Origin of the sequence: Pseudomonas sp. NPDC089547 (genome assembly GCF_050280665.1) — a bacterium.
Lineage (GTDB): Bacteria > Pseudomonadota > Gammaproteobacteria > Pseudomonadales > Pseudomonadaceae > Aquipseudomonas.
Genome location: NZ_JBNNVS010000046.1, coordinates 1 through 44,427, shown reverse-complemented (window position 1 = coordinate 44,427; position 44,427 = coordinate 1). Strand labels below are relative to the sequence as shown.

Here is a 44,427-nt window from a genome sequence, read left to right as displayed (position 1 = left end):
CAGCAGTGAAACGATGCATCGCCGATGGTAGTGTGGGGTTTCCCCATGTGAGAGTAGGTCATCGTCAAGATTCATTTCGCAAAACCCCTATCTGCGCATGCAGGTAGGGGTTTTGTCTTTGTGGGCCAAAAAAAGTCCCCTGGCCTCACAACAATCCCTGTGGGAGCGGGCGCGCCCGCGAACACCGGCGCAGCCGGTGCCATCCACCGCGTCTCATGCTTCGCGGCTAAAGCCGCTCCCACAGGGACCGCGCCAGCTTCTGTAATCGCGCAGAGCAATCATGAAACCTGCGTCATGTATGCCTGCCGACTCACTGCTCAATGCTACGCTCGCGGAAATACTCAGCGCGGATACCCCACCATGGATATGAACTGGCACCAGGCCCTGCGGGAAAGCCTGATCTGGCTTGCAATCGCCTCGTTCATCACCCTCATCTGCTTTGCTGCTGCCGCCACCGTGGCCGTACGTTGTACGCGCTGGGGCAGCCAGTTCTGGCAGCTTGCCGGGCCCTATTTCAGTTTCAGGCGCAGTTGGCGGCCGCTATTGGTGTTTGCGCTGCTGCTGGTGTTGACGCTGTTCTCGGTGCGCCTGAACGTGCTGTTCTCATTCTGGTACAACGGCTTCTACAGCGCCTTGCAAGGCCTTGATCAAACCGCTTTCTGGTACCTGCTCGGCGTCTTTGCCGTGTTGGCTACCATCCATGTGCTGCGCTCGTTGTTCACCTTCTATGTAACCCAGGCATTCAGCATTCATTGGCGAGTGTGGCTCACGGAGCGCCTGACCCACGACTGGATGCGCGGCGATGCCTACTACCGTGGCCAGTTCCTCGCCGAGCCGGTGGACAACCCCGACCAGCGTATCGAACTGGACGCCAACGCTTTTGTCAGCAACTCGGTAACCCTCGCCCTGGGCGCGGTCAGTGCACTGGTGTCGCTGGTAGCGTTCACCGGGATCCTCTGGGGGCTGTCGGCACCCTTGACCGTTGCCGGTGTGGAAATCCCGCGGGCGATGGTGTTTGCCGTGTACCTGTATGTCATTGTCGCCACCTGGATAGCCTTCCGCCTCGGGCGGCCTCTGATCCGCCTGAACTTCCTTAACGAAAAGCTCACCGCCAACTTCCGTTACGCGCTGATGCGCCTGCGCGAGAATGCCGAGAACATTGCCTTCTATCAGGGTGCCCTGGTAGAGCGGGGGACGTTGCTGGGCCGCTTTGGCGCGTTGATCGTCAATGCCTGGGCACTGGTATTCCGGAACCTGAAGTTCAGCGGTTTCAACCTGGGGGTAAGCCAGGTGGCCGTGGTATTCCCGTTTATCCTCCAGGCACCGCGCTTTTTCAGTGGGGCAATCAAGCTGGGCGATGTCATGCAGACCTCCCAGGCCTTCGGCCAGGTGCAAGATTCGCTGTCGTTCTTCCGTGAGTCCTACGATTCCTTCGCCCAATACCGTGCCACCCTCGACCGTCTGACCGGTTTTCTTGAAGCCAACGAACAGGCAAGTGCCCTGCCACGTGTCATCACCGAGCACCAGGCACACGTTCTACAGATCACCCAGCTGCAAGTGCTGCGCCCGGACGGGCACGCTCTTATTGCCGACTTGGATCTCAGTCTGCACGCCGGCCAGGCGCTGTTGATCAAAGGCCCTTCGGGAAGTGGCAAAACCACCTTGTTGCGTGCACTGGCGGGCCTTTGGCCCTATGCCGAAGGTGAAGTCCGGCGGCCGACAGGCCATCAAGCGCTGTTCCTGTCGCAACGCCCGTACTTGCCCTTGGGCGACTTGCGGGCCGTTATTGCCTACCCGGCGACCAGCAAGCCTGAAGATGAAGCGCGCATGCAACAGGTATTGCGCCAGGTCAATCTGGCCCACCTGGCCGAGCGGCTGAGCGTTAGCTGCGATTGGTCACACATTCTCTCGGTGGGTGAGCAGCAGCGCCTGGCGTTCGCTCGAGTGCTGTTCAACCGGCCGCAGGTAGTGTTCCTTGACGAGTCCACCTCGGCGATGGATGAAGGCCTGGAGCATGCACTGTATTCGTTGCTGCGCACGGAGTTGCCGGGCGCGCTGCTGGTCAGTATCGGCCATCGCAGCACGCTGGCGGGGTTCCATACGCACCGGCTGGAGGTGGATGGTCAGGGCGGCTGGTCATTGCTCAAGCAAGCTGTGCAACCTGCGTAAGCCTCACATGTATCTGGCCAGGACAGTGGGTGACAGCATGCAGGGCGCCGGCATCGTCCGCGGCGACCTGGGCGTGGTCGCCTTCAGCGTGCGTAGCCATGGTCCGGCGGCCTGGGCTGGCTCAGTGCAACAGCGTTACCCCCAGCAGGGTGGCACTGGCAAACCCCGCGCCAACCAAAAAGGTTGCCTGGTACCCCGCACCATCCCACAACAACCCTGCCACCACGCTGGCCACCAGCAGCGCCACTCCGGTCAGCAGGTTGAACAAGCCGAAGGCGGTGCCGCGCAGGTTGGCGGGCGCGCTGTCGGCAATCATGGCTGCGAAGATGCCCTGGCTGAAGCCCAGGTGCAGGCCCCATGCGGCCACCCCCAGGGCCAACCCGACCCAGCCCGGCAGCAGTGCCAGCAGCAGGTCGGCGACAATCAGCAGCCCCAGCCCTGTCATCAGCACTCCACGGCGGCCCACGCGGTCCGACAGCACCCCGGCAGGGTAGGCCGACACTGAGAAGGCCAGCGCCATCAGCACCAGCACCGCCGGCGCCCACATCGGCGCCAGGCCCATGTCCTGTGCACGCAGCAGCAAGAACGCCTCGCTGAAGCGAGCCAGGGTGAACAAGGTGGCCAGGCCGACAAGTCGCCAGTAGGCTGGCCCCAGGTGCACCAGTTCGTGCAGTGCCAGCGGTGCGCGCACTGGTGTTGTCGTGGTCGGCACTTCGGGTTCGCGTACGAACGCGACGAGGATATAAACCGCCACCAATGCAGGGATCACCGCCACCCAGAATACAGCCTGGAAATGGCTCACGGTCAGCCACATCAACACCATCGCCAGCAGCGGCCCAAGGAAAGCCCCGACCGTATCCAGCGCCTGGCGCAGCCCGAAGGCGGCGCCACGCAACTCGGGCGGCGTGGCATCGGCGACCAGTGCATCGCGTGGCGCCCCACGAATGCCTTTGCCGACCCGGTCGACGAAGCGTGCCGCGGTCAACCACTCAACGCCGCCAGCCATGGGGAATACCGGCTTGGTCAACGCGGCCAGGCCGTAGCCGATCACCGTCAGCAGCTTGCGCTTGCCCAACCGGTCGCTGAGGGCGCCGGAGAACACCTTGGTGATCGATGCGGTGGCTTCGGCAATGCCTTCGATAACACCCACCGCTACTACCGAAGTGCCGAGCACCGTGACCATGTACAGCGGCAGCAGGGCGTGGATCATCTCCGAGGAAATGTCCATGAACATCGATACGAAGCCCAGTGCCCAGACGCTACGCGGGATTCTCGGCAGGGTCCTGGTCGCACTTGCTGAGCGGCTTTCTTCATGGCTGCGCATCTGGGGTCTCGGCAGAGTTGCTACGTTCGAAACTGTAGTAGCCGGTGCGCGGATTTTCGCCGGTCAACGCTCCTGAAGCACTTCGCGGAATACGTCGGGGCGAGAAGCAGCAATATGGAGGAGGGACCGAGCGGCACCGGATGGTGAACGCCGACCCTGCTCCCATTCCTGAAGCGTACGCACCGAAACACCCAGCATTTCGGCAAATCTGGACTGGGACAGCCCTGTTCTGCTCCGTGCCTCGGCGGCCTCGGTTACCTCTACCTGAAGGACCGCACCATAGCGGCCAGCTTTCACATCACGAATGGACTCCAGTAATTCCTCACCGATGTTACGGCTGGCATCCCGCAGTCTCAGTTCTTTTTCAGTCAGGGGCATGGTTGAACTCCTTTTACTGCAATCCAATGTTAGTTGATGTAGCGATTTTGCTTTGTTCGTCTGAGCTCAAGCAGCATGAGGATGTATCGACTAGTTGCTGATCAGCCCGTTCCTGCTGAAATCGCCAGGGCCGCTGTGCGCTGCTCATCGCATGCAAGCCAGCTTCTACAAGGGCCGTACCAGCAATTGCCCGTTGCGCACGGCCACTGCTCCACTCCGCGTTCCAGCAAAGTTCCGTTACAAACATGTAAACTTCGTAAATAAGATTTACTCGCATTTGCAGTGCCCTATATTTACCACCCCTGTTGGCCACCAAACTGTGTTTGCGAGGTCGGTGGGCGAGGGCTCCCGGTCTCCGACAGGGATGTGCCGTTTCGCTCATGAATCGCAGGAGATGTACCCATGCAGTGCAGAACTTCACCCAATAGCCTGGCCCTGGCGTTCGTCGCGCTGGCGTCGCCGGCCATGATGGCCACCGCGGCTGAAGCCGAGGAGCAGCGTGCGGGTGAGGTGCTGGAAGTGCCGGTCGCCGACAACGCGCTGGTGATCCAGGACACCCTGGTCACAGCCGAGCGCGAGGCCCGCCAGGCCCTGGGGTCGTCGATCATCACCGCCGAAGACATCAAGCGCCACCCGCCGTCCAACGACCTGTCCGACATCATCCGCCGCGAGCCCGGCGTCAACCTGACCGGCAACAGCGCCAGCGGCGCACGGGGCAACAACCGGCAGATCGACCTGCGTGGCATGGGCCCGGAGAACACCCTGATCCTCATCGACGGCAAACCCTCCAGTGCACGCAACGCAGTGCGTTATGGCTGGAACGGCGACCGCGATACGCGCGGTGAAACCAACTGGGTGCCCGCCGAAGCGGTCGAGCGCATCGAGATCCTGCGCGGGCCGGCGGCTGCACGCTACGGTTCCGGTGCCATGGGCGGGGTGGTCAACATCATCACCAAACGGCCTACCGACGAGCTAAAGGGCAGCGTCAGCCTATACACCCAACTGCCGGAAGACAGCGCCGAGGGTGCCAGCCAGCGTGCCAACTTCAACCTTGGCGGCGGCCTTACCGATAATCTCGGTTTCCGGCTGTTTGGTGGCCTGGCCAAGACCGACGCCGACGACCTGGATATCAACGCCAGCCATGCCAACAGCGCACTGGTTGCCGGCCGCGAAGGTGTGCGCAACAAGGACATCAACGGCCTGCTGAGCTGGAAGCTCAACGACGAGCATCGCCTCGAAGCCAGCGCAGGCTACAGCCGCCAGGGCAACATCTACGCTGGCGACACCATGAACAGCAACGGCGGCAGCGACGTCGCGCTGATTTCCAGCCTGTATGGCGACGAAACCAACGTGATGCAGCGCAGCACCTACGACCTGACCCATCTGGGTGATTTCACCTGGGGCACCAGCAAAACCACCCTGGCCTATGAATACGTGCGCAACTGGCGCCTCAATGAGGGCCTGGCTGGTGGCCCAGAGGGGGCGATCAACGACAGCGGTGCGGCGATGTCGCGGCTGCGCAACACCCGCTTGAGCAGTGAGGTCAACCTGCCGTTTGCGGTAGGCAGCACTGAGCACGTGCTGACCCTGGGCGGCGAGTACCTGTACGAGTCGCTCAACGACCAGGGTTCGTTCCGCCCGCAAAGTTTCGACCCGAGTGCATCGGGCAGTGACGCGATCAGCGGCTTCGATCGCAGCGACACGAAAATGACCGCCAAAAGCTACGCGTTGTTCGTGGAGGACAACATCGTCATCGGCGACACGACCGTGACGCCGGGCCTGCGCTTTGACCACCACGAGATGTTTGGCGACAACTTCAGCCCAAGCCTGAACCTGTCGCACAAGCTCACCGAGGCACTGTCGGTCAAGGGCGGCATCGCGCGCGCCTACAAGGTGCCGAACCTGTACCAGTCCAACCCCAACTACCTGCTCTACAGCCGCGGCCAGGGCTGCAGTGTGCAGCAGACCAACTCCGGCGGCTGCTACCTGCAAGGCAACGCCGACCTCAAGCCGGAGATCAGCGTCAACAAGGAAATCGGCCTGCTGTACGACCGCGGCACCTGGCGTACCAGCGCCACCTACTTCCGCAACGACTACAAGAACAAGATCATCGGCGGTACCGATGTGCTCTACGCCATCAACAGTGGCCGCCGCGTGACCCAGTGGGAGAACGCGGGTGAAGCGCGGGTGGAAGGCATCGAAGGCAACTTCTTCATCGAGTTGACGCCGAGCCTGGACTGGAACACCAACCTGACCTGGATGCTCGACAACGATAACCGCGAGACCGGGGAGCCGCTGTCGGTGATCCCGGAATACACCGTCAACACCACCCTCGACTGGCGTGCCACCGAGCAGTTGTCGTTCCAGGTGGCGGGCACCTACTTTGGCAAACAGAAGTCGCCGACCTACAACTACCGCACCCAGCAGGACTACGACCAGGCAGCGCAGCAGGACGTCGAGGCCTATGGCCTGGTGGATCTGAGTGCCGGGTACAAGTTCAACGCCAATTACGACGTGCGGGTAGGGGTGAACAACGTGTTCGACAAGCAGATCCTGCGGGGCGGCAACGCCAGCAGTTCGGGGGCCAACACCTACAACCAGCCGGGCCGGGCGGTGTTTGCTGCGCTGAATATCAACTTCTGATCCACGGGGCCGCTGTACGGCCCATTCGCGGGTGAACCCGCTCCCACAGGTACCGCGTTGCCCTCACGGCTGCGCGATCCCTGAGGGAGCGGGTTCACCCGCGAATGGGCGGACACATTTTTCAAGGACGCCAAATGCCTAAATTCTCCGCCTGGCTACAGATATTCTCCCGCAGCAGTGCCGCGCTGCTCGGCGGCTATGCCCTCAGCTACGCCGCCACTGCCTGCCTGGCCCGCATCCTGCCGCTGTCTGCCGTCGACGCGATCATTGTCGCGACCCTGCCTGCGTTCATTTTCTACACCGCTGCCATCCTCTGGGCTTTCGCCTGCCGTGATGCCCTGCGCGCCTGGGCGCCGCTGGCACTGGCTGCGCCCCTTGCCCTGATTGGCTTCTGGCCGCTGGTACTGGAGCGGCTGGCATGAAGAACACCTTTACCCAATCGATGGCCTGGCTGCACACCTGGGCCGGGCTGGTTTTCGGCTGGCTGCTGTTCGCAATCTTCGTCACCGGTACCCTGGCGGTATTCGACAAGGAGCTCAACCACTGGATGCAGCCGGAAATTCCGGCCACCCAGGTGTCCCAGGCCGACGCTGCACAGCGTGCCATCGCGTACCTGCAGGCCCATGAACCGCAGGCGGGCAACTGGGGCATCAGCCTGCCAAGCGAGCGTTCGCCTGGGCTGCGTGTGTCCACAGGTGACCGGCGCCATGGCGTTGGGGTACAACTCGACCCGCGCACCGGGGAAGCCATCGAGGTGCGCGACAGTGTCGGCGGCAACTTCTTCTTCCGCTTCCACTTCACCCTCGACCTGCCACGCAACTGGGGCATCTTCGTGGTCGGCGCGCTGGCGTTGGTGATGCTGGCGGCGTTGGTCACCGGCATCGTCATCCACAAGAAGATCTTCAAGGAGTTCTTCACCTTCCGGCCGAACAAGGGCCAGCGCTCGTGGCTGGACTTTCATAACGCCAGCGCGGTGCTGTTGCTGCCATTCCACCTGATGATCACCTACACCGGCCTGGTGATCTTCATGCTCATCTATATCCCCGCCGGGGTTGATGCGCTGTTCGCCGGTGACAACCGTGCCTACTTCCAGGCCCAGGGCAATGCCCGCGTGGAGCAGCCCCGTGGCCTGGCCAGGCAGCCGGCTGCGCTGGTCGATGTGGCGCCGCTGCTGGCCCGGGCCGAGGCGCAGCTGGGGCCGCTGGGCGGCTTGAATATACGCAACCCGAACACAGCGGCGGCGCGTATCGAAATTCGCCCCGAGTTGGGCAACCGCATCGCCTTGGCCAAGGGCCAGGCCATGGTCTTTGACGGCGTCAGCGGGGCGTTGCTCAGCGACGTGCCGCAATGGCGCGTGGCCCCGCTTACCCAACGGGTCATGGTCGGGCTGCACTTTGCCCAGTTTGGCGGCTACCCGATGCGCTGGCTGTACTTCATCTGCGGGCTGGTCAGTTGCCTGATGATCGCCAGCGGCCTGGTGCTGTTCTGCGTGAAACGCGGGCGTAAATACGCCACTGCCACCGCCGAGGCTTCAGCCCGACGCTGGTACCGGGTGGCCGAGGTGTGCAATGTGGCTTTCATCAGTGGCCTGTTGCTGGCCTGCGTGGGGTTGTTGTGGGCCAGTCGCTTGCTGCCCGTTGAGTTGGCGCAGCGTGAGGGCTGGGAGGTGCGTGCGTTCTTTGGCGTGTGGCTGTTGGCGTTGTTGCATGCCGGTATCAGGCCGGCACGTCGGGCCTGGGTTGAGCAACTGTTGCTGGCGGCATTGCTGTGCATCGGGGTGGGTGCGTTTGGCGGTCTCGAAGACGCGATGCGCCTGGGTGTGGCGGCCTGTGCGTTGGTGCTGGGCATATTGCTTGGGCTTGCGGCCTGGCGGGTGCGGCAAGCGCAGCCAGTGCAGCAGAAGGCTAGGGCAGAGCGGCGACAGGAGGCTGAGGCATGATGATGTGGATTACAGGCGGCGTGTTGTTTGCCTACGCAGGCATGCTCGGGCTGTGCCAAGGGCTGGAGCGGCATTACAAGCAGGTATGGAACCGGGCTTGCCCACGCGCGTTGCGAATCGGCCTGCGCAGTGCAGGGTGGTTGGCGTTGCTGGCCAGCCTGGTGCTGTGCGCCCAGGCCTGGGGTTGGGCCATGGGGGCGGTGGCCTGGTTTGGTGCGATGTCGCTGGCGGGGATGCTGCTGGTGATGCTGCTGCCGTACTGGCCCAGGCTGGCGATGGGGCTGATAGGCGCACTGCCGGTGTGGGGCTTGGTTCAGCTGGTTAACCACCTTTGAAGACGGCGCGCACTCTGTGTAGGAGCGGCCTTGCGTCGCGATCGGGCCGCACAGCGGCCCCGGGGATTTCCGCTGCGAAGCTGAAAATCTGGGGCCGCTGCGCAGCCCGATCGCGACGCAAGGCCGCTCCTACACAGAGTGCGGGTGTTCCTGTCTAGCCAGTTACCTTGGCAAACGCCGAACGAAAGCGCTGCATGTCCCGCTCATCGCCCACACTCACCCGCACCCAGTTCGGCCAGCTCGGCCAGATCCGTCCCACCAGCACGCCTTGCTCCGCAAGGCGCTCGACCACCGGCTGCCCGGGCCTGCGCATATCGATCATGAAACAGTTGGTCTGCGACGCCGTACAGCGCCAGCCGCGTTCGGCCAGCCAGGCGATGGTCTGGTCGCGCAAGCGGGCGTTTTTGGCCTTGCGCTGCGGCACCAGCTGGCGGTCCTGCAAGCTGGCCAGGCCTGCCAGCAAGGTGGGGGATGCCGCGACGTTCTGACCGTCAAACGCTTCCAGCCGCTGTAGCAGCGGTGCCTGGCCAATCGCCAACCCCAGGCGTGCGCCCGCCATGCCGTACAGTTTGGAAAACGTCTGCAACACCAGTAGCTCTGGGTGGTCCTTGACCAGATCGATGCAACTCTGTGCATCGCTGAAATGAATGTAGGCCTCGTCCACCAGCACCACGCTACCTGCCGGCTTGCGCGCCAGCAGCCGTTCGATGTCCTGGCGTGGGGTGACGGTGCCGGTGGGGTTGTTGGGGTTGCACAGGTAGATCAACCCCGCTGCCGGGTCGGCCGCCAGCATGGCGTCGACATCATGGGCGAACCGGGCATCGAGGGCGATGCTGTGCACCCGGGTGCCACGCCCCACGGCGGCTTCGGCTGGCGCTTCATAGGACGGTTCCGGGACCACGAGGCTGCGTGACCCGGTGAACGCCATCACCGCGTGCTGCAACGCCAGCTTCGAACCGCAGAACACTTGTACCTGGTCCGGCTTCAGACCGTGTTCGGCGGCGAACAGGTCGATCAACCGGTATTGCGCATCGTAGGGGTAGCGCCCACACAGGCCGATGCCTTCGCGCATGGCTTCGCGCGCCGCCGGGCTCGGGCCCCAGGGGCTTTCGTTGTAGTTGATGCGTGCCGGGCCGCCATTGGTAGCCGGGGAGGGTGATGCAGCGTTGGCCCAGTTGATCTGCCCGAGCAGCGGCAAGGCCATGCCCAGGCCCACCAGCGAGCGACGTGTCATTGCGGTCATGCGTCGACGTCCCTGTTGTCATTGGTCACTTCAGGGACGAAATGCGGCCACAGGAATTAATGATGGCAAATCGCTGCTGGCGTGGTCGGCATCGACATTGTTGCAGCCAAACGCTTTGCGGCATGCTAAACCTTGCGCCCCAGCCTGCCACGAGAAACGCCTGGTGAAAGCCACCCGTCTGACCCTGATTTGCCATGCCCTGACCCAGGCCCAGAAGACCGGGCGCCTGCACTGTGCCGGCGACGGTATCCTGCCCCTGGCGCAACCGCCCGCAGCTATCCAGCCCGGTGTGCAGCTGCTGACTGCGCCGGAGCGGCGCGCCTGTGAGACGGCAGCTTGGGTGTCGGGACCGGTGCGGGTCGAGCCGGCCTTGGCCGATTGTGACTTAGGGGGGTGGAAAGGGCTGGCATTGAAGCAGTTGCAGGCCGAGCAGCCTCAGGCACTGGCGCAATGGCTAGAGGATCCGGCAAGTGCGCCGCACGGGGGAGAGTCATTCGCCGCGCTTTGTCAGCGTGTGGCGGGCTGGTTGGCAAGCTTCGACAAGCCGGGCGAATGGCTGGCGGTAACCCACCCCATGGTCATCCGCGCCGTGCTGGTACAGGTGCTGGGCTGCCCGATGAGTGCCGGGCAGCGTATTGATGTATTGCCGCTGTCACGCCTGGAGTTGAGCTTTACCGGGCAGTGGCGCCTGCGCCTGGTTTGAGCTTCAGAACGCCAGCTTGTAGCCGATCAGCAGCAGCATCGCCGCCAGGCATGGGCGCAGCACGCGGTCGGAGATCCGCCCGGTGAGGTGGCTGCCCAGGTAGATGCCCGGCAGCGAGCCCAGCAGCAGATAGCCCAGCAGCGACCAGTCCATGTTGCCCATGCCCGCGTGGCCCAGGCCTGCGACCAGGGTAAGCGGCACGGCGTGAGCGATTTCGGTACCGACCAGGCGGCGGGTGACCAGGAACGGGTACAGCAGGAACAGCGCCACGGTACCCAGCGCACCGGCACCGATGGAGGTGAGGGTGACCATCACCCCCAGCACCACGCCAGTCAGCACGGTGAGGATGTTCAGGCTGCGATCACTGAGGTGGTAGTGGTCACCGGCATGGCGGCTGGCAAAGGCTTGCAGGCGTGATTTGAACAAGATGGCCAGTGCCGTCAGGATCAGCACCACAGCCAGGCCTTGCTTGATGATGGCGTTGAGCGCCGAAGTGTCGGTGTGCAGGGTGCTAAGGAACCACAAGGTCAGCGCAGCGGCGGGTACGCTACCCAGGCTGAGCAGGCCGGTGATCTTCCAGTCGATGTTCTTCTGGCGCGCATGCACCCAGACACCACTGGCCTTGGTGATTGCCGCATAGAGCAGGTCGGTGCCGACGGCCGTAGCCGGGTTGATGCCAAACCACAACAGGATCGGGGTCATCAGCGAGCCGCCACCGACGCCGGTCATGCCGACGATGAAACCCACAACTAGGCCAGCAATGGTGAAACCAAAAGAACCTACATCCATACGCTACTCGACTGCCCAACTTTGCCCGTTATCGGATGCAGCCAGCATATAGATTTTTTTATAGCCAAATAGACTTGTTCGTTATTAGGTTATAACCGAGCCAGATTAACGATCCGTCATCACCACCATCACGTGTGCATCGCCGCCGTCCTCGCTCTCGGACAGGTAGATGTGGCCGACCTGGCTGTCGAAGTAGGCGGTCTCCTGCGGCCCGATACTCACAGCTTCGCCGGTCTCGAATTCGATGCGTACGCGCCCGCTCAGCACCAGCGCGAACTCTTGCCCTGGGTGGCGGATAAAATCGTCGAACTGGCCGCGTTCACGGGCGATGATGCGGGCATAGGCCGGGGTCATGCGGCGTTCGGGGAAATCGCCGGCGATGGGGTGGTAGTCGTAAGTACCGGTCGAATAGCCGGCCGCCGCCGGCAACGAATCGACCACCACGGTCACGGGCACCGGGGCGCTGACCGTAGCGCCGGAGCGGAACAACTGAGCGATATCGACATTCAGGGCCCGGGCAGCGGCGGCGAGCTTTTCATAGCTGACCGATACCTGCGCCAGCTCCATCTTCGACAAGGTGGACAGCGGTACGCCACTGGCTTCGGACAATTGCTTGAGGGTCATCTGGCGCGCCTTGCGCACCTGGCGCAGGCGCTGGCCGACTACAGCACGGTCCAGCAGGGGTAGGGCAGCGGGCATTCAGGGCTCTCGGCATACGGCATTGGTCGGGCATCTTACCTTGGACACTTGCGCATTTCTAAATTCTCATATATTAGAATTCTCATAAATGATAATTCATTGGCAGGAGCGTTCATGACCCCGACCTACGACACCCTCATCATCGGTGCCGGCATTGCCGGTGCCTCACTGGGCTATCGCCTGGCCGGGCAACAGCGGGTGCTGCTGCTGGAGCGTGAGTCGCAGCCTGGCTACCACTCGACCGGGCGTTCGGCCGCCATGTTCATGGAGGCCTACGGCACTCCGCAGATCCAGGCGCTAACCCGCGCCAGCCGGGCGTTCTACGAGTCGCCACCGCAAGGGTTCTGCGAGCACCCGTTGCTGGAACCGCGTGGCTGCCTGTATGTGGCCAACGTGGAACAGCGTGCACTGCTTGAACAGACCCACGCGCAAAACCTGGCTAACGGCACCGAGGTCAGCCTGCTGGACCGCGATGCCGCCCTGGCCCTGGTGCCGAGCCTGCGTGGCGAATGCCTTGTCGGCGCAGTGCTTGAGCCCGGCGCGATGGACCTGGATGTGCATGCGCTGCACCAGGGCTTCTTGCGCGGCTATCGCGCCGCAGGTGGTGAGTTGCGTTGCAACGCCGAGCTGATCCAGGCCTGGTATCTGGACGACCTGTGGCAGGTGGAACTGGGCGATGGCAGCCGGGTGCAGGCGCGCCAACTGGTGAATGCCGCAGGCGCCTGGGCCGACCGCGTGGCCGAGCAATGCGGTGTGGCACGTATCGGCCTGCAACCGTGCCGGCGCAGCGCGTTCACATTCCCTGGCCCGGCAGACCAGGACTTCGCCCGCTGGCCTGCGGTGATCGGCGTCGACGAAAGCTTCTACTTCAAACCCGACGCCGGGCAGCTGCTGGGGTCACCGGCCAATGCCGACCCTGTCGAACCCCAGGACGCCGCCCCTGAAGAGTTCGATGTGGCGTTGGGCATCTACAACATCGAAGCCATGACCACCCTGGCGATTCGCCGGCCGAGCCACACCTGGGCCGGGTTGCGTTCGTTCGTCGCCGACGGCGATCTGGTGATCGGTTTCGATGCGCAAGCCCCCGCGTTCTTCTGGCTGGCGGCACAAGGTGGCTATGGCATCCAGTCGGCTGCAGGCGCCTCGCGCCTGGCTGCGGATTTGCTGCTTGGCCAGCCCCTGTGTCCTGGCCTTGTCAACCAGGGTGTGGCGCCCGAGCGCCTGTCCCCGGCCCGTTTCCAGCAACCTTGAAAGGAACATCCCATGAGCAATGACATCCAGCGTTTCCCCAGCAGCCTGCCTTTCCCGTTCTCCCGTGCAGTGAAGGCGGGTGGTTTCCTGTTTCTCTCCGGCCAGGTGCCCATGAGTGCCAGCGGCGAAGTCGTGCGCGGTGATATCCAGGCCCAGACCCGCGCTGCCTGCGAGCGTATTGCCGAAAGCCTGGCGGCATGCGGTGCGCGTTTCGACCAGGTGGTAAAGGCCACGGTATGGCTGTCGGACATGAGCCACTTCGCCGGTTTCAACGAGGTGTACAAGGAATTCTTCGGCGCGGCGCTGCCGGTGCGTTCGACGGTGGCCTCGGCATTGGCGCTGGGGGTGGACGTGGAAATCGAAGTGCAGGCGTTTGTCGGCGAAGCATGACCGAAGCACGAACCCATGTGGGAGCGGGCGTGCCCGCGAAAGAGCCCACACGGTGGATGGCACCGGCTTTGCCGGTGTTCGCGGGCACGCCCGCTCCCACAAGGGTTGCGCAAGCCTTGAGATTTCGGAGCAACACAGCTGCTCCTGCAAAAGGCATGCGGTGGCGGTAAGACAACAACAATAAATCCAGAGGTTCACATGCAAGAGCAACTGAAGATTGCCGGCGCATTTGTCGGCGTGATCGTGGGGGCGGGGTTCGCTTCGGGGCGGGAACTGTTGTTGTTCTTTGTCGATTTCGGCGTGTGGGGGCTGGTTGGCGCCATGGTCAGCGCGGCCCTGTTCACCTTCCTCGGGATGGCCTTGGCCGGCTTGGGCAACCGCCAGCAGGCCACCTCGCACAAGGATGTGATCCAGGCCATCTGCGGCCGCCACCTGGGCCTGTTCGTCGACTGGCTGATCACCTTCTTCATGTTCGCCGTCACCGTGGTCATGCTGGCCGGTGGTGGTGCGCTCCTGGAGCAGCAGTTCGGCATACCGGCGTTGACCGGCAGCGTGCTGGTGACGCTGGTGGTGGTGGGCATTGTCTGCCTGGACGTGCGCAAGGTGATTCTGGCCATTGGCGCCATCACTCCGCTGTTGATCCTGGTGGCGTCGGCGATCGCGTTGTATGCCGTGTTCACCCGCGAGCAAAGCTTCGCTGCGCTCGATTACCTGGCCAGCCAGCAGCAGGCCGGCACCCGTCACTGGCTGTTGGGCGCATTTTTGTATGTGTCGTACAACATCGTTGCGGGTGCGCCGATACTCGCCATCCTGGGCGGCTCGGCCAAGGGTGAGAAAACCGCAGTGTGGGGCGGTTTGCTGGGCGGCGCGGCGTTGGGCGGCCTGATGCTGGTGATGAGTGCCGGGCTGCTGTCACGCCTGGACAGCGTGGCCGACCTGCCCATGCCGATGCTGTCGATTGCCAATGAAGTGTCGCCGTTGCTGGGGCTGGTGATGTGCCTGATCATCTTCGGCATGATCGTCAATACCGCGGTGGGTACGTTGTTTTCGTTCCTTTCGCGGCTGCTGCCAGCGGGCACGGCGAAGTTCCGCTGGGGCTCGGTGGTAACCGGTGCGGTGGCGTTTGTCTGCAGCCTGGTGGGGTTCATCAGCCTGGTGGGTGAGGTGTACCCGTTGTTTGGCTACCTGGGGTTCGTGCTGATGGCGGCGGTGTTGCTGGCATGGGTGCGGCGGGGTAGGGCTGCGAAAGCGGTTACAGCTTAAGGGGGCGCAAAGCGCCCCCCCAGGCCATCAGATCCTGAAACTGCCTACCAGCTGCTTCAAGCGCCCGGCCTGCTGGGCCAGTTGGTCGCAATGGCGCAGGGTGTCGTTGAGGTTTTCCACCCCTTGCTGGTTCAGCGCGTTGATCTGGGTGATGTCCAGGTTGAGGCTCTCGACCACGGCGGTCTGCTCTTCGGTAGCGGTGGCCACCGACTGGTTCATGCCATCGATTTCGCCGATGCGCTGAGTCACGCTGGCCAGGCGTACGCCGGCCTGGTTGGCCACCTGCACGGTCTGCTCGCTGGACACCTGGCTGGTGTTCATGGTGTGCACCGCTTCGCGCGAGCCTACTTGCAGGCTGGTGATCATGCGGTGGATCTCTTCTGCCGACTCCTGGGTACGGTGCGCCAGGTTGCGTACTTCGTCGGCCACCACGGCAAAGCCACGGCCGGCCTCACCGGCACGCGCTGCCTCGATCGCGGCGTTCAGTGCCAGCAGGTTGGTCTGCTGCGAGATGCCCTTGATCACGTCGAGGATCTTGCCGATTTCGTCAGTGCTGGCGTTGAGCGTTTCGATCTGCGCGCAGGACTCGCTGATGCGCTGCGACAGGGCGGTCATGGCGCTGATCGCTTCTTCGACCACTTCACGCCCACCGTGGGCCTGCTCGCTGGCGCCACTGGCATGCTGCGACGCATCGGCGGCGTTACGGGCGATTTCCTGGGTGGCGGCGCCCAGCTCGTTGATGGCTGCTGCCACGCTGTTGGTGCGCATGCTCTGTTCTTCAGAGCCGCTGATCGATGCGTTGGACGCGCTGACTACTTTCTCCGACAAGTCATGCACCAGGCGGGTGGCCGAAGACACTTCGCTGATCGAGGCATGGATGCGCTCGACAAAGCGGTTGAACGAAGTGGCCAGCTCGCCGAATTCGTCCTTGTTCTGCACGCTCAGGCGGCGGGTAAGGTCACCTTCACCCTCGGCGATGTCGCGCATGGCGCGGCCCATGGTGGTCAGCGGGCTCATCAGCACCGGGATCAGCAGGCCGAGCAGGCCGGCGATGGCAGCCACGGCAATCAGCATGGCGATGATCGCGGAGGTACGGAACTGGCTGAGTGCAGCGTAAGCCTTGTCCTTGTCGATCGACAGGCCGATGTACCACTGCGCAGACGGCAGGCCGGCCACCGGGGCGAAGGAAATGATGCGCTCCTGGCCGTTGAGGGTGACATCCTGCATGCCGGCGGCAACCCGCAGGTTGCTGCCGGGGTAGATGTCCTTGAGGTTCTTCATCACCTGGTCTTTGTCTGGGCTGACAATCACCTGGCCGTTGGCGTCGGCCAGGAAGGCGTGGCCGATGCCGCCGAAGTCGACCGAGTTGATGATCTCGACCAGGGTATCGAGGGTCACGTCACCGCCGACCACGCCGACGAGCTCGCCATTGTTCTTGCTCTTCACCGGTGTGGCGATGGTCACCATCAGGCCACCGACCGCGCCTTGGTACGGGGCGGTCAGCACGGTTTGCCCGGCGCTGGCGGCGGCGCCATACCATGGGCGCTGGCGGGGGTCGTAACCGGCAGGCATCTGGGTATCCGGGCGCTGGGTGAACACACCGTTGGCCTGGCCCAGGTAGGTGAACAGGAAATTACGCGTGTAGGACGGCTGCTCGATCAGCCCCGCCAAGGTCTCGCCGGCACCTTGCTGGCCGATATCCTGGGCCAGGTTTTCCAGTACCAGGATGCGCCCGCTCATCCAGTTCTGCACGCTGCTGGCGGTCAGTGCGCCGGCTTGCTGCACCGAAGCTTCGATGTTCTGGCGGATGGTGTTGCGTTGCAGGTAGTCGTTGTAGAGCGTGAACAGGGCAAATGCCAGTACCACGACGCCGCAGGCGCTGAGCAGGATCTTGTGGCGAAATTTCAGGTTCATGTTTCGAGACCTTGAGCCAATGAGGGGAGGGCGCAGCGCACTCATGACGCGCTGCGGGGCCTGTCGACCGAGATATCGGCTCATGGGCTAAAAGATTGAAGTGCTTACAGAAATTTCTTACGGTCGTTTCGACAGACGGTATTCAGTGGCGACTCAGTTGCTCGATCAGCAACCGTGCGGCCTGCTGCAGCGGCTGTTGTTTTCGCCACAGGATGTGCACCGGCAACTGCAGTTCGTTGCGCGTATTGCGAAAATCCAGGCGCACCAGGCGCCCGCTGGCCAGCAGCGGCGTAACCCGCGAAAGCGGCAGGTCGCCCCAGCCAAGGCCCGCTTCTACCATCTGCAATGCCAGGTCGAAGCTGTCGGTGGACCAGTGTGTCGCGCCAATCAGCGGGCGCGGGTCGGCCAGCGGCAGGTCGCGGCTGCGCACCAGAATCTGCCGTACCCGGGTCAGGTCTTCCAGGTAGTGGATACGCCCCTCGCGCAAGGCCGGATGGGTGGGTGACAGGGTGGCCACCAGTGACTCCATGCCGATGTGCTGGAAGCCCCGGCGGGCGTCGACCTGCAGGCCGGCAAAGGCTACGCACAGGTCGGCACGGCCGCTGTCCAGCAGGTGCAGGGCTTGTTCCTGCGGGGCGCTGAGCAGGGCGATGTCCAGCAGCGGGTGGCGCTCGCCGAGGTGGGCGATGGCTGCCAGCAACGGCCGGTGGTCGATGTCTGGTACCACCGCCAGGGTCAGGCTGCTTTCCAGCCCCTGGGACAACTCCAGGGCGTGTACCTGCAGCAGCCCCAGTTGTTCGCCAATCAGCCTGGCGTGGGGTTCGAGGGCCAGGGCCTGTGCGGTGGGACGAACTTCACGTGGGCCGCGTTCGAACAGGCTATAACCCAGTTCCGCCTCAAGGTTGCCAATGGCCATGCTCACGGCCGACGGCACCCGCTGAAGGGCGCGCGCAGCCGCGGAAAACGAGCCGCGATCGAGCACGGCAAGAAACAATTGGATGTTGTCGCTGGAAAAGTTCATGGCAGCCTCCTGTCAGTAGATCTGACAGCTGCTGACTTTTGCTGTCAAGCATGATGAAGCATGATCGCGCCCCATCGCTTTTGTCATTGGAGGTAACCCCGGGTGCAGGGACTGAAACGCAAACTGGTCTACGTGACCTTCTATGAACTGATCGGGTTGTGCATGTCGACGCTGGGGCTGGCTTACCTGTCCGACACCGAGGCGTCGCACACCGGGCCGCTGGCGGTCATGATCACCACCATCGCCATGCTCTGGAACCTGGCCTACAACACCTTGTTCGAATATTGGGAAAGCCGCCAGGCCAAGCGCGGGCGCAGCGTGGCGCGGCGGGTGGCGCATGCCATCGGTTTTCAGCTGACCCTGGTGGTGTACCTGATTCCGTTGATTGCCTGGTGGCTGGACATGACGCTGGTGGAGGCGTTGCTGGTGGACATGGCGTTCATCGTGCTGGTGCCTTGCTACACCTTTGCCTACAACTGGGCATTCGACCGGGTGTTCGGGTTGCCAGACTCGGCCACGGCAACCCCTACGGCGGCAGGCGTATGATCAAAGGTTCCTGCTGCTTCACTGGCTGCTCCACAGGTTGTTCAACCGGCCGCGGCACGCTGGCCAGCAAGCTGTCCTCAACCTGCCCCGACAGGTAGTACACCCCCGCCATGGCCCCGCTCTGGCGGTTTTCCATCAGCTCCTGCCATTCCTCGTTCAGCGCCACGTTGAGGATCACCCGCAACTGCTCGACCATCTGTGGGTGATCGCGGTCATGGGTCATCATGCCGTAGCCGGCCGCCGCGATCGAAATGATCGCACCCGCCACCTTGCCCACTGCCGACGCCACGGCGCTGGCGATCCCGCGCGGGGCGAGGGTGGCGCCGAGCTTTTCGCTGGCGCGGGTGGCCACTGAGTCAAGCCCGACGTCAGTCCGCCCAGGGCCTTTGCTGGCCAGTTGGTGCAGGTGCTGGCGCATGGCTTGCCAGGCCGGTTGCTGGTCCAGCGACTTGGCCCTTAGCAGTTGATACAGACTGGCATTGCGCGCATCCGGTGGGCCCAGATGGATGGCGGGGATGCGGTTGAGGCGCTGGCTGAACTGCTCGGGGGGCGCGTTGTAGCGGCTGATGATGGCCGGTAACTGCTGGCCAAGCAGTTGCAGGTACAACTCGCAGGCGCGGTCGCGGATGCCCTCGGGGTTGATCTGTTCGGCCACCGGCTCGATCACCCGCTCGTGGTACTGCTCCTGCAGGTACAGGGCCAGGCGTTTTTCTGCAGGTTCCCGGCCTTCGCCGCTGTCGAGCTTGTACCAGGCCACCTTGAGGGTGAGCCACTGCTGGGTCCAGTAGCCGGTAAACCAGGGGATGAAGTCGCTTTCGGTGCGCTGCTGCACCTGCTCTTTCCACACCCGCATGGAGCGCCGCGCATAGTCGTTGGCCGAGCCGGCGGCGCCGGCCGAGGCATCGATCAGTTCCTGGTCGATGCGTTGCCAGGCGGCGGGGGTGAGTACAGCGGGTGGCGGCGGGGCAGGCGGGCGCTTGCTTGCGCAGGCGCCGAGGGCCAGCAGAAGGCACAGCAATATAAGGGTTCTGGAACTCACGCGACCGCCTCCCTGGTAGAGGCTGGGGTGGTGTTCCGAGTATAGGGGCGGCAGTGAGCTACTGCCGTGCAGCCCATCGCCCCGGCAACACGGTCCCTGTAGGAGCGGCCTTGTGTCGCGATGGGCCGCAAAGCGGCCCCGACAATATCCGCTGCGAAGCTGAAATCCTGGGGCCGCGTTGCGGCCCATCGCGACACAAGGCCGCTCCTACAGGGGAGCGCGTAATTACGCCAGGTCGAGTTTTTCTTCCAGGCGGTCCAGGTGCTGGTGCATCAAACCCAGCGCTGCCTCGGCATCGCCTTGCTCCACGGCATCGATGATGGCCGCATGCTCCTCCCACGCACAGTGGTCGCAGCACGGTGATTCGTAGCGGGCAATGATCAGCGAGGTCATCGGCACCAGGCCATTGAGAAAGCGCGCCAGCGGCGCATTGGCAGCCACTTGCGCCAGTTTCAGGTGAAACTCGCCGCCCAGGCGGATCGCCGCGCAACGCTCACCGCTTTCGTGGTGCTGGCGTTCGCGCTCTACCAGTTGCCGCAGTTGGCGCACCTGAGCCGGCCGGGCACGCTGGGCGGCCAGGGTAATCAGCGTGGTTTCGGCCAGGCGCCGGGCGCTGAGTACCTGGCGTGCCTGGTCCGGGTCGGGCGCGGCCAGGTGCGCGGTGTGGCTGGGGCGCTGCACCACCACCTGCTGGTCGGACAGGCGCCCGAGCACACGGCGGATCACGGTGCGGCTGACGCCAAAGGCATGGCCCAGCGCCTGCTCGGGCAACAGCGCGCCCGGTGGCAAGCGTTGTTCGAGAATGGCGTCGAACAGCCGCGGGTAGATCTGCTCGGCCGACAGGCGGGTTTCGCCAGCCGCGAGCAGGGCAGGCAAATGGGGGGCGGCGTTCATGGGCGCTCTCCTGGGGTCATGGGTGCGGGTGTTCGTCCGGGATGTTCAGCGAAATGCCCATGCGCTGGCCTTCAGCCAGAATGTGCTGGCGCATCTGGGCGCTGGCCTGGGCACTGTTGCGTTCACGTATGGCGCGCACCACGGCTTCGTTTTCCTTCAGCCTCGCCGCCAGGTGCTCCGGCGAGTTGCGCAGCATGTCGGCGCTTTGCTTGAGGGCATTGCCGGTCTGCTGCACCACACTCTGGAAAATCGGGTTGGTGGTGAGGGCGAACAACGCTTCATGGAAGGCGATGTAGGCTTTTACCCCGGCTTCGCTGTCATCGGCCTCCAGTGCTTCGCGCATGTCCATCAGGGTGAGACGCAACTGGCCGATGTCCTGGCTGTTGGCCGACTGCGCCACCAGCCCGACAATGAAGGGTTCCAGGGTGTAGCGCAGCTCCAGCACATCGGCCAGGCTGGCTGCGGCACTGGTGTCCATGCCCTGTTCCGCGGTAACGGCGTCGGCATCCAGTACCAGTACGCCCTTGCCCGGCAGCGAGCGCACCAGGCCCAGGGTTTCCAGCACAGTCACCGCTTCGCGCAAGCTGGGGCGGCTGATGCCCAGTTGTTCAGCCAGCTCGCGCTGGCCCGGCAGCATGTCGCCGGTGCGCCATTGGCCCCGGGCCAGGGCCTGGCGCAGTTTTTCCACCACTGAGTTGACGACGGTCGATGAGCTGATCACGGTTCGCTCCTGCAAGGGCCGGCGTTACCGCCGGCCGCTTTGGTTCAGAATTCCTGTTGATGGTGCGTGTTGGGCTGCTTGCGCGGTGTGGGCGTGAAGCCCAGCTTGCCGTCGAGCACGTTCTGCGCACGCTCCAGGTCAATGTCCTTTTCCCAGCGGGCGATGGCCACGGTGGCCACGCAGTTGCCAATCAGGTTGGTCAGCGCCCGGCCGATGCCCATGAACCAGTCCACTGCCAGCACCAGCACCAGGCCGACCACCGGAATTGCCGGCACGGCGGTGAGGGTGGCGGCGAGGATCACCAGCGCCGAGCCTGGGATGCCGTGAGCACCCTTTGAAGTCACCAGCGACACCAGCAGGATGGTCAGCAGGTCGGTCATTTCCAGCGGTGTGCCGGTGGCATTGGCAATGAACACGATGGCCAGGGTCAGGTAGATGGAGAAACCATCGAGGTTGAACGAATAACCGGTAGGGATTACCAGGCCGACCGTGGAGCTGCCGATCCCCAGGTGCTCCAGCTTGCGCATGATCTGTGGCAGCACGGCGTCGGAAGACGCGGTCCCCAGGACGATGGTCAGCTCTTCACGCAGGTACTTGATCAACGGCAGCAGCTTCAGCCCGGACAGGCGCATCACGGTACCCAGCACGATCAGCACGAAGCCGGCGCAGGTGAGGTAGAACAACGCCACCAGCCCGCCCAGGTGTTGCAGCGATTCCAGGCCGTACTTGCTGGTGGTGAAGGCGATGGCGCCGAACACGCCGATAGGGGCCAGGCGCACGATCATGCCCATGATGCGGAAGATCACGTGGCTCAGTTCGTTGATCAGCCGCGAGATGCCGGCTGCCGAATCACCCACCAGGTTCAGCGCGCTGCCGAACAGCACCGAGAACAGCAGCACCTGGAGAATGTTGTTGTCGGCGAAGGCGCCGATCACCGAGGTGGGGATCAGGTCCATGAAGAACGCCGTGGCGCCATGGATGTGCTGGCCGCGCTCGGCCAGGCCGTTGGCGTCGGCGCTGGACAGCTGGTCCAGGTGGATGTTGGCACCACTGCCGATGCCACTGCTGAAGGCGAACACCAGGCCGATCACCAGCGCCAGGGTGGTGAGCACTTCAAAGTAGATCACCGACTTCAGGCCGATGCGCCCGACCTTTTTCAGGTCGCCCGCGCCCGAAATACCGCTGACTACCACGCAGAACACGATCAGGCCGATGAGCATCTTGATCAGCTTGATGAAGCCGTCGCCCAGGGGTTTGAGTTGCAGGGAAAGGTCGGGGAAGCTGAGACCGCAGGCGATGCCGAGGGCAAGGCCGAGCACGACTTGCAGGAATATCGAACGCGAGCACCATTTGAGCATGGAAGGAGTCTCTGATCGGCGTCCTTGCTTCGGTAGCCGCACGGGGCGAAAGAGCGCAGGACTTAATTATTGTGGTCTTACCGGTTTGTTCAGCGCGAGGCCATAAAAGCGCGAAAAAACCTGGATTGCAAGGGTTTTTGGCCTTACCGGTCTGACCAGTTATGGGGCAATCCGGCCTGCCAGGCTCTAGTTCGGTGCGTGCCTTGAAAGGGGCTCGTATGAATCTTTGCAGGGCGTGGCCAGTGCCTTGAACACCTCTGCAATCCGCTTGCCAAGCGCGATGGCGACCGTGAAATCCTGGATAACGGCATGATTAGTAAGGTTTATTTGCTTTATGCAGTGGGATTCGTAGAATCCGCGCCTGACTGGGCGGTCACAAAAGGGCATTTTGGGGGGGGAGTTCTTCCCGGAAGCGTTTGGCAGCACACGCCCGGCACCCCAATGAATGGAGCCTCATCGTGCGTCTCAACCTTCCGGTCACCCCGGTCGAGCAGCGTTTCCCCTCTGATCAGCGGCTGATTTCAGCGACTGATACCGCCAGCCTGATCACGTATTGCAACCCCGAATTTGCTGCCATCAGCGGCTACAGCGAGGCTGAACTGATCGGCAGCCCGCACAACCTGGTGCGCCACCCGGACATGCCGCCAGCGGTGTACGCGCTGATGTGGCGCTACCTGAAGGCCGGCAAAAGCTGGATGGGCATCGTCAAGAACCGCTGCCGTAACGGCGATTATTACTGGGTCAACGCCTACGTCACCCCCATCCTCGAAGGCGGGCGGGTGGTCGGCTACGAGTCGGTTCGGGTGTGCCCCACCCGCGAGCAGGTGGCACGCGCCGAGGCGCTTTATGCTCGGCTGCGCGATGGGCAGGCCGCAGTCTCCTGGCCACACCGGCTGACGTTGCTGGCGCAAGCCTTGGCCCTGCCATTGGCCGGTGGGCTGATGGCGCTGGGCGCCAACCAGCTGTGGCCTGGCCTGCTGGGGCAGGGGCTGACCGTTGGGCTGTTCCTGGCCTATGGCCTGTGGGGGCGCAACGCCTTCGGGCGCCAGATGCAGAAGGTGATCGAGGGTGCTGGCGATGCCTTCGCCGACCCGGTCGCAGCCTTGACCTACAGCGACCTGCCGGGCCATGCAGGGCAACTGCAACTGATGCTGATCAGCGAAGAGGCACGGCTGAAAACCGCATTGACGCGGTTGAGCGACCTGGCCGCGCAAATGGCCGAAGCTGCCCACGATGCCGGGCAGTTGTCGCGCAGCACCGAGGCGGCATTGCTGGATCAGCGTGCAGAAACCGACCTGAGTGCCACGGCGATGAACCAGATGGCGGCCTCCATCGGGGAAGTGGCCAACCATGTACAGTTGACCGCCGCCGAGGCCCACACCGCGCACCAGTTGGCCGAGCAGGGCAGCCAGGTGGCCGATGCCAGTGGCGCGGCCATTCGCACCTTGGCCGGCACCGTTACACAGATCAACCAGGCGGTCAGCCACCTGGCCGGTCAGACCGGTGCCATCGCCGATGCTGCAGGGATGATCCGTGGTATTGCCGAGCAGACCAACCTGCTGGCCCTCAACGCCGCCATCGAGGCGGCGCGTGCGGGTGAACAGGGCCGTGGCTTTGCCGTGGTCGCCGATGAGGTGCGGGCACTGGCCGACAAGACCCGCCAGTCCACCCTGCATATCCAGGCGATCATCGACACACTGCGCAGTGGCGCCGAACAAGCCGTGGCCATTGCCAGCCAAGGCATTACGGGGGCCGAGCAAGGCGTTGCCCAGGTGCAGCAAGCGCGCCAGGCGCTGCATGGCATTCGTGACGCGGTGCAGCGCATCAGCGACATGAGCCAGCAGATGGCCGCCGCTTCGCAGCAGCAGTCGGCCGTGGCTGATGATGTGTCGCGGCAGATCAATGGCGTGGCCGGCATCGCCCAGCACAGTGCCAACAGCGCCAACGCCGCTGCTTCGCGGGGTGCCGAACTGGAACAGGTGTGTGCCGGATTACGCGCCCTGGTGGAACGCTTCAACCGCTAAGGCATCATCGCTCGCGCAATCGCTTGTACAGCGTGGTCCGGCTGATCCCCAGCTGGCGTGCCACCGCTGACAGGTTGCCATTGGCCTGCGCCACCCGCGTCTGCAAGTCCATATCTTCAGTCGCTGGCGGCAGCGGTATCGACGCCTCGGCGAGAAAACCTGCTGGCAAGTGCTCGATACCCACTGCCCCATCGCCCGCCAGGGCCAGCGCCACCTGCAACACGCTCACCAGTTCCCGCAGGTTGCCTGGCCAGGGGTGTTGATCGAGCAGCTCGATAATGCCCGATGGCAGCCGCGCAGGCTGCCCGGGTTCGCGGTAGCGGGCATGCACCTGTTCGATCAACTGTCGCCGGTCTGCCCGCTCGCGCAGTGGCGGGAGCATCACTGCCAGCCCTGCTATGCGGTAATACAGGTCCTGACGAAAGCGCCCGGCACGCACTTCTTCAGCCAGGTCGCGGTTGCTTGCCGACACCACGCGAATGTCCACCGCCACCGGTTCGCCGCTGCCCAGTGGCTGGATGCTGCGCGACTGTAGCACGCGCAACAGGCGGGCCTGGGTAGGCAGGGGCATGTCGCCAATTTCATCCAGAAACAGGATGCCGTGGTCGGCCTTGCGGATCAGCCCCGGGTTGCCCTTGTGGTGCGCGCCCGTGAACGCGCCTTTGTCATACCCGAACAGCTCCGACTCCACCAGTTCGGCCGGGATCGCCGCGCAATTGACGGCGATCAGCGGCTGGCCGGCGCGGCTGCTGGCGCGGTGCAGGGTTTCTACGAACACTTCCTTGCCCACACCCGTTTCACCCTGCACCAGCACCGGAATGTCCTTTTCCAGCAGCAGGCCGGCCTGTACCCGCGCTTTTTCCAGGCGCGCATCGACATGACCGGCTTCGGCCTGGCGGGTAGCTTTGCGCGGGGGCTGCCACTGGCAATGAAAGCGGTTGCGCCCGGTGGCCTGAAGGGCGAAGGGCTGTTGTCGGGGGTGGCTGAGCAGTTGCTGCAGGGGCACCTGGAACAACTGCTCGATGTTCTGCCGCAGCGGGTTACCGCCGAGCAGGCTGTCGGCCCGGTGGTTGGCGGCCAGCACCTGCCCGTGCCCATCGAACACCAGCAGGCCGGCCCAAGGGCTGTCGAGGTTGTCGGAGGCACTGTTGAAGATCAGTTGCGCATGCTGGTCGGCGTGTTCGGCAAGGATCAGGCGGTTTTCCAGGCTCTGGCTCATCATGCGCACCAGGCCCAGTGTCTGGCTGGCGGGCAGGTAGCCGTCGCTGGCCACGTCGAGCACCCCGACCAGTTGCCTCGTAGCGTCGAACAGGGGGGCGGCGGCGCTGGACATGTAGCGGTTCTGGCGCAGGAAGTGTTCGTCCTGGCCAACGTGAATCGCCTCGGCGCAGACCAGCGTGGTGCCCAGGGCATTGGTGCCGACGCCACGCTCGTGCCAATGGGCGCCGGCGCTGAAACCATGCTGCTGGCGCGGCTCGATGAAACGCCGCGAGCCCCAGCTGTCTAGCAGGCAGCCGCTGGCATCGGCCAGCATCACCAGGTAGCTGGCGTTGCCCAGCAGGTGCGCGTATTGCGGCAGCACTTCCTCACGGGTCAGGCACAGCAGGGCCTGGCGCTGTTCCAGCAGGGCGCTGAGTTCGGCGCGGGTCAGGCAGTCGAAATCCGGTGCATGCTGTGGCTGCAGGCCGTGATCGCGGCAGCGGGCCCAGGAGGCCTGGATCAGTTGGGCATGGGGCGAAGCGGATGCAGCCATGGGCCTGTCCTGTGTGGTTGTTGTTATGGGCGGACCGCTGTTCAGTGTTGTTCACCGGTGTTCATTGTCAAACTGGCGTGTGTTCAGTTGTTCAGTGATTGTGTTCACTTGCGAACCGGCGATTTGCCCGGGCTACCGCCCAGGCCCCGTGCCAGAGCGTCGAGGGGCAACTGGCACGGAACTGGCTGTGGCTGGCGGACAACAACGACAAGAAGGCCATGCCATGTCCCTGGTGCTGGAGCAGGTCAGCCGCAGCGTCGACAACCAGCCGTGGATCGTTGATGCATCACTGCGTTTCGAGCCCGGTTCGTTCAACGTGCTGCTGGGCCGCACCCTGGCCGGCAAGACCAGCCTGATGCGCCTGATGGCCGGGCTCGACCGCCCGGACCGGGGCCGTGTGCTGATGGATGGTCAGGATGTGACGGGTGTGCCGGTGCGCCAGCGCAATGTGTCGATGGTGTATCAGCAGTTCATCAATTACCCGACCTTGAGCGTGTACGAAAACATCGCCTCGCCGTTGCGCCAGGCGCGCATGGCCGAGGCGGAAATCCGCCGGCGTGTGCAGGAAACCGCCGAAATGCTGCGCATCGAACCCTACTTGCAGCGCCTGCCGCTGGAGCTGTCCGGTGGCCAGCAGCAACGCACGGCGATGGCCCGGGCGTTGGTCAAGGATGCCTCGCTGATCCTCTTCGACGAGCCCTTGGTCAACCTCGACTACAAGTTGCGTGAGGGCCTGCGCCAGGAGCTGCGCGAGCTGTTCGCGGCGCGCCATTGCATTGCCGTGTACGCCACCACCGAACCCAACGAAGCACTGGCGCTGGGTGGCACCACCACCCTTGTGCATGAGGGCCGTATCGTGCAGAGCGGGCCCACCGCCGAGGTGTATCAGCGCCCCGGCAGTGTGCTGGCTGCCGAGCTGTTTTCCGAGCCGCCGATCAACCTGGTGCCTGGCCGTATCAGTGGCAATGAAGTGAGCCTGGCCCAGGCCGTGCACTTTGCCCGCAATGCCGACTTGCAGGCGCTTGCCGAAGGCGACTACCGCTTTGGTGTGCGCCCCAGCCATATCACGCTGGTACCGGCCCACGACGATGACCTGGAGCTGTCGGTGCTGGTGGAGCTTGCCGAGATCAGTGGTTCAGAGACTTTCCTGCATGTGCGCAATGAGCATTGGCGCGTGATCCTTCACCTGCCGGGGGTGCACGAATACCAGGTGGACACGCCGATTCGCGTGTTCATCCCCACACACAAGCTGTTCGTCTTCGACAGCAACGGGGCGTTGGTGCAGGCCCCGGGGCTGCGCCAGGCAAGGAGAGGGTGATGGCCGAGATCCGCCTGCGCCAACTGGCGCACAGCTACAGCCGCCAGCCTGCCAGCGAGGCGGACTATGCCCTGCACGCGCTGGAGCATGTATGGGAGCAGGGCGGTGCCTACGCGCTGCTTGGGCCATCCGGCTGCGGCAAGTCGACCTTGCTCAACATCATTTCCGGGCTGCTGACACCGTCCCATGGCGAAGTGCTGTTCGACGGCAAGCCGGTTAACCAGCTGTCGCCGCAAGCACGCAACATAGCCCAGGTGTTCCAGTTCCCGGTGGTGTACGACACCATGACGGTGTTCGACAACCTGGCCTTCCCGCTGCGTAACCAGGGGCTGGATGAAGCCCGGGTGCGTGCCCGGGTGGAGGAAATTGCCGAAGTGCTCGACCTGGCCGGGGTGTTGCGCAAGAAGGCACGTAACCTCAGTGCCGACGAAAAACAGAAAGTCTCCATGGGCCGCGGCCTGGTGCGTGATGACGTGTCTGCGATCCTGTTCGACGAACCGCTGACGGTGATCGACCCGCACCTGAAGTGGAAGCTGCGGCGCAAGCTGAAGCAGATCCACGAGCAGTTCAACATCACCATGATCTACGTCACCCACGACCAGCTTGAGGCGTCGACCTTCGCCGACAAGATCGCGGTGATGCATGGCGGGCGCATCGTCCAGTTCGGTACCCCGCGCGAGCTGTTCGAGCGGCCGCGGCATACCTTTGTCGGCTATTTCATCGGCAGCCCTGGGATGAACCTGATCGAGGTGCATGCCGAGGCGGGCGGGGTGGTGTTTGGCGATGTCCACCTGACGCTGCCCGACGGCCTGCGTGAACGCCTTGCGGCGACGGCGGGCGGGCGCTTGCAAGTGGGTATCCGGCCAGAGTTCGTACAGCTGTGGGACAGCCCGTTCGATGGCGCCATCCCGGCTCGGGTGCTGGATGTCGAGGACCTGGGCACCTACCGCATCGTCACTGTCGAACTGGGCGGTGTCGCGCTGAAGGCGCGCCTGGGCGAGGACCGCCCGTTGCCTGTGAATCGGGCCTGGGTCAACCTGCCGTCGCAATGGCTGATGCTGTACGTCGACGATGTGCTGCTGGAGGCTGACCGATGAACAAGGTGCAGAACAACAAGGCCTGGTGGCTGGTGCTGCCGGTGTTCCTGCTGGTGGCGTTCAGTGCGGTGGTGCCGATGATGACCGTGGTCAACTACTCGGTGCAGGATATTTTCGACCAGTCCAACCGCTACTTCGTCGGCGCCGACTGGTACCGCCAGGTGCTGCGCGACCCGGCGTTGCATGACGCGTTGCTGCGCCAGTTCATCTACTCTGCCTGCGTCTTGCTGATCGAGATCCCGCTGGGCATCGCCATTGCCCTGACCATGCCAACCAAGGGGCGCATGGCCTCGGTATGCCTGATCGTCATGGCCATCCCGCTGCTGATCCCGTGGAACGTGGTGGGCACTATCTGGCAGATATTCGGCCGCGCCGACATCGGCCTGCTTGGCGCTACCCTGGCCAAGCTTGGGGTTGGCTACAACTACGCCGGCGACCCGTTCGATGCGTGGCTTACCGTGCTGGTGATGGACGTATGGCACTGGACCTCGCTGGTGGCGCTGCTGTGCTATTCGGGCCTGCGCGCCATTCCCGACGTGTACTACCAGGCTGCGCGTATCGACCGCGCCTCGGGTTGGGCGGTGTTCCGCCATATCCAGCTGCCCAAGCTGAAGAACGTGCTGCTGATCGCGGTGATGCTGCGCTTCATGGACAGCTTCATGATCTACACCGAGCCCTTCGTGCTGACCGGTGGCGGGCCTGGCAACGCCACCACCTTCCTCAGCCAGACCCTGACGCGCATGGCGGTGGGGCAGTTCGACCTGGGCCCGGCGGCGGCGTTCTCACTGGTGTATTTCCTGATCATCCTGCTGGTGTCGTGGCTGTTCTACACAGCCATGACCCATGCCGACAAGGACTAGCCCATGAGCACGCGCAAAACACTGGCCTTGCTAGTGTATTTCTTCTTCCTGCTGGTACCGATCTACTGGTTGCTGAACATGTCGTTCAAGAGCAACACCGAGATCCTCGGCGGGCTGACCCTGTGGCCACAGGCGTTCACCCTTGAAAACTACCGGGTGATTTTCACCGATGCCAGCTGGTACAGCGGTTACATCAACTCGCTGTACTACGTGTGCCTGAACACGCTGATTTCGCTACTGGTGGCGTTGCCAGCGGCCTATGCCTTCTCGCGCTACCGCTTCCTCGGCGACCGGCACCTGTTCTTCTGGCTGCTGACCAACCGTATGGCGCCCCCGGCGGTGTTCCTGCTGCCGTTCTTCCAGCTGTACTCGTCGATCGGCCTGTTCGATACCCATATTGCCGTGGCTTTGGCCCACTGCCTGTTCAACGTGCCCTTGGCGGTGTGGATCCTGGAAGGGTTCATGTCGGGCGTGCCGAAGGAGATCGACGAAACGGCCTACATCGACGGCTACAGCTTCCCGCGCTTCTTCGTGAAAATCTTCATCCCGCTGATTGGCTCCGGCATCGGCGTCACGGCATTTTTCTGCTTCATGTTTTCCTGGGTTGAACTGCTGCTGGCGCGCACCCTGACCTCGGTGAATGCCAAACCGATTGCCGCCGTGATGACCCGTACCGTGTCGGCATCCGGCATCGACTGGGGGGTGCTGGCGGCGGCAGGGGTGCTGACCATCTTGCCGGGCATGCTGGTGATCTGGTTTGTCCGCAACCATGTGGCCAAGGGCTTTGCCCTGGGCCGGGTGTAAGGAGGGCAACGCTATGGAGTGGATGGCCTGGACCTTGCCGACGGCGCTTTTTTTCGCCGCGATTGGCGTGCTGTTGCTGGGCATGACCCTGCTCGAACTGCGCCGCCCCTGTGTAGAGCGGCGGGGCTTCCTGCCGCTGGTCACCAGCCGTGGCGATCGTTTGTTCATCGGCCTGCTGGCCAGCGCCTACCTGCACCTGCTGGTGGTCGGCGTCAGCGACTGGCCATTGTGGGCGGCCTCGCTGCTGTCGCTGGCGTGGCTGCTGGTGGTGCTGCGCTGGGGCTGAGCGAGCGGCCCTGTGGAATAACCGAAACGGGAGATCACAATGTTCGACAACAAGCACAACAGGCGACATTTGACCCTGGCCGCCTTGCTGGTACTGGCTAGCGTGCACGGTCCGGCCTGGGCCGACCAGTACGAAGACGCGGCCAGGAAATGGCTCGGCAGCGAGTTCAAGCCGTCGACCCTTACTCCGGAGCAGCAACTGGCCGAGTTGAAGTGGTTCATCAAGGCGGCCGAGCCATTTCGTGGCATGAAGATCAACGTGGTATCGGAAACCATCACCACCCATGAATACGAGTCCAAGGTACTGGCCAAGGCCTTCAGCGAAATTACCGGCATCCAGCTGACCCACGACCTGTTGCAGGAAGGTGACGTGGTGGAAAAACTGCAGACGCAGATGCAGTCGGACAAGAACATCTACGACGGTTGGGTCAACGACTCCGACCTGATCGGTACGCACTTTCGCTACGGCAAGGTGGAATCGATTACCGACCTGATGGCCAACGAAGGCAAGGACTACACTTCGCCGACCCTCGACCTGAAGGACTTTATCGGCATTTCCTTCACCACTGCGCCTGATGGCAAGGTCTACCAACTGCCCGACCAGCAGTTCGCCAACCTGTACTGGTTCCGCGCCGACTGGTTCGAACGGCCAGAGCTCAAGGCCAGGTTCAAGGAGAAGTATGGTTACGAACTGGGTGTGCCGGTTAACTGGTCGGCCTATGAAGACATTGCCAAGTTCTTCACCGAAGAAGTCAAGGAAATAGATGGCAAGCGCGTTTATGGCCACATGGACTACGGCAAGAAGGACCCTTCGCTGGGCTGGCGTTTCACCGACGCCTGGTTCTCCATGGCCGGCGGCGGCGACAAGGGGTTGCCAAACGGCTTGCCAGTGGATGAGTGGGGCATTCGCGTGGAGGACTGCCACCCGGTAGGCTCCAGCGTGACCCGCGGCGGCGACACCAATGGCCCGGCTGCGGTGTATGCCACGCAGAAGTACGTGGACTGGATGCGCGCCTATGCGCCCAAGGAAGCCCAAGGCATGACCTTCTCCGAGGCGGGCCCGGTGCCAGCACAGGGCAACATTGCCCAGCAGATTTTCTGGTACACCGCGTTTACCGCCGACATGACCAAGCCGGGGTTGCCGGTAGTGAATGCCGACGGCACGCCGAAATGGCGCATGGCACCCTCGCCGAAGGGGCCGTACTGGGAGGAGGGGATGAAGCTGGGTTACCAGGACACGGGCTCATGGACCTTCTTCAAATCCACCCCCGAGAAGCAACGTTTGGCGGCGTGGCTGTATGCCCAGTTCGTCACCTCCAAGACGGTGTCGCTGAAAAAGACCATCGTCGGCCTGACGCCGATTCGTGAGTCGGACATCAACTCCCAGGCCATGACCGACCTGGCGCCCAAGTTGGGTGGGCTGGTGGAGTTCTACCGCAGTCCGGCACGGGTGCAGTGGACGCCAACCGGCACCAATGTGCCGGACTATCCGCGGTTGGCGCAGCTGTGGTGGAGCCACATTGCCGAAGTGGCCAGTGGCGAGAAGACCCCGCAGGAGGCCCTGGATGGCCTGGCGCGGGACCAGGACCGCATGATGGAACGTTTGCAGCGGTCCAACGCCCAGGCCACCTGTGCACCCAAGCTCAACCCGGAGAAGGATGCCCAGTACTGGTTCGACCAGCCCGGTGCACCCAAGCCCAAGCTGGCCAACGAAAAGCCCAAAGGCGAGACGGTCAGCTACAACGAACTGCTGAAGTCGTGGGAGGCGGCCAGGAAGTGATCGGCTGAGCACCGCGCTGGCTTCTTCGCGGGTAAACCCGCTCCCACAGGGATATCACTGGACCTGAGAACAGTGGAGTACCTGTGGGAGCGGGCAAGCCCGCGAAGAGGCCAGCAAGGCCAATGCATGAATCACAGGCAAAAAAAACGGCACCTGCCAGAGGTGCCGTTTTTTCATCACACGCGATTACTTATGCAGCTCTTCCGCCGCATACAGCGTGTTTTCCAGCAGGCAAGCGCGGGTCATCGGCCCAACGCCACCTGGCACCGGGGTGATCCAGCCGGCACGTGGCAGGGCGGTCTCGTAGACCACGTCACCGACCAGCTTGCCGTCTTCCTGGCGGTTGATACCCACGTCGATGACGATGGCACCTTCCTTGACCCACTCACCCTTGACCAGGCCCGGCTTGCCGGCAGCCACGACCACCAGGTCGGCACGCCCGACATGGCCGGCCAGGTCCTTGGTGAAGCGGTGGCAAACGGTAACGGTGCAACCGGCCAGCAACAGTTCCATGGCCATCGGGCGACCCACGATGTTGGACGCGCCAACGATGACTGCATTCATGCCGTACAGGTCCTGACCGGTGCTTTCCAGCAGGGTCATGATGCCTTTTGGCGTGCACGGGCGCAGCAGCGGGATACGCTGGGCCAGGCGGCCGATGTTGTAAGGGTGGAAACCGTCCACATCTTTATCCGGGCGAATGCGCTCAAGCAACGGCGATGCGTCCAGGTGAGCTGGCAGCGGCAGTTGCAGGAGGATGCCGTCGACAGCCGGGTCGTCATTGAGGCGGTCGACCAGCTCTGTCAGGGCCTGCTGCGTGGTTTCGCTGGGCAGGTCGAATGCCTGCGAAATGAAGCCGACCTCTTCGCAGTCCTTGCGCTTGTGCGAGACATAGACTTGGGAGGCGGGGTCGGTGCCGACCAGGATCACTGCCAGGCCCGGTGTACGCAGGCCTTGCTGGCGACGCTCCACGACACGTTGAGCGATCTGCTTGCGCAGGTTGGCGGCGATCGCCTTGCCATCGATTAGGTGTGCAGTCATAGACGCGTGATTAACCATCGAGAAGGAAACAATAAAGAGGGCGCATTCTCGCACGACACGGCCCATGGGCAAAGGCGGGTGGTCGGGCAAATCCCCTAACCCCTTAAATAATTTAAATTTTTTTTAAAAAGGTGTTGACGACTTACAGGGTCGACTATAAGATTCGCCGCACTTGTCGGGCACAGCCTAGCACTGGTTGGCTAAGTCGGGCAGAATGAGTGGTTTAGCAGTTCGCTGTTAAGGTCTCATTCGGTTAGGCTTCAAGCTTAAGCGCCCGTAGCTCAGCTGGATAGAGCATCCGCCTTCTAAGCGGATGGTCGCAGGTTCGAGTCCTGCCGGGTGCGCCATTAGGCAGCTTTGGCAAGCAAGTAGGCTGTAATGCAATATGGTGGGCGTAGCTCAGTTGGTAGAGCGCTGGATTGTGATTCCAGTTGTCGTGGGTTCGATTCCCATCGTCCACCCCATATTCTTCAAGGGCGCCTCGATAGCATCTGGCGCCTTTGTTTTAAGCGTTACGCGGACGTGGTGAAATTGGTAGACACACTGGATTTAGGTTCCAGCGGCGCAAGCTGTAAGAGTTCGAGTCTCTTCGTCCGCACCATGCTTCTGTAAGGTTGTACCGCAACATCGTAACACCGCAATATGGTGGGCGTAGCTCAGTTGGTAGAGCGCTGGATTGTGATTCCAGTTGTCGTGGGTTCGATTCCCATCGTCCACCCCATATTCTTGAAGAGGCGCCTTGATCGTGAGATCGGGCGCCTTTTTTGTTTTGGGGCTTGAGTAGTGGCTGGCTTACTCAGGTGAGGGCGGGGCCGTTCTCCGGTACCAGACGCACCTCTACACGTTGCCCGAGGGCTCGCGCTGCGCTGGCCAAGGTTGCCAGCGTCATGCCTGGGTCATTCTGGTCCAGTGCCCGGTCAACGGCAGTTCGGCTGGTGTGCATGCGCTCGGCCAGTACCTTCTTGCTGATTTTTTGCGCCTTCATGGTTTCGGCGATCTGCCAGGCGATCACGCGCTTGAGGGCGGCCGCAGATACCTCTTCGGCAAGCTGCTCGCCTGCCAGAAAGTCGTCGAAATCGGTGCCTATATGTGGGTTCATTGCGGGTGCCTCTCTATGGCGGCTTTGCGCTTTCTGGCGGTGGCCAGGTCTGGCGCGGGTGTTTTCTGGCTCTTCTTGATGAGGCCGTGAAGCAGGATCATGGTGTTTCCGTCCACGGTAAAAAGAACCCGGGCGATTCGGTTTGCCAGATTTATCCTGGCTTCCCACAAGGCATTTTCGAGCTTTCTGACAAGGGGCATGCCGAGTGGCCAGCCAATCTGAATTGTCTTGATCTCGGTGCCTACCAGGTATTTGTCTGAGCGCTGGAGGGATGCCAGCCATTCGCGTACGGGTTCGTTGCCAGCCTTGGTGCGATAGAAGTGTGCTTTCAGTGTCAGCTTGTTCCTGTCCATGGAAGTGTACCAAAAAAGGTACTCCATTCAAGCTGGGAGCGCGTCCCCATGCCATGGGGCGTCTCCGGCGATGCCGTAAGGCAATTCGCCGGGCGGTAAATCAATGCGACTTGCCCCTTGTAATCCTCTAGTGACACCCCAATAAAAGCTGTTAGATTTCAGCCGGTTGAAACATCGGCCCATTTGGCCGGTAGAGGAACAGCCCGATGATCGCAAAAGAATCCCGTCAGGCCCTTGCGCTACAGCGCTTTGCCGAAGCCAATCCGCAGCTGCTTGAGGAAATCCGCGAGCTGGATGCGCGCGAGCAAGCCCAGCAGATCGAGTGGGCGTTCGAGGATGCAGCCGACGAGCAGGGTATTCAGCCCTGGGAGCTGGCGCTGCAGTTGATCGCCGAAACTCCGGAGCAGCTGAAGGCCATGCGCCTGGAAACGCATCGTGAGGTGGCCGAGGCGCTGGGGCTGGAATGGGAAGAGTACTGCCAGTTCAACGAAATCGATCCTGAATAAAGGAAGCGAGGCCGTTGTTGGCGGTTGTTTGACAAGGTATTTCGGCTGCAGGGCGCCCAGGTGTCGTGCGGCCCTTATTGAAACAGGCTCGGCGGTATGCCGTGCGGGCCTTGAAAGTTAATCGACCGGCGTGGTTTCCCGTCGTCCCGTGTGGGGTGACTTCTGCTGCGCGACTCACTAGAATGCTTGCCCTTGATTCTGGAGTCGGGCTAACGCCGGCTAACGTCTGTGCAACGAGGAATATCCATGCAAGTTTCTGTTGAAAACACTTCCGCTCTCGAGCGCCGCATGACCATCGCCGTTCCGGCCGAGCGCGTCGAGAACGAAGTCAACAAGCGTCTGCAGCAGACTGCCAAGCGCGCCAAGATCGCGGGCTTCCGTCCTGGCAAAGTGCCGATGAACGTGATCCGTCAGCGCTTCGAAGCTGACGCTCGTCAAGAGGCTTTCGGTGACCTGGTCCAGGCTTCCTTCTACGAAGCCATCGTCGAGCAGAAACTGAACCCGGCTGGCGCTCCGTCCGTAGAGCCAAAATCCTTCGAAAAAGGCAAGGATCTGGAATTCGTCGCCGTCTTCGAAGTGTTCCCTGAGTTCACTGTTGCTGGCCTGGAGTCGATCAACGTCGAGCGCCTGAGCGCCGAAGTGGCTGACGCCGACCTGGACAACATGCTGGAAGTACTGCGCAAGCAGAACACCCGTTTCGAGGCCGTCGAGCGCGCCGCGCAGAACGACGACCAGGTCAACATCGATTTCGTCGGCAAGGTCGACGGTGAAGTGTTTGCCGGTGGTTCGGCCAAGGGCACCGCGCTGGTACTGGGCTCCGGCCGTATGATCCCAGGCTTCGAAGAAGGCCTGGTTGGCGCCAAGGCTGGCGAAGAGCGTGTTGTCAACGTGACCTTCCCAGAGGACTACCAGAACCTGGACCTGGCTGGTAAAGCCGCCGAGTTCACCATCACCGTCAACAGTGTTGCCGCCCCTGCGCTGCCAGAGCTGAACGAAGAGTTCTTCGCCCAGTTCGGCATCAAGGAATCGACCCTGGAAGGCTTCCGCACCGAAGTTCGCAAGAACATGGAGCGTGAACTGCGTCAGGCGATCAAGACCAAGGTGAAGAACCAGGTCATGGACGGTCTGCTGGCCGCCAACCCGATCGAAGTGCCAAAAGCCCTGCTGGAAAACGAAGTCAACCGTCTGCGCGTGCAGGCTGTTCAGCAGTTCGGTGGCAACATCAAGCCTGAGCAACTGCCAGTCGAGCTGTTCGAAGAGCAAGCCAAGCGCCGCGTAGTGCTGGGCCTGATCGTGGCCGAAGTGGTCAAGCAGTTCGAACTGAAGCCGGACGACGCCAAGGTTCGCGAGATGATCGAAGAAATGGCTTCGGCCTACCAGGAGCCTGAGCAGGTCATCGCCTGGTACTACAAGAACGACCAGCAACTGAACGAAGTGCGTTCGGTTGTGCTGGAAGAGCAAGTTGTAGATACTGTTCTGCAGAAAGCGACTGTGACCGACAAGTCGGTCTCGTACGAAGAAGCCGTAAAACCAGCTGAGGCTCCTGCCGCTGCTGAGTAACAGGCTACTCTCGTAGGAAACCCCCACAAGCCAGCCTTCGCGCTGGCTTGTGCGTATTCAAGCCATGACTATTTGGGAGTGAGCGCAGGACATGTCCCGCAATTCTTATATTCAGCAGAGCTCTGACATCCAGGCCGCAGGCGGTCTGGTCCCGATGGTTATCGAGCAGTCCGCCCGTGGCGAACGCGCCTATGACATCTACTCGCGCCTGTTGAAGGAGCGAGTGATCTTCCTGGTAGGTCCTGTAGAAGACTACATGGCCAACCTGGTGGTGGCGCAGATGCTGTTCCTTGAGGCGGAAAACCCGGACAAGGATATCCATCTTTACATCAACTCCCCTGGCGGTTCGGTGACTGCCGGCATGTCGATCTACGACACGATGCAGTTCATCAAGCCGGACGTCTCCACCATCTGCATCGGCCAGGCCTGCAGCATGGGTGCCTTCCTGTTGACTGCTGGTGCGAAAGGCAAGCGTCACTGCCTGCCCAACTCGCGGGTGATGATTCACCAGCCGCTGGGCGGCTTCCAGGGCCAGGCGACCGACATCCAGATCCACGCCCAGGAAATCCTCAGCATCAAGGCGCGTCTGAACGAGCTGCTGGCCTACCATACCGGCCAGGATCTCGAGACCATTCAGCGTGATACTGAGCGTGACAACTTCATGAGCGCCTCGCGCGCGGCCGAGTACGGCCTGATCGACTCGGTCTACGACAAGCGGCAACTGGCCTCCTGAACCGGGGTGCCAGAGCAGGCAGGCGCCCAAAGCGCCTACCTGCGGACTTGAAAAAGCCCGCAATTGCCTTCATCTTGTGTTGCAAGCCTACCGGATTGGATCGATCGAATGACTGACACCCGTAACGGCGAGGACAGCGGCAAATTGCTCTATTGCTCCTTCTGCGGCAAAAGCCAGCACGAAGTGCGCAAATTGATTGCCGGGCCCTCGGTATTTATCTGCGACGAGTGCGTCGACCTGTGCAATGACATCATCCGTGAGGAGGTGCAGGAAGCCCAGGCCGAGAGCAGCGCGCACAAATTGCCTTCGCCGAAAGAAATCAGCGGCATCCTTGACCAGTACGTCATTGGTCAGGAGCGCGCGAAAAAGGTGCTGGCCGTAGCGGTGTATAACCACTACAAGCGCCTGAACCAGCGTGACAAGAAGGGCGACGAAGTCGAACTGGGCAAGAGCAACATCCTGCTCATCGGGCCGACTGGCTCGGGCAAGACCCTGCTCGCCGAAACCCTTGCACGGCTGTTGAACGTACCGTTCACCATTGCTGACGCCACCACCCTGACCGAAGCCGGTTATGTGGGTGAGGACGTCGAGAACATCATTCAGAAGCTGTTGCAGAAGTGCGACTACGACGTGGAAAAGGCCCAGATGGGCATTGTCTACATCGACGAAATCGACAAGATTTCGCGCAAGTCGGACAACCCGTCCATCACCCGGGACGTTTCGGGCGAGGGCGTGCAGCAGGCACTGCTGAAGCTGATCGAAGGCACTGTGGCTTCGGTCCCGCCGCAAGGCGGCCGTAAACACCCGCAACAGGAATTCCTGCAGGTTGATACCCGCAATATCCTGTTCATTTGCGGTGGCGCCTTCTCGGGCCTGGAAAAGGTCATCCAGGGCCGTTCCACCAAGGGTGGCATCGGTTTTGGCGCCGAAGTACGCAGCAAGGAAGAGGGCAAGAAGGTTGGTGAGTCCCTGCGTGAGGTCGAGCCGGACGATCTGGTCAAGTTTGGCCTGATCCCGGAGTTTGTTGGCCGTCTGCCGGTGCTGGCTACCCTCGACGAGCTGGACGAGGCTGCTTTGATGCAGATCCTCACCGAGCCGAAGAACGCCCTGACCAAGCAGTATGCCAAGCTGTTCGAGATGGAAAGCGTCGACCTCGAGTTCCGCAGCGATGCGCTCAAGGCTGTCGCTCGCAAGGCTCTGGAGCGCAAAACCGGCGCCCGTGGCCTGCGTTCGATCCTCGAAGGCGTCCTGCTCGACACCATGTACGAAATTCCTTCGAAGAAGGATGTCAGCAAGGTGGTGATCGACGAGAGCGTCATCGATGGTAGCTCGCAGCCGCTGATGATCTACGAGAACAGCGAGCCACAAGCCAAGGCCGCGCCAGACGCCTGATTCAGGCAAAGGCCGGTTGATGGTTGCAAGCAAGGAAGGGGCCTACGGGCCCCTTTCTGCTTTTCCTGCGCTAGCGCTTGTAATTTCCCAAGCGTGCCCCCACATTAGGTCCAAGCATCATTTCCACCGGTTTCCGGCCATAAGGCCGCTGTAGAGGCGAAATCATGAAGACCACCCTCGACTTGCCTCTTTTGCCATTGCGCGATGTCGTTGTTTACCCGCACATGGTTATCCCGCTGTTCGTGGGGCGCGAAAAGTCCATCGAAGCCCTTGAGGCAGCGATGACGGGCGAAAAGCAGATCCTCCTGCTGGCCCAGAAGAATCCAGCCGACGACGACCCGGGTGAAGACGCCCTGTACCGCGTCGGTACCGTCGCCACCGTACTGCAATTGCTGAAACTGCCTGACGGCACCGTCAAAGTGCTGGTCGAGGGCGAGCAGCGCGGCGCCGTGGAGCGTTTTACCGAAGTAGAAGGGCACATCCGTGCCGAAGTCTCCCTGATCGACGAAACCGACGCTGCCGAGCGCGAGTCGGAAGTGTTCGTGCGCACGTTGCTCTCGCAATTCGAGCAGTACGTGCAGCTGGGCAAGAAAGTCCCTGCCGAAGTGCTGTCTTCGCTGAACAGCATCGAAGAGCCGGGGCGCCTGGTCGACACCATGGCCGCACACATGGCCCTGAAGATCGAGCAGAAGCAGGAAATTCTCGAAATTGTCGACCTGACCACGCGTGTCGAGCATGTGCTGGCGCTGCTGGATGCCGAAATCGATCTGTTGCAGGTCGAAAAGCGTATCCGCGGTCGGGTCAAGAAGCAGATGGAGCGTAGCCAGCGCGAGTACTACCTGAATGAGCAGATGAAGGCCATTCAGAAAGAACTCGGCGATGGCGATGAAGGCCACAACGAAGTCGAAGAGCTGAAAAAGCGCATCGAAGCCGCTGGCCTGCCCAAGGATGCCCTGACCAAGGCCCAGGCCGAGCTGAACAAGCTCAAGCAGATGTCGCCGATGTCGGCTGAGGCCACCGTGGTGCGTTCGTACCTCGACTGGCTCGTGCAGGTGCCGTGGAAGGCCCAGAGCAAGGTGCGCCTGGACCTGACCAAGGCCGAGGAAATTCTCGATGCCGACCACTATGGCCTGGAAGAGGTCAAGGAACGCATCCTTGAGTACCTTGCCGTGCAAAAGCGCGTCAAGAAAATCCGTGGTCCGGTGCTGTGCCTGGTTGGCCCGCCCGGCGTCGGCAAGACCTCGCTGGCCGAGTCTATCGCGGCTGCCACCAACCGCAAGTTCGTGCGCATGGCCCTGGGTGGCGTGCGTGACGAGGCCGAAATTCGTGGCCACCGCCGTACCTACATCGGCTCCATGCCAGGCCGCCTGATCCAGAAAATGACCAAGGTGGGCGTGCGCAACCCGCTGTTCTTGCTCGATGAAATCGACAAGATGGGCAGCGACATGCGCGGCGACCCGGCTTCGGCGCTGCTGGAAGTGCTCGACCCGGAGCAGAACCACAACTTCAACGACCACTACCTGGAGGTTGATTACGACCTCTCGGACGTGATGTTCCTGTGCACCTCGAACTCGATGAACATCCCGCCGGCGCTGCTTGACCGCATGGAAGTCATCCGCCTGCCGGGTTACACCGAGGACGAGAAGATCAACATCGCGGTCAAGTACCTGGTGCCCAAGCAGGTCAAGGCCAACGGCTTGAAAAAGGAAGAGCTGGAGGTCGACGTTTCGGCGATCCGCGACATCATCCGCTACTACACCCGCGAAGCCGGTGTGCGGGGCCTGGAGCGGCAAATCGCCAAGGTCTGCCGCAAGGTGGTCAAGGAACATACCGGGCAGAAACAGGTCAAGGTCAAGGTGGCCAGCGAGCAGCTGGAGCACCTGCTGGGCGTGCGCAAGTTCCGCTACGGCCTGGCCGAGCAGCAGGACCAGATCGGCCAGGTCACCGGCTTGGCATGGACCCAGGTGGGCGGCGAATTGCTGACCATCGAATCCGTGGTCATCCCCGGCAAAGGTCAGCTGATCAAGACAGGTTCGCTGGGTGATGTGATGGTCGAGTCCATCACTGCCGCGCAGACCGTGGTGCGTAGCCGCGCCCGCAGCCTGGGTATTGCCGCCGACTTCCATGAGAAGCACGACGTGCATATCCACATGCCGGAAGGCGCCACGCCGAAGGACGGCCCAAGCGCCGGTATCGGCATGTGCACCGCGCTGGTGTCGGCGCTGACGCAGATTCCGGTACGTGCCGACGTGGCCATGACCGGCGAAATCACCCTGCGTGGCCAAGTGCTGGCCATTGGCGGGCTGAAGGAAAAACTGCTGGCGGCACACCGTGGCGGGATCAAGACGGTGATCATTCCAGAGGAGAATGTTCGCGATCTGAAGGAGATTCCTGAAAATATCAAACAGGATCTGCAGATCAAACCGGTCAAATGGATTGACGAAGTCCTGCAAATTGCGCTGCAATACGCCCCGGAGCCCTTGCCAGATGTGGCTCCTGAGATTGTCGCGAAAGATGAAAAGCGCGACGGTGATGCTAAGGAAAGAATTAGCACACATTAGTAGTTTTAGGCTGGGGGGCTTTCCTTGACAGTTTTTTCGGGGCCTTGCTATAAAGCGGCACGCTATTGTCATCAGGCCACCCAGCGCACGTTTCATAAGCTTTTCATTACATACTTAGAAACAAACTCAATAGAGAAATAAGGGGACTTAGAGTGAACAAGTCGGAACTGATTGACGCTATCGCCGCATCTGCTGACATCCCGAAAGCTGTAGCCGGCCGTGCGCTGGACGCAGTCATCGAATCCGTCACCGGCGCCCTGAAGCAAGGTGACGATGTGGTACTGGTTGGCTTCGGTACCTTCTCGGTCAAGGAGCGCGCCGAGCGCACCGGCCGTAACCCGCAAACCGGCAAGGCGATCAAGATCGAAGCCGCCAAGGTTCCAGGTTTCAAGGCAGGCAAAGGCCTGAAAGACGCCGTCAACTAAGTCGTCTTTCAGCCGGACCCGGCCTGGCCTGGTCCGAGCACGGTGAAGGCGGGGCGCAAACGTTCCCGCCTGACACGTTTGCTAAGCAAAGGCGCATCCTCGGATGCGCCTTTCTTTTATCAGGTTTCTACCCACGCTCCGCGGTTGTCGACGCAGTGGTACAGCCGTTTCTGGGGGACGCATGCTGCAAAATATCAGGGACAATTCACAAGGTTGGATTGCCAAGACCATCATCGGCCTTATCGTCGTTTTGATGGCGTTGACCGGTTTCGAAGCCATTTTCCAGGCCGCCACCCATAGCCAGGACGCCGCCAAGGTGAACGGCCAGACCATCAGCCAGAACGAGCTGAGCCAGGCGGCCGACATGCAGCGCCGTCAGTTGATGCAACAGCTGGGCAAGGATTTCGACCCGGCGCTGCTGGATGACAAATTGCTGCGTGAAGAGGCGCTCAAGGGCCTGATCAGCCGCAAGCTGCTGTTGCAGGGCGCCGAAGATGCCAAGTTCGCCTTCTCCGAGGCCGCGCTGGATCAGGTGATCCTGCAGACGCCGGAATTCCAGGTGGACGGCAAGTTCAGTGCTGACCGTTTCGACCAGGTCATCCGCCAGATGGGCTACGGCCGCATGCAGTTCCGTGACATGCTCGCCGAAGAAATGCTCATCGGCCAGCTGCGCACCGGCCTGGCCGGTAGCAGCTTTGTCACCGACCAGCAGGTCGATGCCTTTGCCCGCCTGGAGAAGCAGACCCGTGACTTCGCCTCCCTGACCTTCAAGGCCGATCCGGCTGCGGTCAAGGTCAGCGACGAAGAGGTCAAGGCGCACTACGACCAGCACGCGAAGGAGTTCATGTCGCCTGACCAGGTGGTGATCGACTACATCGAGCTGAAGAAGTCGGCGTTCTTCGATCAGGTCAAAGTGACTGACGAAGAGCTCAAGGCCCAGTACGAGAAGGAAATCGCCAACCTCGCCGAGCAGCGCCACGCCGCGCACATCCTCATCGAGGTCAATGACAAGGCCACCGACGCACAGGCCAAGGCCCGTGCCGAAGAGATCGGGCAGCGTCTGGCCAAAGGTGAAGACTTTGCCGCGCTGGCCAAGGAGTTCTCCCAGGACCCGGGTTCCGCCAACAACGGTGGTGACCTTGGCTTCGCCGGCCCTGGTGTGTACGACCCGGCGTTCGAAGAGGCGCTGTACAAGCTGCAGGATGGCCAGGTATCGGCACCGGTGCGCACCGAGTTCGGCTACCACCTGATCAAGCTGTTGGGTGTGCAGGCACCGGAAGTTCCGAGCTTCGCCAGCCTGAAGGACAAGCTGACCCGCGACCTGAAGATTCCGCTGGTCGAGCAGCGTTACGTCGACGCCAGCAAGCAGCTGCAAGATGCTGCCTACGAGGCTTCCGACCTGGCCCAGCCGGCCCAGGACCTGAATCTCAAGGTGCATACCTCCGCAGCCTTCGGGCGCGAGGGTGGCGAAGGCATTACCGCCAACCGTTCGGTGGTGCAGGCAGCGTTCTCCGAAGAAGTGCTGGACGAGGGTGCCAACAGCACCGCCATCGAGCTCGATCCGGAAACCACCGTGGTACTGCGCGTCAAGGAGCACCGCAAGCCGGAGCAACTGCCGCTTGAGGCCGTGGCCAAGAACATCAGCGAGCAGCTGGCTAAAGAGAAGGCGACTGCCGAACTCAAGGCCAAGGCTGACAAGCTGATCGCCGGCCTGCGTGATGGTTCCATCGCAGCGGGCAGCGTGCATGAAGGCCAAGGCTGGAAGGCCTATGAAGCCGTGACCCGTGGCGAGGACGGTATCGACCCGGCCGAACTGCAGGCGCTGTTCCGCCTGGGCAAGCCGCAAGCCAAGGACAAACCGGTGTATGGCAGCGTAGTCCTGCGTGACGGTAGCCTGGTAGTGCTGCAGCTCAAAGGCGTCAACGAAGGCGCTACTGCCACCGACGAAGAGAAGCAGCAGATCCGCCGCTACCTCGCATCGCGTGCAGGCCAGCAGGACTTTGCGGCCTTCCGCAAGCAGCTGGAAGCCAATGCGGACATCACCCGTTACTAAGGTGATCGTTGCATGACAAACAGGCCGCCTCGTGCGGCCTGTTTCATTTTCTGTTGTCTGTGAGGGCCCCTTCGCGGGTAAACCCGCTTGTATGGTAGGACTTGAAGGGAGGAGGAGGGTCATAACTCGCTTCTGACTGTTCGCGCAGTACAGACCGTGGGAGA

General features: G+C 62.4%; 39 protein-coding genes, 4 tRNA genes and 1 pseudogene. 29 read left to right on the top strand and 15 right to left on the bottom strand.

Features of this window, described 5'->3' with window-relative positions; all coding sequences use genetic code 11:
- Positions 1–360: 360 nt before the first annotated feature.
- Positions 361–2,169, top strand: a complete 1,809-nt coding sequence (locus tag ACQKPZ_RS23430) for an ABC transporter ATP-binding protein/permease (RefSeq protein WP_427542758.1) — start codon at positions 361–363, stop codon at positions 2,167–2,169.
- Positions 2,170–2,290: 121 nt separating this feature from the next.
- Here the strand turns inward: ACQKPZ_RS23430 and ACQKPZ_RS23425 are convergent, their stop codons facing one another.
- The gene (locus ACQKPZ_RS23425; protein WP_427542755.1) at positions 2,291–3,493 is read right to left on the bottom strand and encodes an MFS transporter; all 1,203 of its coding nucleotides are present in this window, start codon (positions 3,491–3,493) and stop codon (positions 2,291–2,293) included.
- Positions 3,494–3,556: 63 nt separating this feature from the next.
- A complete protein-coding gene (locus ACQKPZ_RS23420) occupies positions 3,557–3,871 on the bottom strand; it encodes a helix-turn-helix domain-containing protein (protein ID WP_403203423.1) in 315 nt (104 codons plus the stop codon).
- Positions 3,872–4,273: 402 nt separating this feature from the next.
- On the opposite strand from ACQKPZ_RS23420, the gene ACQKPZ_RS23415 reads away from it, so the two are divergent.
- The 4 genes from ACQKPZ_RS23415 (at position 4,274) to ACQKPZ_RS23400 (ending at position 8,788) form a co-directional block, all read left to right on the top strand.
- A complete protein-coding gene (locus ACQKPZ_RS23415) occupies positions 4,274–6,514 on the top strand; it encodes a TonB-dependent siderophore receptor (RefSeq protein ID WP_427542752.1) in 2,241 nt (746 codons plus the stop codon).
- A 134-nt stretch (positions 6,515–6,648) separates the two neighbouring features.
- Positions 6,649–6,936 (top strand): iron transporter, encoded by a 288-nt coding sequence (locus ACQKPZ_RS23410; RefSeq protein WP_427542750.1) that lies wholly within the window; start codon positions 6,649–6,651, stop codon positions 6,934–6,936.
- Complete coding sequence (locus tag ACQKPZ_RS23405; protein ID WP_427542747.1) at positions 6,933–8,453, top strand: PepSY-associated TM helix domain-containing protein; 1,521 nt, start codon at positions 6,933–6,935, stop codon at positions 8,451–8,453. Before ACQKPZ_RS23410 ends, ACQKPZ_RS23405 begins: the two co-directional genes overlap by 4 nt.
- Complete coding sequence (locus ACQKPZ_RS23400; protein WP_427542744.1) at positions 8,450–8,788, top strand: DUF3325 domain-containing protein; 339 nt, start codon at positions 8,450–8,452, stop codon at positions 8,786–8,788. Before ACQKPZ_RS23405 ends, ACQKPZ_RS23400 begins: the two co-directional genes overlap by 4 nt.
- A 154-nt stretch (positions 8,789–8,942) precedes the next feature.
- Here the strand turns inward: ACQKPZ_RS23400 and ACQKPZ_RS23395 are convergent, their stop codons facing one another.
- Positions 8,943–10,031: a pyridoxal phosphate-dependent aminotransferase gene (locus tag ACQKPZ_RS23395; protein ID WP_427542741.1), complete on the bottom strand. Its 1,089-nt coding sequence runs from the start codon at positions 10,029–10,031 to the stop codon at positions 8,943–8,945.
- 163 nt (positions 10,032–10,194) lie between these two features.
- Between ACQKPZ_RS23395 and ACQKPZ_RS23390 the strand changes: the two genes are divergently transcribed.
- Positions 10,195–10,734, top strand: coding sequence for a histidine phosphatase family protein (locus tag ACQKPZ_RS23390; protein ID WP_427542738.1), 540 nt, complete (start codon positions 10,195–10,197; stop codon positions 10,732–10,734).
- Positions 10,735–10,737: 3 nt separating this feature from the next.
- Here the strand turns inward: ACQKPZ_RS23390 and ACQKPZ_RS23385 are convergent, their stop codons facing one another.
- Both ACQKPZ_RS23385 and ACQKPZ_RS23380 read right to left on the bottom strand, forming a co-directional pair.
- On the bottom strand, positions 10,738–11,523 hold the full coding sequence (locus ACQKPZ_RS23385) for a sulfite exporter TauE/SafE family protein (protein WP_012271535.1): 786 nt from the start codon (positions 11,521–11,523) through the stop codon (positions 10,738–10,740).
- A gap of 105 nt (positions 11,524–11,628) precedes the next feature.
- A complete protein-coding gene (locus tag ACQKPZ_RS23380) occupies positions 11,629–12,222 on the bottom strand; it encodes a helix-turn-helix domain-containing protein (RefSeq protein WP_391132859.1) in 594 nt (197 codons plus the stop codon).
- Between the two features lie 114 nt (positions 12,223–12,336).
- Between ACQKPZ_RS23380 and ACQKPZ_RS23375 the strand changes: the two genes are divergently transcribed.
- The 3 genes from ACQKPZ_RS23375 (at position 12,337) to ACQKPZ_RS23365 (ending at position 15,126) form a co-directional block, all read left to right on the top strand.
- Positions 12,337–13,473 (top strand): NAD(P)/FAD-dependent oxidoreductase, encoded by a 1,137-nt coding sequence (locus ACQKPZ_RS23375; RefSeq protein ID WP_427542735.1) that lies wholly within the window; start codon positions 12,337–12,339, stop codon positions 13,471–13,473.
- A 12-nt stretch (positions 13,474–13,485) separates the two neighbouring features.
- Positions 13,486–13,863: a RidA family protein gene (locus tag ACQKPZ_RS23370; protein WP_016485872.1), complete on the top strand. Its 378-nt coding sequence runs from the start codon at positions 13,486–13,488 to the stop codon at positions 13,861–13,863.
- A 198-nt stretch (positions 13,864–14,061) separates the two neighbouring features.
- Positions 14,062–15,126, top strand: coding sequence for a YkvI family membrane protein (locus ACQKPZ_RS23365; protein WP_427542732.1), 1,065 nt, complete (start codon positions 14,062–14,064; stop codon positions 15,124–15,126).
- A 27-nt stretch (positions 15,127–15,153) separates the two neighbouring features.
- Here ACQKPZ_RS23365 and mcpA read toward each other — a convergent pair whose 3' ends face one another.
- Together mcpA and ACQKPZ_RS23355 are read right to left on the bottom strand one after the other, a co-directional pair.
- Positions 15,154–17,040 (bottom strand): methyl-accepting chemotaxis protein McpA, encoded by a 1,887-nt coding sequence (gene mcpA / locus ACQKPZ_RS23360; protein WP_427542729.1) that lies wholly within the window; start codon positions 17,038–17,040, stop codon positions 15,154–15,156.
- Between the two features lie 142 nt (positions 17,041–17,182).
- The gene (locus tag ACQKPZ_RS23355; RefSeq protein WP_427542726.1) at positions 17,183–18,061 is read right to left on the bottom strand and encodes a LysR family transcriptional regulator; all 879 of its coding nucleotides are present in this window, start codon (positions 18,059–18,061) and stop codon (positions 17,183–17,185) included.
- 102 nt (positions 18,062–18,163) lie between these two features.
- Between ACQKPZ_RS23355 and ACQKPZ_RS23350 the strand changes: the two genes are divergently transcribed.
- Positions 18,164–18,607 carry a PACE efflux transporter gene (locus ACQKPZ_RS23350; protein WP_427542723.1) on the top strand — a complete coding sequence of 148 codons (444 nt, stop codon included), beginning with the start codon at positions 18,164–18,166 and terminating at the stop codon, positions 18,605–18,607.
- Here the strand turns inward: ACQKPZ_RS23350 and ACQKPZ_RS23345 are convergent.
- From ACQKPZ_RS23345 to ACQKPZ_RS23330, 4 genes are all read right to left on the bottom strand, one after another.
- A complete protein-coding gene (locus ACQKPZ_RS23345) occupies positions 18,588–19,646 on the bottom strand; it encodes a hypothetical protein (protein ID WP_427542720.1) in 1,059 nt (352 codons plus the stop codon). The two genes, ACQKPZ_RS23350 and ACQKPZ_RS23345, sit on opposite strands and share 20 nt — an antisense overlap.
- Positions 19,647–19,871: 225 nt before the next feature.
- Positions 19,872–20,540 carry a GntR family transcriptional regulator gene (locus ACQKPZ_RS23340; protein WP_427542717.1) on the bottom strand — a complete coding sequence of 223 codons (669 nt, stop codon included), beginning with the start codon at positions 20,538–20,540 and terminating at the stop codon, positions 19,872–19,874.
- Positions 20,541–20,556: 16 nt separating this feature from the next.
- Complete coding sequence (locus ACQKPZ_RS23335; RefSeq protein ID WP_427542714.1) at positions 20,557–21,261, bottom strand: FadR/GntR family transcriptional regulator; 705 nt, start codon at positions 21,259–21,261, stop codon at positions 20,557–20,559.
- A 44-nt stretch (positions 21,262–21,305) separates the two neighbouring features.
- Positions 21,306–22,619 carry a C4-dicarboxylate transporter DctA gene (locus tag ACQKPZ_RS23330; RefSeq protein ID WP_284355841.1) on the bottom strand — a complete coding sequence of 438 codons (1,314 nt, stop codon included), beginning with the start codon at positions 22,617–22,619 and terminating at the stop codon, positions 21,306–21,308.
- A 458-nt stretch (positions 22,620–23,077) separates the two neighbouring features.
- Here ACQKPZ_RS23330 and ACQKPZ_RS23325 point away from each other — a divergent pair.
- A pseudogene (locus ACQKPZ_RS23325) lies at positions 23,078–23,407 on the top strand (PAS domain-containing protein); the annotation flags it as partial.
- A gap of 153 nt (positions 23,408–23,560) precedes the next feature.
- A complete protein-coding gene (locus tag ACQKPZ_RS23320; RefSeq protein ID WP_427542761.1) occupies positions 23,561–24,643 on the top strand; it encodes a methyl-accepting chemotaxis protein in 1,083 nt (360 codons plus the stop codon).
- A gap of 4 nt (positions 24,644–24,647) precedes the next feature.
- Here the strand turns inward: ACQKPZ_RS23320 and ACQKPZ_RS23315 are convergent, their stop codons facing one another.
- Positions 24,648–26,396, bottom strand: a complete 1,749-nt coding sequence (locus tag ACQKPZ_RS23315) for a sigma-54-dependent Fis family transcriptional regulator (RefSeq protein WP_427542711.1) — start codon at positions 26,394–26,396, stop codon at positions 24,648–24,650.
- Positions 26,397–26,619: 223 nt separating this feature from the next.
- Here ACQKPZ_RS23315 and ACQKPZ_RS23310 point away from each other — a divergent pair, with 223 nt between their 5' ends.
- From ACQKPZ_RS23310 to ACQKPZ_RS23285, 6 genes are read left to right on the top strand one after another with little or no spacing between them, the layout of a single operon-like run.
- A complete protein-coding gene (locus ACQKPZ_RS23310; protein ID WP_427542708.1) occupies positions 26,620–27,714 on the top strand; it encodes an ABC transporter ATP-binding protein in 1,095 nt (364 codons plus the stop codon).
- The gene (locus ACQKPZ_RS23305) at positions 27,714–28,811 is read left to right on the top strand and encodes an ABC transporter ATP-binding protein (RefSeq protein WP_427542705.1); all 1,098 of its coding nucleotides are present in this window, start codon (positions 27,714–27,716) and stop codon (positions 28,809–28,811) included. Before ACQKPZ_RS23310 ends, ACQKPZ_RS23305 begins: the two co-directional genes overlap by 1 nt.
- On the top strand, positions 28,808–29,671 hold the full coding sequence (locus ACQKPZ_RS23300; protein ID WP_391132900.1) for a carbohydrate ABC transporter permease: 864 nt from the start codon (positions 28,808–28,810) through the stop codon (positions 29,669–29,671). The genes ACQKPZ_RS23305 and ACQKPZ_RS23300 overlap by 4 nt, the downstream gene beginning before the upstream one ends.
- A gap of 3 nt (positions 29,672–29,674) precedes the next feature.
- Positions 29,675–30,475 (top strand): carbohydrate ABC transporter permease, encoded by an 801-nt coding sequence (locus ACQKPZ_RS23295; protein ID WP_427542702.1) that lies wholly within the window; start codon positions 29,675–29,677, stop codon positions 30,473–30,475.
- A gap of 13 nt (positions 30,476–30,488) precedes the next feature.
- Positions 30,489–30,761, top strand: a complete 273-nt coding sequence (locus tag ACQKPZ_RS23290) for a DUF2160 domain-containing protein (protein WP_427542699.1) — start codon at positions 30,489–30,491, stop codon at positions 30,759–30,761.
- Positions 30,762–30,800: 39 nt separating this feature from the next.
- Entirely contained in the window at positions 30,801–32,540 is a 1,740-nt protein-coding gene (locus tag ACQKPZ_RS23285; RefSeq protein WP_427542696.1) for a carbohydrate ABC transporter substrate-binding protein, read from the top strand.
- A gap of 186 nt (positions 32,541–32,726) precedes the next feature.
- Here ACQKPZ_RS23285 and folD read toward each other — a convergent pair whose 3' ends face one another.
- Positions 32,727–33,581, bottom strand: coding sequence for a bifunctional methylenetetrahydrofolate dehydrogenase/methenyltetrahydrofolate cyclohydrolase FolD (gene folD / locus ACQKPZ_RS23280; protein ID WP_391132912.1), 855 nt, complete (start codon positions 33,579–33,581; stop codon positions 32,727–32,729).
- Between the two features lie 270 nt (positions 33,582–33,851).
- Between folD and ACQKPZ_RS23275 the strand changes: the two genes are divergently transcribed.
- The 4 genes from ACQKPZ_RS23275 (at position 33,852) to ACQKPZ_RS23260 (ending at position 34,302) form a co-directional block, all read left to right on the top strand.
- Positions 33,852–33,928: transfer RNA gene (locus ACQKPZ_RS23275), tRNA-Arg, on the top strand.
- 41 nt (positions 33,929–33,969) lie between these two features.
- Positions 33,970–34,045: transfer RNA gene (locus ACQKPZ_RS23270), tRNA-His, on the top strand.
- 52 nt (positions 34,046–34,097) lie between these two features.
- Positions 34,098–34,182 (top strand) — tRNA-Leu (locus tag ACQKPZ_RS23265).
- A gap of 44 nt (positions 34,183–34,226) precedes the next feature.
- Positions 34,227–34,302: transfer RNA gene (locus tag ACQKPZ_RS23260), tRNA-His, on the top strand.
- Between the two features lie 75 nt (positions 34,303–34,377).
- Here ACQKPZ_RS23260 and ACQKPZ_RS23255 read toward each other — a convergent pair.
- Together ACQKPZ_RS23255 and ACQKPZ_RS23250 are read right to left on the bottom strand one after the other, a co-directional pair.
- The gene (locus tag ACQKPZ_RS23255) at positions 34,378–34,680 is read right to left on the bottom strand and encodes an XRE family transcriptional regulator (RefSeq protein ID WP_427542693.1); all 303 of its coding nucleotides are present in this window, start codon (positions 34,678–34,680) and stop codon (positions 34,378–34,380) included.
- Positions 34,677–35,033, bottom strand: a complete 357-nt coding sequence (locus tag ACQKPZ_RS23250; protein ID WP_427542690.1) for a type II toxin-antitoxin system RelE/ParE family toxin — start codon at positions 35,031–35,033, stop codon at positions 34,677–34,679. The genes ACQKPZ_RS23255 and ACQKPZ_RS23250 overlap by 4 nt, the downstream gene beginning before the upstream one ends.
- Positions 35,034–35,239: 206 nt before the next feature.
- Between ACQKPZ_RS23250 and ACQKPZ_RS23245 the strand changes: the two genes are divergently transcribed.
- The 7 genes from ACQKPZ_RS23245 to ACQKPZ_RS23215 all read left to right on the top strand — a co-directional run bounded on the left by ACQKPZ_RS23245 (position 35,240) and on the right by ACQKPZ_RS23215 (position 44,263).
- The gene (locus ACQKPZ_RS23245; RefSeq protein ID WP_427542687.1) at positions 35,240–35,539 is read left to right on the top strand and encodes a DUF6388 family protein; all 300 of its coding nucleotides are present in this window, start codon (positions 35,240–35,242) and stop codon (positions 35,537–35,539) included.
- A gap of 246 nt (positions 35,540–35,785) precedes the next feature.
- Positions 35,786–37,099, top strand: coding sequence for a trigger factor (gene tig / locus ACQKPZ_RS23240; RefSeq protein WP_427542684.1), 1,314 nt, complete (start codon positions 35,786–35,788; stop codon positions 37,097–37,099).
- A 91-nt stretch (positions 37,100–37,190) separates the two neighbouring features.
- Positions 37,191–37,832, top strand: coding sequence for an ATP-dependent Clp endopeptidase proteolytic subunit ClpP (clpP, locus tag ACQKPZ_RS23235; protein WP_012271562.1), 642 nt, complete (start codon positions 37,191–37,193; stop codon positions 37,830–37,832).
- Positions 37,833–37,940: 108 nt separating this feature from the next.
- On the top strand, positions 37,941–39,224 hold the full coding sequence (clpX, locus tag ACQKPZ_RS23230) for an ATP-dependent Clp protease ATP-binding subunit ClpX (RefSeq protein WP_391132928.1): 1,284 nt from the start codon (positions 37,941–37,943) through the stop codon (positions 39,222–39,224).
- A gap of 164 nt (positions 39,225–39,388) precedes the next feature.
- A complete protein-coding gene (gene lon, locus ACQKPZ_RS23225; RefSeq protein ID WP_403203401.1) occupies positions 39,389–41,785 on the top strand; it encodes an endopeptidase La in 2,397 nt (798 codons plus the stop codon).
- Between the two features lie 152 nt (positions 41,786–41,937).
- A complete protein-coding gene (gene hupB, locus ACQKPZ_RS23220; protein WP_003250246.1) occupies positions 41,938–42,210 on the top strand; it encodes a nucleoid-associated protein HU-beta in 273 nt (90 codons plus the stop codon).
- Positions 42,211–42,391: 181 nt separating this feature from the next.
- On the top strand, positions 42,392–44,263 hold the full coding sequence (locus ACQKPZ_RS23215) for a SurA N-terminal domain-containing protein (protein WP_427542681.1): 1,872 nt from the start codon (positions 42,392–42,394) through the stop codon (positions 44,261–44,263).
- Positions 44,264–44,427: the final 164 nt, after the last annotated feature.

What these genes read in the sequence shown, in the direction of transcription:
- ACQKPZ_RS23400 (WP_427542744.1), top strand. Translation starts at nt 8,450, where the DNA reads ATGATGATGTGGATTACAGGCGGCGTGTTGTTTGCCTACGCAGGCATG.
- tig (WP_427542684.1), top strand. Translation starts at nt 35,786, where the DNA reads ATGCAAGTTTCTGTTGAAAACACTTCCGCTCTCGAGCGCCGCATGACC.
- ACQKPZ_RS23365 (WP_427542732.1), top strand. Translation starts at nt 14,062, where the DNA reads ATGCAAGAGCAACTGAAGATTGCCGGCGCATTTGTCGGCGTGATCGTG.
- ACQKPZ_RS23420 (WP_403203423.1), bottom strand. Translation starts at nt 3,871, where the DNA reads ATGCCCCTGACTGAAAAAGAACTGAGACTGCGGGATGCCAGCCGTAAC.
- ACQKPZ_RS23330 (WP_284355841.1), bottom strand. Translation starts at nt 22,619, where the DNA reads ATGCTCAAATGGTGCTCGCGTTCGATATTCCTGCAAGTCGTGCTCGGC.
- clpX (WP_391132928.1), top strand. Translation starts at nt 37,941, where the DNA reads ATGACTGACACCCGTAACGGCGAGGACAGCGGCAAATTGCTCTATTGC.
- ACQKPZ_RS23255 (WP_427542693.1), bottom strand. Translation starts at nt 34,680, where the DNA reads ATGAACCCACATATAGGCACCGATTTCGACGACTTTCTGGCAGGCGAG.
- ACQKPZ_RS23340 (WP_427542717.1), bottom strand. Translation starts at nt 20,540, where the DNA reads ATGAACGCCGCCCCCCATTTGCCTGCCCTGCTCGCGGCTGGCGAAACC.
- ACQKPZ_RS23410 (WP_427542750.1), top strand. Translation starts at nt 6,649, where the DNA reads ATGCCTAAATTCTCCGCCTGGCTACAGATATTCTCCCGCAGCAGTGCC.
- ACQKPZ_RS23385 (WP_012271535.1), bottom strand. Translation starts at nt 11,523, where the DNA reads ATGGATGTAGGTTCTTTTGGTTTCACCATTGCTGGCCTAGTTGTGGGT.
- ACQKPZ_RS23430 (WP_427542758.1), top strand. Translation starts at nt 361, where the DNA reads ATGGATATGAACTGGCACCAGGCCCTGCGGGAAAGCCTGATCTGGCTT.
- ACQKPZ_RS23370 (WP_016485872.1), top strand. Translation starts at nt 13,486, where the DNA reads ATGAGCAATGACATCCAGCGTTTCCCCAGCAGCCTGCCTTTCCCGTTC.
- ACQKPZ_RS23310 (WP_427542708.1), top strand. Translation starts at nt 26,620, where the DNA reads ATGTCCCTGGTGCTGGAGCAGGTCAGCCGCAGCGTCGACAACCAGCCG.
- ACQKPZ_RS23300 (WP_391132900.1), top strand. Translation starts at nt 28,808, where the DNA reads ATGAACAAGGTGCAGAACAACAAGGCCTGGTGGCTGGTGCTGCCGGTG.
- ACQKPZ_RS23320 (WP_427542761.1), top strand. Translation starts at nt 23,561, where the DNA reads ATGGCGCTGGGCGCCAACCAGCTGTGGCCTGGCCTGCTGGGGCAGGGG.
- ACQKPZ_RS23250 (WP_427542690.1), bottom strand. Translation starts at nt 35,033, where the DNA reads ATGGACAGGAACAAGCTGACACTGAAAGCACACTTCTATCGCACCAAG.
- clpP (WP_012271562.1), top strand. Translation starts at nt 37,191, where the DNA reads ATGTCCCGCAATTCTTATATTCAGCAGAGCTCTGACATCCAGGCCGCA.
- ACQKPZ_RS23375 (WP_427542735.1), top strand. Translation starts at nt 12,337, where the DNA reads ATGACCCCGACCTACGACACCCTCATCATCGGTGCCGGCATTGCCGGT.
- folD (WP_391132912.1), bottom strand. Translation starts at nt 33,581, where the DNA reads ATGACTGCACACCTAATCGATGGCAAGGCGATCGCCGCCAACCTGCGC.
- ACQKPZ_RS23415 (WP_427542752.1), top strand. Translation starts at nt 4,274, where the DNA reads ATGCAGTGCAGAACTTCACCCAATAGCCTGGCCCTGGCGTTCGTCGCG.
- ACQKPZ_RS23395 (WP_427542741.1), bottom strand. Translation starts at nt 10,031, where the DNA reads ATGACCGCAATGACACGTCGCTCGCTGGTGGGCCTGGGCATGGCCTTG.
- ACQKPZ_RS23380 (WP_391132859.1), bottom strand. Translation starts at nt 12,222, where the DNA reads ATGCCCGCTGCCCTACCCCTGCTGGACCGTGCTGTAGTCGGCCAGCGC.
- ACQKPZ_RS23315 (WP_427542711.1), bottom strand. Translation starts at nt 26,396, where the DNA reads ATGGCTGCATCCGCTTCGCCCCATGCCCAACTGATCCAGGCCTCCTGG.
- mcpA (WP_427542729.1), bottom strand. Translation starts at nt 17,040, where the DNA reads ATGAACCTGAAATTTCGCCACAAGATCCTGCTCAGCGCCTGCGGCGTC.
- ACQKPZ_RS23245 (WP_427542687.1), top strand. Translation starts at nt 35,240, where the DNA reads ATGATCGCAAAAGAATCCCGTCAGGCCCTTGCGCTACAGCGCTTTGCC.
- ACQKPZ_RS23285 (WP_427542696.1), top strand. Translation starts at nt 30,801, where the DNA reads ATGTTCGACAACAAGCACAACAGGCGACATTTGACCCTGGCCGCCTTG.
- ACQKPZ_RS23295 (WP_427542702.1), top strand. Translation starts at nt 29,675, where the DNA reads ATGAGCACGCGCAAAACACTGGCCTTGCTAGTGTATTTCTTCTTCCTG.
- lon (WP_403203401.1), top strand. Translation starts at nt 39,389, where the DNA reads ATGAAGACCACCCTCGACTTGCCTCTTTTGCCATTGCGCGATGTCGTT.
- ACQKPZ_RS23425 (WP_427542755.1), bottom strand. Translation starts at nt 3,493, where the DNA reads ATGCGCAGCCATGAAGAAAGCCGCTCAGCAAGTGCGACCAGGACCCTG.
- ACQKPZ_RS23355 (WP_427542726.1), bottom strand. Translation starts at nt 18,061, where the DNA reads ATGAACTTTTCCAGCGACAACATCCAATTGTTTCTTGCCGTGCTCGAT.
- ACQKPZ_RS23305 (WP_427542705.1), top strand. Translation starts at nt 27,714, where the DNA reads ATGGCCGAGATCCGCCTGCGCCAACTGGCGCACAGCTACAGCCGCCAG.
- ACQKPZ_RS23405 (WP_427542747.1), top strand. Translation starts at nt 6,933, where the DNA reads ATGAAGAACACCTTTACCCAATCGATGGCCTGGCTGCACACCTGGGCC.
- ACQKPZ_RS23215 (WP_427542681.1), top strand. Translation starts at nt 42,392, where the DNA reads ATGCTGCAAAATATCAGGGACAATTCACAAGGTTGGATTGCCAAGACC.
- ACQKPZ_RS23290 (WP_427542699.1), top strand. Translation starts at nt 30,489, where the DNA reads ATGGAGTGGATGGCCTGGACCTTGCCGACGGCGCTTTTTTTCGCCGCG.